The sequence below is a fragment of the Sphingosinicella microcystinivorans genome (assembly GCF_027941835.1).
Taxonomy (GTDB): Bacteria; Pseudomonadota; Alphaproteobacteria; order Sphingomonadales; family Sphingomonadaceae; genus Sphingosinicella.
Map to the genome: position 1 here is coordinate 3541422 of NZ_CP116005.1, position 54599 is coordinate 3596020.

Annotated in this window: 62 protein-coding genes, 1 tRNA gene, 2 pseudogenes and 1 riboswitch (2 of these 66 cut by a window edge); of the genes and pseudogenes, 44 read left to right on the forward strand and 21 right to left on the reverse strand. The window is 66.0% G+C overall.

From position 1 onward, the window contains the following. The 3 genes in view from PE061_RS17025 to PE061_RS17035 are tightly spaced (at most 25 nt apart) and all read left to right on the forward strand, a layout consistent with a single transcriptional unit that may run on beyond the window. A protein-coding gene (locus PE061_RS17025; protein WP_271259234.1) for a sterol desaturase family protein crosses the window boundary here: on the forward strand, positions 1 to 524 show its 3' portion. The gene continues 262 nt to the left of window position 1, outside the view; only the last 524 of its 786 coding nucleotides appear in the window; the start codon falls outside the window, past its left edge; it ends in the stop codon at positions 522 to 524. Beyond that, positions 436 to 867, forward strand: a complete 432-nt coding sequence (locus PE061_RS17030; protein ID WP_271256417.1) for a DUF2141 domain-containing protein — start codon at positions 436 to 438, stop codon at positions 865 to 867. The genes PE061_RS17025 and PE061_RS17030 overlap by 89 nt, the downstream gene beginning before the upstream one ends. A 25-nt stretch (positions 868 to 892) precedes the next feature. Beyond that, positions 893 to 2416: a lipopolysaccharide biosynthesis protein gene (locus PE061_RS17035; protein ID WP_271256418.1), complete on the forward strand. Its 1524-nt coding sequence runs from the start codon at positions 893 to 895 to the stop codon at positions 2414 to 2416. 2 nt (positions 2417 to 2418) lie between these two features. Here the strand turns inward: PE061_RS17035 and PE061_RS17040 are convergent, their stop codons facing one another. Further along, complete coding sequence (locus PE061_RS17040) at positions 2419 to 3558, reverse strand: DegT/DnrJ/EryC1/StrS family aminotransferase (protein WP_271256419.1); 1140 nt, start codon at positions 3556 to 3558, stop codon at positions 2419 to 2421. A gap of 126 nt (positions 3559 to 3684) precedes the next feature. Continuing rightward, positions 3685 to 3799, forward strand: a riboswitch (TPP riboswitch). Positions 3800 to 3864: 65 nt separating this feature from the next. Between PE061_RS17040 and thiC the strand changes: the two genes are divergently transcribed. Both thiC and PE061_RS17050 read left to right on the forward strand, forming a co-directional pair. Then, the gene (gene thiC, locus PE061_RS17045; RefSeq protein ID WP_271256420.1) at positions 3865 to 5712 is read left to right on the forward strand and encodes a phosphomethylpyrimidine synthase ThiC; all 1848 of its coding nucleotides are present in this window, start codon (positions 3865 to 3867) and stop codon (positions 5710 to 5712) included. 1 nt (position 5713) lies between these two features. Next, entirely contained in the window at positions 5714 to 6325 is a 612-nt protein-coding gene (locus PE061_RS17050; RefSeq protein ID WP_271256421.1) for a hypothetical protein, read from the forward strand. A 33-nt stretch (positions 6326 to 6358) separates the two neighbouring features. Here PE061_RS17050 and PE061_RS17055 read toward each other — a convergent pair whose 3' ends face one another. Next, positions 6359 to 6733 (reverse strand): DUF2442 domain-containing protein, encoded by a 375-nt coding sequence (locus PE061_RS17055; RefSeq protein ID WP_271256422.1) that lies wholly within the window; start codon positions 6731 to 6733, stop codon positions 6359 to 6361. 165 nt (positions 6734 to 6898) lie between these two features. Between PE061_RS17055 and PE061_RS17060 the strand changes: the two genes are divergently transcribed. The 5 genes from PE061_RS17060 to PE061_RS17080 all read left to right on the forward strand — a co-directional run bounded on the left by PE061_RS17060 (position 6899) and on the right by PE061_RS17080 (position 9380). Beyond that, a complete protein-coding gene (locus PE061_RS17060) occupies positions 6899 to 7150 on the forward strand; it encodes a type II toxin-antitoxin system CcdA family antitoxin (RefSeq protein WP_271259235.1) in 252 nt (83 codons plus the stop codon). Continuing rightward, on the forward strand, positions 7150 to 7446 hold the full coding sequence (locus PE061_RS17065) for a CcdB family protein (protein WP_271256423.1): 297 nt from the start codon (positions 7150 to 7152) through the stop codon (positions 7444 to 7446). Before PE061_RS17060 ends, PE061_RS17065 begins: the two co-directional genes overlap by 1 nt. Beyond that, on the forward strand, positions 7443 to 7958 hold the full coding sequence (locus tag PE061_RS17070; RefSeq protein ID WP_271256424.1) for a DNA-deoxyinosine glycosylase: 516 nt from the start codon (positions 7443 to 7445) through the stop codon (positions 7956 to 7958). Before PE061_RS17065 ends, PE061_RS17070 begins: the two co-directional genes overlap by 4 nt. Before the next feature lie 74 nt (positions 7959 to 8032). After that, positions 8033 to 8617 carry a 2'-5' RNA ligase family protein gene (locus PE061_RS17075; RefSeq protein WP_271256425.1) on the forward strand — a complete coding sequence of 195 codons (585 nt, stop codon included), beginning with the start codon at positions 8033 to 8035 and terminating at the stop codon, positions 8615 to 8617. Positions 8618 to 8621: 4 nt separating this feature from the next. Further along, complete coding sequence (locus PE061_RS17080; protein WP_271256426.1) at positions 8622 to 9380, forward strand: DUF72 domain-containing protein; 759 nt, start codon at positions 8622 to 8624, stop codon at positions 9378 to 9380. Here the strand turns inward: PE061_RS17080 and PE061_RS17085 are convergent. From PE061_RS17085 to PE061_RS17100, 4 genes are all read right to left on the reverse strand, one after another. Then, entirely contained in the window at positions 9307 to 10047 is a 741-nt protein-coding gene (locus tag PE061_RS17085) for an endonuclease III domain-containing protein (RefSeq protein WP_271256427.1), read from the reverse strand. The genes PE061_RS17080 and PE061_RS17085 overlap by 74 nt on opposite strands. An 80-nt stretch (positions 10048 to 10127) precedes the next feature. Beyond that, positions 10128 to 10418 carry an alkylphosphonate utilization protein gene (locus PE061_RS17090; protein ID WP_271256428.1) on the reverse strand — a complete coding sequence of 97 codons (291 nt, stop codon included), beginning with the start codon at positions 10416 to 10418 and terminating at the stop codon, positions 10128 to 10130. Positions 10419 to 10477: 59 nt separating this feature from the next. Then, positions 10478 to 11329 carry an SDR family oxidoreductase gene (locus PE061_RS17095; RefSeq protein WP_271256429.1) on the reverse strand — a complete coding sequence of 284 codons (852 nt, stop codon included), beginning with the start codon at positions 11327 to 11329 and terminating at the stop codon, positions 10478 to 10480. Positions 11330 to 11426: 97 nt separating this feature from the next. Beyond that, a complete protein-coding gene (locus PE061_RS17100; RefSeq protein WP_271256430.1) occupies positions 11427 to 12056 on the reverse strand; it encodes a DUF2726 domain-containing protein in 630 nt (209 codons plus the stop codon). Between the two features lie 70 nt (positions 12057 to 12126). On the opposite strand from PE061_RS17100, the gene PE061_RS17105 reads away from it, so the two are divergent. Further along, positions 12127 to 12480 (forward strand): DUF1428 domain-containing protein, encoded by a 354-nt coding sequence (locus PE061_RS17105; RefSeq protein ID WP_271256431.1) that lies wholly within the window; start codon positions 12127 to 12129, stop codon positions 12478 to 12480. A 5-nt stretch (positions 12481 to 12485) separates the two neighbouring features. Here PE061_RS17105 and PE061_RS17110 read toward each other — a convergent pair whose 3' ends face one another. Next, positions 12486 to 13043, reverse strand: a complete 558-nt coding sequence (locus PE061_RS17110) for a peroxiredoxin (protein ID WP_271256432.1) — start codon at positions 13041 to 13043, stop codon at positions 12486 to 12488. Positions 13044 to 13163: 120 nt separating this feature from the next. Between PE061_RS17110 and PE061_RS17115 the strand changes: the two genes are divergently transcribed. Further along, positions 13164 to 13505 carry an antibiotic biosynthesis monooxygenase family protein gene (locus tag PE061_RS17115; protein WP_271256433.1) on the forward strand — a complete coding sequence of 114 codons (342 nt, stop codon included), beginning with the start codon at positions 13164 to 13166 and terminating at the stop codon, positions 13503 to 13505. 34 nt (positions 13506 to 13539) lie between these two features. After that, positions 13540 to 14091 carry a hypothetical protein gene (locus PE061_RS17120; protein ID WP_271256434.1) on the forward strand — a complete coding sequence of 184 codons (552 nt, stop codon included), beginning with the start codon at positions 13540 to 13542 and terminating at the stop codon, positions 14089 to 14091. Here PE061_RS17120 and PE061_RS17125 read toward each other — a convergent pair whose 3' ends face one another. Together PE061_RS17125 and PE061_RS17130 are read right to left on the reverse strand one after the other, a co-directional pair. Next, positions 14092 to 14466, reverse strand: a complete 375-nt coding sequence (locus PE061_RS17125) for a hypothetical protein (protein WP_271256435.1) — start codon at positions 14464 to 14466, stop codon at positions 14092 to 14094. A gap of 52 nt (positions 14467 to 14518) precedes the next feature. After that, positions 14519 to 14686 carry a hypothetical protein gene (locus PE061_RS17130; RefSeq protein ID WP_271256436.1) on the reverse strand — a complete coding sequence of 56 codons (168 nt, stop codon included), beginning with the start codon at positions 14684 to 14686 and terminating at the stop codon, positions 14519 to 14521. Positions 14687 to 15140: 454 nt separating this feature from the next. On the opposite strand from PE061_RS17130, the gene PE061_RS17135 reads away from it, so the two are divergent. Both PE061_RS17135 and PE061_RS17140 read left to right on the forward strand, forming a co-directional pair. Beyond that, positions 15141 to 16619, forward strand: coding sequence for a catalase (locus PE061_RS17135; protein WP_271256437.1), 1479 nt, complete (start codon positions 15141 to 15143; stop codon positions 16617 to 16619). A gap of 109 nt (positions 16620 to 16728) precedes the next feature. Then, positions 16729 to 17604, forward strand: coding sequence for a dienelactone hydrolase family protein (locus tag PE061_RS17140; protein ID WP_271256438.1), 876 nt, complete (start codon positions 16729 to 16731; stop codon positions 17602 to 17604). A gap of 1 nt (position 17605) precedes the next feature. Here PE061_RS17140 and PE061_RS17145 read toward each other — a convergent pair whose 3' ends face one another. Further along, positions 17606 to 19198, reverse strand: a complete 1593-nt coding sequence (locus PE061_RS17145; RefSeq protein WP_271256439.1) for an MFS transporter — start codon at positions 19196 to 19198, stop codon at positions 17606 to 17608. Positions 19199 to 19220: 22 nt separating this feature from the next. Then, complete coding sequence (locus PE061_RS17150) at positions 19221 to 20555, reverse strand: dihydroorotase (protein WP_271256440.1); 1335 nt, start codon at positions 20553 to 20555, stop codon at positions 19221 to 19223. Between the two features lie 55 nt (positions 20556 to 20610). Between PE061_RS17150 and PE061_RS17155 the strand changes: the two genes are divergently transcribed. Further along, positions 20611 to 21420: a YgfZ/GcvT domain-containing protein gene (locus PE061_RS17155; protein WP_271256441.1), complete on the forward strand. Its 810-nt coding sequence runs from the start codon at positions 20611 to 20613 to the stop codon at positions 21418 to 21420. Between the two features lie 450 nt (positions 21421 to 21870). On the opposite strand, the gene PE061_RS17160 is transcribed toward PE061_RS17155, so the two are convergent. Genes PE061_RS17160 through PE061_RS17175 form a run of 4 tightly spaced genes read right to left on the reverse strand, consistent with a single transcriptional unit; the run spans position 21871 to position 27228 of the window. Next, positions 21871 to 24615 carry a valine--tRNA ligase gene (locus tag PE061_RS17160; protein WP_271256442.1) on the reverse strand — a complete coding sequence of 915 codons (2745 nt, stop codon included), beginning with the start codon at positions 24613 to 24615 and terminating at the stop codon, positions 21871 to 21873. 46 nt (positions 24616 to 24661) lie between these two features. Next, positions 24662 to 25066, reverse strand: a complete 405-nt coding sequence (locus PE061_RS17165) for a DUF2497 domain-containing protein (protein WP_271256443.1) — start codon at positions 25064 to 25066, stop codon at positions 24662 to 24664. 40 nt (positions 25067 to 25106) lie between these two features. Beyond that, positions 25107 to 26555 carry a TolC family outer membrane protein gene (locus tag PE061_RS17170; protein WP_271256444.1) on the reverse strand — a complete coding sequence of 483 codons (1449 nt, stop codon included), beginning with the start codon at positions 26553 to 26555 and terminating at the stop codon, positions 25107 to 25109. Between the two features lie 10 nt (positions 26556 to 26565). Continuing rightward, positions 26566 to 27228 (reverse strand): protein-L-isoaspartate O-methyltransferase family protein, encoded by a 663-nt coding sequence (locus tag PE061_RS17175; RefSeq protein WP_271256445.1) that lies wholly within the window; start codon positions 27226 to 27228, stop codon positions 26566 to 26568. Between the two features lie 255 nt (positions 27229 to 27483). Here PE061_RS17175 and PE061_RS17180 point away from each other — a divergent pair. The 17 genes and pseudogenes from PE061_RS17180 to PE061_RS17260 all read left to right on the forward strand — a co-directional run bounded on the left by PE061_RS17180 (position 27484) and on the right by PE061_RS17260 (position 39668). Further along, a tRNA-Cys gene (locus PE061_RS17180) sits at positions 27484 to 27557 on the forward strand. A gap of 36 nt (positions 27558 to 27593) precedes the next feature. Then, positions 27594 to 27914: pseudogene (locus tag PE061_RS17185) on the forward strand (ATP-binding protein); the annotation flags it as partial. A gap of 211 nt (positions 27915 to 28125) precedes the next feature. Continuing rightward, positions 28126 to 28824 (forward strand): hypothetical protein, encoded by a 699-nt coding sequence (locus tag PE061_RS17190; RefSeq protein WP_271256446.1) that lies wholly within the window; start codon positions 28126 to 28128, stop codon positions 28822 to 28824. Between the two features lie 97 nt (positions 28825 to 28921). After that, positions 28922 to 29224: a DUF1778 domain-containing protein gene (locus tag PE061_RS17195; RefSeq protein ID WP_271256447.1), complete on the forward strand. Its 303-nt coding sequence runs from the start codon at positions 28922 to 28924 to the stop codon at positions 29222 to 29224. A gap of 3 nt (positions 29225 to 29227) precedes the next feature. Next, complete coding sequence (locus tag PE061_RS17200; RefSeq protein WP_271256448.1) at positions 29228 to 29725, forward strand: GNAT family N-acetyltransferase; 498 nt, start codon at positions 29228 to 29230, stop codon at positions 29723 to 29725. A 271-nt stretch (positions 29726 to 29996) separates the two neighbouring features. Further along, on the forward strand, positions 29997 to 30170 hold the full coding sequence (locus PE061_RS17205; RefSeq protein ID WP_121048305.1) for a helix-turn-helix domain-containing protein: 174 nt from the start codon (positions 29997 to 29999) through the stop codon (positions 30168 to 30170). A 106-nt stretch (positions 30171 to 30276) separates the two neighbouring features. Beyond that, positions 30277 to 30825 carry a hypothetical protein gene (locus PE061_RS17210; RefSeq protein WP_271256449.1) on the forward strand — a complete coding sequence of 183 codons (549 nt, stop codon included), beginning with the start codon at positions 30277 to 30279 and terminating at the stop codon, positions 30823 to 30825. A 207-nt stretch (positions 30826 to 31032) separates the two neighbouring features. Then, positions 31033 to 31404, forward strand: a complete 372-nt coding sequence (locus tag PE061_RS17215; RefSeq protein ID WP_271256450.1) for a hypothetical protein — start codon at positions 31033 to 31035, stop codon at positions 31402 to 31404. Next, the gene (locus tag PE061_RS17220) at positions 31401 to 33239 is read left to right on the forward strand and encodes a type IV secretion system DNA-binding domain-containing protein (protein ID WP_271256451.1); all 1839 of its coding nucleotides are present in this window, start codon (positions 31401 to 31403) and stop codon (positions 33237 to 33239) included. The genes PE061_RS17215 and PE061_RS17220 overlap by 4 nt, the downstream gene beginning before the upstream one ends. Beyond that, positions 33239 to 36001: a MobF family relaxase gene (mobF, locus tag PE061_RS17225; RefSeq protein WP_271256452.1), complete on the forward strand. Its 2763-nt coding sequence runs from the start codon at positions 33239 to 33241 to the stop codon at positions 35999 to 36001. The genes PE061_RS17220 and mobF overlap by 1 nt, the downstream gene beginning before the upstream one ends. 69 nt (positions 36002 to 36070) lie before the next feature. Further along, a complete protein-coding gene (locus PE061_RS17230) occupies positions 36071 to 36361 on the forward strand; it encodes a type II toxin-antitoxin system RelE/ParE family toxin (RefSeq protein ID WP_271256453.1) in 291 nt (96 codons plus the stop codon). 9 nt (positions 36362 to 36370) lie between these two features. Beyond that, a complete protein-coding gene (locus tag PE061_RS17235; protein ID WP_271256454.1) occupies positions 36371 to 36700 on the forward strand; it encodes a HigA family addiction module antitoxin in 330 nt (109 codons plus the stop codon). A gap of 6 nt (positions 36701 to 36706) precedes the next feature. Beyond that, positions 36707 to 37111, forward strand: a complete 405-nt coding sequence (locus PE061_RS17240; protein WP_271256455.1) for a DNA methyltransferase — start codon at positions 36707 to 36709, stop codon at positions 37109 to 37111. Further along, positions 37105 to 37425 (forward strand): annotated as a pseudogene (locus tag PE061_RS17245) (ATP-binding protein); the annotation flags it as partial. The gene PE061_RS17240 and the pseudogene PE061_RS17245, both read left to right, overlap by 7 nt. 214 nt (positions 37426 to 37639) lie before the next feature. Continuing rightward, positions 37640 to 38149 (forward strand): SOS response-associated peptidase family protein, encoded by a 510-nt coding sequence (locus PE061_RS17250; RefSeq protein WP_271256456.1) that lies wholly within the window; start codon positions 37640 to 37642, stop codon positions 38147 to 38149. 160 nt (positions 38150 to 38309) lie between these two features. Further along, the gene (locus tag PE061_RS17255) at positions 38310 to 38912 is read left to right on the forward strand and encodes a PEP-CTERM sorting domain-containing protein (protein ID WP_271256457.1); all 603 of its coding nucleotides are present in this window, start codon (positions 38310 to 38312) and stop codon (positions 38910 to 38912) included. A gap of 120 nt (positions 38913 to 39032) precedes the next feature. Continuing rightward, the gene (locus PE061_RS17260; protein ID WP_271256458.1) at positions 39033 to 39668 is read left to right on the forward strand and encodes an SOS response-associated peptidase; all 636 of its coding nucleotides are present in this window, start codon (positions 39033 to 39035) and stop codon (positions 39666 to 39668) included. Between the two features lie 16 nt (positions 39669 to 39684). On the opposite strand, the gene PE061_RS17265 is transcribed toward PE061_RS17260, so the two are convergent. Together PE061_RS17265 and PE061_RS17270 are read right to left on the reverse strand one after the other, a co-directional pair. After that, positions 39685 to 40044: a hypothetical protein gene (locus PE061_RS17265; RefSeq protein ID WP_160119245.1), complete on the reverse strand. Its 360-nt coding sequence runs from the start codon at positions 40042 to 40044 to the stop codon at positions 39685 to 39687. 31 nt (positions 40045 to 40075) lie between these two features. Continuing rightward, positions 40076 to 40414 carry a thermonuclease family protein gene (locus PE061_RS17270; RefSeq protein ID WP_271256459.1) on the reverse strand — a complete coding sequence of 113 codons (339 nt, stop codon included), beginning with the start codon at positions 40412 to 40414 and terminating at the stop codon, positions 40076 to 40078. 113 nt (positions 40415 to 40527) lie between these two features. Here PE061_RS17270 and PE061_RS21795 point away from each other — a divergent pair, with 113 nt between their 5' ends. From PE061_RS21795 to PE061_RS17315, 10 genes are all read left to right on the forward strand, one after another. Further along, complete coding sequence (locus PE061_RS21795; RefSeq protein ID WP_420794317.1) at positions 40528 to 40716, forward strand: DUF6771 family protein; 189 nt, start codon at positions 40528 to 40530, stop codon at positions 40714 to 40716. 16 nt (positions 40717 to 40732) lie between these two features. Further along, entirely contained in the window at positions 40733 to 41086 is a 354-nt protein-coding gene (locus PE061_RS17275) for a hypothetical protein (RefSeq protein ID WP_271256460.1), read from the forward strand. Positions 41087 to 41099: 13 nt separating this feature from the next. Beyond that, complete coding sequence (locus tag PE061_RS17280) at positions 41100 to 41849, forward strand: hypothetical protein (protein ID WP_271256461.1); 750 nt, start codon at positions 41100 to 41102, stop codon at positions 41847 to 41849. 398 nt (positions 41850 to 42247) lie between these two features. Continuing rightward, entirely contained in the window at positions 42248 to 43168 is a 921-nt protein-coding gene (locus PE061_RS17285) for a HEPN domain-containing protein (RefSeq protein ID WP_271256462.1), read from the forward strand. A 223-nt stretch (positions 43169 to 43391) separates the two neighbouring features. Further along, complete coding sequence (locus PE061_RS17290) at positions 43392 to 43880, forward strand: hypothetical protein (protein ID WP_271256463.1); 489 nt, start codon at positions 43392 to 43394, stop codon at positions 43878 to 43880. Further along, positions 43877 to 44392, forward strand: coding sequence for an RNA polymerase sigma factor (locus tag PE061_RS17295; protein WP_271256464.1), 516 nt, complete (start codon positions 43877 to 43879; stop codon positions 44390 to 44392). Before PE061_RS17290 ends, PE061_RS17295 begins: the two co-directional genes overlap by 4 nt. 264 nt (positions 44393 to 44656) lie before the next feature. Next, positions 44657 to 45832 carry a serine hydrolase domain-containing protein gene (locus PE061_RS17300; RefSeq protein ID WP_271256465.1) on the forward strand — a complete coding sequence of 392 codons (1176 nt, stop codon included), beginning with the start codon at positions 44657 to 44659 and terminating at the stop codon, positions 45830 to 45832. After that, the gene (locus PE061_RS17305; RefSeq protein WP_271256466.1) at positions 45829 to 47757 is read left to right on the forward strand and encodes an N-acyl-D-amino-acid deacylase family protein; all 1929 of its coding nucleotides are present in this window, start codon (positions 45829 to 45831) and stop codon (positions 47755 to 47757) included. The genes PE061_RS17300 and PE061_RS17305 overlap by 4 nt, the downstream gene beginning before the upstream one ends. Positions 47758 to 47876: 119 nt before the next feature. Continuing rightward, the gene (locus tag PE061_RS17310; protein ID WP_271256467.1) at positions 47877 to 48581 is read left to right on the forward strand and encodes a 6-phosphogluconolactonase; all 705 of its coding nucleotides are present in this window, start codon (positions 47877 to 47879) and stop codon (positions 48579 to 48581) included. A gap of 7 nt (positions 48582 to 48588) precedes the next feature. After that, positions 48589 to 49536: a glucokinase gene (locus PE061_RS17315; RefSeq protein WP_271256468.1), complete on the forward strand. Its 948-nt coding sequence runs from the start codon at positions 48589 to 48591 to the stop codon at positions 49534 to 49536. A gap of 99 nt (positions 49537 to 49635) precedes the next feature. Here the strand turns inward: PE061_RS17315 and PE061_RS17320 are convergent, their stop codons facing one another. The 4 genes from PE061_RS17320 to PE061_RS17335 form a co-directional block, all read right to left on the reverse strand. Then, the gene (locus PE061_RS17320; RefSeq protein ID WP_271256469.1) at positions 49636 to 49929 is read right to left on the reverse strand and encodes a PilZ domain-containing protein; all 294 of its coding nucleotides are present in this window, start codon (positions 49927 to 49929) and stop codon (positions 49636 to 49638) included. Between the two features lie 74 nt (positions 49930 to 50003). Next, positions 50004 to 51185, reverse strand: a complete 1182-nt coding sequence (locus PE061_RS17325; protein ID WP_271256470.1) for an acetyl-CoA C-acyltransferase — start codon at positions 51183 to 51185, stop codon at positions 50004 to 50006. 25 nt (positions 51186 to 51210) lie between these two features. Then, on the reverse strand, positions 51211 to 51666 hold the full coding sequence (locus PE061_RS17330; protein ID WP_271256471.1) for a MaoC family dehydratase: 456 nt from the start codon (positions 51664 to 51666) through the stop codon (positions 51211 to 51213). Positions 51667 to 51719: 53 nt separating this feature from the next. After that, a complete protein-coding gene (locus PE061_RS17335; RefSeq protein ID WP_271256472.1) occupies positions 51720 to 52175 on the reverse strand; it encodes an Lrp/AsnC ligand binding domain-containing protein in 456 nt (151 codons plus the stop codon). 125 nt (positions 52176 to 52300) lie between these two features. Between PE061_RS17335 and PE061_RS17340 the strand changes: the two genes are divergently transcribed. Next, on the forward strand, positions 52301 to 54599 hold the 5' portion of the coding sequence (locus tag PE061_RS17340) for an L-glutamate gamma-semialdehyde dehydrogenase (protein ID WP_271256473.1). Its footprint extends 680 nt past the window's final position; only the first 2299 of its 2979 coding nucleotides appear in the window; the start codon lies at positions 52301 to 52303; the stop codon falls past the right edge of the window.

Genomic DNA, 54599 nt, shown 5'->3' on the forward strand with positions numbered 1-54599 from the left:
GCCTCCTCGTCCACGACACGTATTTCTACTGGACGCACCGCTGGATGCACGCGCCCCGCCTGTTCGCGCGCATCCACAAGGTGCATCACGACAGCCGCCCGCCCACGCCATGGGCGGCGATGAGCTTCCACCCGTGGGAATCGCTGATCGGCGCGGCGCTGATCCCGGCGCTCACCTTCGTCATCCCCGTCCATGTCGCGGCGCTCGGGCTGGTGCTGGCGCTGATGACCGTTTTCGGCGTCACCAACCACATGGGCTGGGAGCTGTTCCCGCGCGCCCTGCTTGACGGGCCGTTCGGGAAGCTGGTGATAACCGCCTCGCATCACCACCGGCATCATCAGGACTATCGCTGCAATTATGGGCTCTATTTCCGGCACTGGGACCGGCTCTGCGGAACGGACAGGGGTCTGGAAGACTGGGGCCTTGGAGACTTCGATGCTGAAACGAGCGGCCATCGCGGCGGCGTTCCTGCCGCTTCTCGGCGCGGCGCCTTCGGGCGAGGCCTCGCTGCACCTGACGTTTGAGGGGCTGCGCTCCCAGAAGGGCAGCATCCGCCTGTGCCTGTGGCGCGACTCCGACGGCTATCCGGACTGCACCCGCAGCACCTCCGCGACGAAGGAGACCGTGCCCGCCTCTAGCCCCATGCTCGACATCGCCGGGCTCCAGCCGGGCGACTACGCCGTCTCGGCGATCCACGACGAGAACGACAACAGGAAGCTCGACAAGAGCTTCATCGGCCTGCCCACGGAGGGCGTCGCCTTCTCGAACAACGCCAGAATCGCCTTCGGCCCGCCGAAGTTCGAGAAGGTCCGCTTCCATGTCGCGGGCGAAACCGCGCAAACGCTGCACATGCGCTATTTCCTTTGAAACACGAAGAGCCTAGTCCGCGCCCATGAAATTCGAACGCAGCGACAAGAACGTCGGCAGCCGTGTTTTCAAGGGGGCGCTCTTCATGACGGGCGCCCGCTTCATCCTGCGCCTGTTCAGCCTCATCAACCTGATGGTGCTCGGACGCCTGCTCGACCCTTCGGACTACGGCATCGCCTCCTACGCCATCGCCATCATCGCGTTGACGCAGGTGTTCTCCGACATCCGCGTCAACAGCGCCCTGATCTCGATACGCGAGGTGAACCAGACGCATCTGGACACCGGGTTCACGATCAACCTGCTGCGCGGCTTCATCGTTGCCGGGCTGCTGTTCGCTTTCGCCGGACCGATCGCCGACTATGCGAACGAACCCGCTCTCGTCGATGTGCTGCGCGTCCTCGCCGTGGTGCTGATCTTCGACGGGCTGAAAAACCCGGCCATGTTGATGTTCCGCCGGAACATCGACTTCTCGCGGGAATTCAAGCGCGTCGCGCTTTCGACCGTGCTCGGCTCGCTGGCCGCGATCACGGTTGCGATTCTTACCGAAAGCTATTGGGCGATCGTCGCGGGCACGCTGGTGGGGCGCTTTGCGGAAAGCGCGTTCAGCTATTGGCGCATCCCCTACATGCCGAAGCTCGGCTTTCGGGAAAGCGGCGTTTTCCTGCGTTTCGGAAGCTGGATGACGATCGACGCCATCCTGGACTACGTGACCTCCGCCGCGCCCACGATGCTGCTCGGGCGCTACGCGGGCACGCACGCGCTCGGTTTCTACACGGTCGGCAAGGATATATCGCAGCTCGCCACGCGCGAACTCACCGGCCCGCTGATGCAGGCGCTGTTCCCCGGACTTGCAGCGCTCGCGCACGATACGCCGCGCCTGCGCGTCGCCTACCGCAAGGCACAGGCGACCGTGCTCGGCATCGCGCTCCCGATCGGTTTCGGCTCCGCGCTGCTCGCGCCCGAGATGGTCGCGCTCATCGTCGGCCAGAAATGGCTGGCGGAAGCGCCGCAGGTGATACAGGTTTTCGGGCCCGTGTTCGCCATTTCGATGGTCGGCGCCTCCACGAACGGCCTCGCGATGGCGAAGCTGGCGCTTCCGCAGATGGTCATGCGGGCAGCGTTCCTCGCGGTCTTCTGCCTGCCGATCTTCTGGTATGCGGTAAGCCAGCACGGCGTGTCCGGCATGATCTATGCCGTGGCCTTCTACCACCTGCTGCGCGCCTCCGTGAACATGTTCTTCGCCAAGACCCTGCTCAAGGATTCGTTCTTCTCGGCCTTCCTGATGGGCTGGCGCAGCTTCGTGGCCGTTGCCGTCATGTCGGGCGCCGTGCTGCTGATGCCGTCCGTTTCTCCGGGGGGCATGTCCGAAATCGCCGTGTTTCTTTCGGTGCTGCCGCGCATCGCGGTTGCCGCCGTCGTCTATATCGCCGCCCACATCGTGCTGTGGCAGCTGTCGGGCAAGCCCGACGGCTTCGAAAGCAAGGTGCTCGAAATCCTCGGCAAGGCGCTCGAGCGTTTCCGGGAACGGCGGGCCCGGCACGCGGGGTAGGTTCAGGCGATCGCGCGCGCCAGTTCCGCCGCGATGCGCCGCACGTCGGCCTCGCGCAGCCTGATGTTGCCGGGCAGCTCGATCATCCGGTCCAGCTGGCTGCCGAGCATTGCCGCCGCGTCGTCCGACCAGGCGCGATAGGGTGCGCGTACCGATATGCCCGCACCGATCAGCCGCTCTTGCACGTCCTTCGTCGTCGCGCCCCCGTCCCACGTCACGATCATGCGTGTCCGATAGGCGCCGGGGGCGTACTGGGGCATACGCGCACCGTTCGGCAGCGCGTCGGCATACCAGCCGCAAATTCGGGTGCGCGCGGCGCGAATGTCCCCGAGCCGTTCGAGTTGCGCGAGCAAGGCGGCGGCGGCAGTGTCCGGAATATGCGAACGCTTGTTATTCCGCGCCTCGCACCAGCGCGCCACCGGCCTGACGAAGCGCGCGCCATAGTTCGGCAGAAAACGCGGCAAGGGATCGAGAACGAAACCGTAGGCGAACCACGCGTGATGACGCCTGCGTAAAGGCGCGTCCGGCAAAGCCTCCCATGCCGATGTCACGGCGGGCCGGAATTCCGGCGCGTTCACCAGCAGCGCGCCGCCGCCGTTGGGCATACCGCCCGTCAGCGTTTTCGACTGGTCGAAGCTGAGCAGCCCGAAGTCGCCGCGCGTTCCCATGCTGTCGCCGAGCACATGCGCCGCATCGTCCACCACGCGGATCCCGTGCGGGCGCGCGAGCCCCGCGACGGCGTCCACATCCAACCGCGCGCCGTACATGTGGACCGCGACAACGGCGAGAACGTCACGCGCCAGCCACCCCGGCAATGCAGCGAGATCGAGATTGAGATCGTCGCCGACCGGAACGGACACCGGGTCGAGACCCGCCTCCCGCACCGCGTGCGGCACGGCCGGGCAGCAATAGGCGGGCACCAGCACCTTCCTGCGCTCCGGCGCCGCCGCCTTCATCACCTGAAACGCGAGGACCAGCCCGGTCTTGCCGCGATTGACGAGCCGCACGTCGCCGTAGCCGAGCGCTGCAAGCCGCTGCGTCAAGCGCTCCGGCGCATCCGCCGCGCGGCCTGTCCAGCCGGAAAGCACCGCGCGGAATTCGGCGGCGCCCCAGTGGCAATAGCCCATACGTGCGCGCCGCAAGACCCTCTCCTTCTACCGACCGGGCAGCCCGCCGCTGCCCCCGGCGCATTCACCACCCCCTTGCCGGCCCGTCAAGCGCACGGCGAATTGACAGGCGCGGGCAAAGCCCCCAGAGTCCGCCGCAGCATTCGTTCCAAGGGGTACCCGGTGTGACGCCGGGCTGAGATCGCCGCACGAGCGGGGGAACCCTTCGAACCTGACCCGGGTCGTGCCGGCGTAGGGATCGGAACCGCAGCGTCTCCCGCTTCGAGCGCGCTGCCATTGCCATATCCCGTCGCCGGTCCGCCCCATGACGGAGCACGAGACATGGCCGACATCCCCGCCCGCACCGAAATCGGCGTCACCACCGGACCCATAAGGGGCAGCCGCAAGATCTACGTCGGCCCCCGCAGGGTCGCGATGCGCGAGATCGACCTCGAAGCCTCGTCGGGCGAGCCGCCCGTGCGCGTCTACGACACCTCCGGCCCCTACACGGACCCCGCCGCCCGCATCGACATCATGGCCGGCCTCCCCGCGCTCCGCCGCGACTGGATCATCGCGCGCGGCGACGTGGAGGCCTACGACGCCCGCGCCGTGAAGCCCGAGGACAACGGCCAGCTCGGCCCGGACCGTTCCGGCGGCGTGCAGCCCTTCCCCAATGTCGTGAAGCGGCCGCTGCGCGCGAAGCCCGGCATGAACGTCAGCCAGATGCACTATGCGCGGGCCGGCATCATCACGCCCGAGATGGAGTACGTCGCCGAGCGCGAGAACCTCGGCCGCGCCCGCCTGAAAGAGTACGTCCGCGACGGGCAGGACTTCGGCGCCGCCATCCCCGACTACGTCACCCCCGAGTTCGTCCGCGACGAGGTGGCGCGCGGCCGCGCCATCATCCCCAGCAACATCAACCACCCGGAATCGGAACCGATGGCGATCGGCCGCAACTTCCTCGTCAAGATCAATGCCAACATCGGCAACTCCGCCGTCGCCAGCAACGTCGCGAACGAGGTCGACAAGATGGTCTGGTCGATCCGCTGGGGCGCGGACACGGTGATGGACCTCTCGACGGGGCGCAACATCCACGACACGCGCGAATGGATCATCCGCAACAGCCCCGTCCCCATCGGCACCGTGCCGATCTATCAGGCGCTCGAAAAGGTCGGCGGCGTTGCCGAGGACCTGACGTGGGAGATTTTCCGCGACACGCTGATCGAGCAGGCCGAGCAGGGCGTCGACTATTTCACCATCCACGCGGGCGTGCGCCTGCCCTACATCCCGATGACCGCGAAACGCGTCACCGGCATCGTCTCGCGCGGCGGCTCGATCATGGCGAAATGGTGCCTCGCGCACCACAAGGAGAGCTTCCTCTACGAACGCTTCGAGGACATCTGCGAGATCATGAAGGCCTACGACATCGCCTTCAGCCTCGGCGACGGCTTCCGCCCCGGCAGCATCGCCGACGCGAACGACGAGGCGCAGTTCAGCGAGCTCGCCACGCTCGGCGAGCTGACGCAGGTCGCGTGGAAGCACGACGTGCAGGTGATGATCGAAGGCCCCGGCCACGTGCCGATGCACAAGATCAAGGCCAACATGGACAAGCAGCTGGAGGCCTGCGGCGAGGCCCCCTTCTACACGCTCGGGCCGCTCACCACCGACATCGCGCCCGGCTACGACCACATCACGAGCGCGATCGGCGCGGCGATGATCGGCTGGTTCGGCACCGCGATGCTCTGCTACGTGACGCCGAAGGAGCATCTCGGCCTCCCCGACCGCGACGACGTGAAGGTCGGCGTCGTCACCTACAAGCTCGCCGCCCACGCCGCCGACCTCGCCAAGGGCCACCCCGCCGCCAAGGTCCGCGACGACGCACTCAGCAGGGCAAGGTTCGAGTTCCGCTGGCGCGACCAGTTCAACCTGTCGCTCGATCCCGATACGGCCGAGGAATACCACGACCAGACCCTCCCGGCGGAAGGCGCGAAGACGGCGCACTTCTGCTCCATGTGCGGCCCGAAGTTCTGCTCGATGAAGATCACGCAGGAAGTGCGGGATTTCGCGGCGAAGCAGAACCAGAGCGCGGATACGTTTATCGCGGCGGAGGATGCCGCGAAAGGGATGGCGGAGATGAGCGAGAAGTTCAAGGAGAAGGGTGGGGAGATTTATTTGCCGGCAGCTGAGTAAAATGGCGCGAAGGCGAGCAAAGGACGAAAGTTTAAGGCGCTTCCGCACGGAGGAAGACGCATCAAGTTTTGTGCTTCCAGAACTGAGAAAGCATTTCGATGTTTATGAGGAGGTTTGCACGGTCGGGCCTCCTCCTGAGAATGAACGCTACAGATTGGACGCCGTATCGATCTGTAAAGAGAGCGGGTATGTCCTTGGCTGGGAATTCAAGCGTTCGCATTTGTACAAAAAAGATTTCGTCGACCATCTTCGGCAGGCCATCTACTATCGTATGGCCTACATTGATGATGACCGTCTTCCTCAACTCCGCGGCCAGCGGCCCAACGCATGTATAGCTTTTCCTGGGTGGGACGGCTTACATGATGATGGGAGCCACTGCTATGCAGGCGAGGCGCGTGGTATGCAATTGCTCGCCTCTCATTTCAGGGTTGGAGTCGTCACCTTTCCTGAGAAGCGAGAGGGATTTAGCATTGTTATCGGAGAAAGCGCCGTCTGGCATTCGTGGCAAGGCTGGACTGGTAACGCCGCAGGTGTCCTGAAAGAGAAACGACCTCTTGCTTCCCAGCGTAGACACGATCAGATTTTACATATGATCAAAAATACCACTCAATAATCGTGGGCAACGACAGCACCCCAGCGCTACTGTCTACCCTGCCTTCCTCGGCCTCCCGCCCTTCGCCTCATTCGCCCGCGCCGCGGCAGCCTTCGCCGCCATCCACTTCGCCGTTCCGAACACGCCGTTCACAAGACCCGGCACCGTATAGTCAAGGTCCAGCGTCTCCCAACGCAGGCCGAAGCCCCGGCCGATGACCTCCACCTCGGCGATTTCGGCGGGGCTCGCGTCGTGCAGCCCTTCCACCAGTCGGGGCGAGAAGGCGAAGGTCGCGCCGTTGGTGAGGTCCACGATCACGCGGTCCGTCTTCGCATCATAGCGCGCCGCCGCCACGTGCGGCTGCGTTTCGCGGATGATGCGTCCGCGCTCGTTCGCGGCCTTGATCGTTTCGCGCGTCAGTTCAGCCATGTTTCTCACTTCATGCCTTCAGCATATTTACCTGTCGCACCCTCACGCAATCCATAACCCATTCAGAAAGGTTCCAAGGCGCCTCGCCATCACTTGCGACCGCCTTTCGTTGACCCTCATCGTATATGCGCATATGGTTTGCGCATTCATGATAAGGAATTGGCGATGAACGCGTCTGCCCGCCGCACCGCATCGGCGTTGAAAAAGGCGACCAACATCTCCCTGAGCGTCGACCTCATCGCCGAGGCGAAAGCGCTCGGCATCAATATTTCGCAGGCTTGCGAGCGCGGCCTTGCTGCTGAACTCGCCGAGGTGCGCAGCACACGCTGGCGCGCGGAGAATGCAAAGGCCATCGGCGCGTGGAACGACTTCGTCGAGCAGGAAGGGCTGCCGCTCGCCCGCCACCGTCAATTCTGATGGCGCGCTTCGACGTCTATCGGCTTGCCGAAGGCACGCACGCACTCGACGTTCAGGCCGAACTGCTCAGCGATTTCAGGACCCGGGCCGTCGTTCCGCTGCTCCCCGCAAGAACCACGCCCCGCTCGCTCGAACGCCTGCACCCCGTGTTCGCGGTGGGCGGCGACGATCACGTCATGGCCACGCACCTGATCGCCGCCGTGCCGCTGCGCGAACTCGGTGCACCCGTTGCCTCGCTCGCGGATCGCCATGAAGCGATCATGGCGGCAATCGACATGCTGGTGACGGGATATTGAGCGGGAATGGCATAACGCCCCGCCGCGACCACGCCTTCCCGCCCGTGGCGGACGCACGGACGCGGGTGCTCATTCTCGGCAGCCTGCCGGGGCGGGCCTCGCTCGCGGCGCGGGAATATTATGCCAATCCGGGGAACGGCTTCTGGCGGCTGATGGGCGCGGTGACGGGTGTCGACCTGCCCGCCCTTCCCTATGCGGCGCGGCTGGAGGCGCTGCTGGCGCGCGACGTCGGCCTTTGGGACGTGATCGCCCATGCCGAGCGGCAGGGCAGCCTCGACAGCGCGATCCGCGCGCCCGCCGCGCGCGACCTCGCCGCGATGGCGGACACGCTCCCGGCGCTCCGCGCCATCGCCTTCAACGGCCGCACCGCCGAGCGCATCGGCCTTCGCCGGCTCGGGGAGCGCGCGGGCGAATGGCGGACGCTCACGCTCCTTTCCAGCAGCGGCGCCTGCGCCGTTCCCGCCGACGCGAAGCGGGAGAACTGGATGCGGCTTCGTGCGTTCCTGCAATGAGCGGTTGACGGAGGCTTGCGAATGTTCCTTTTTTGTTCTAAATGAACGAACAGGGAACGAAAGAGGCGTGAACCATGCAGAACGTCGTTTTCCATTGCTACTTCCTCGCGCTGCGTCCGCCCACGCTGCTCGCGACCACGCTCGCCATGATGGGCTCCGTGTACCGTCTGGCGGGCACGCGGCTTCCCGCCGACCGGCTGCACATCACGCTCGCGATGATCGGCGGCCATTACGAGGCACCGCAGCCCAAGCTTGTCGAGCGCGTCGGCGAGGTGCTGCACGACGTGCCCCTCCCCGCCCAGCGCCCGGTGTTCAACCAGCTCGTGCGCGCGAACGACCGCGCGCTGCTCACCGCCTCGGAGCCGCTGACCTTCATCGAGAGCTTCCGCCACGATCTCGTCCGCCGTCTCGGCGCGGCGGGCCTTGCAGCGGACGTGCCGCCCTCGCCGCCGCACGTCACGCTCGCGCACGGCCACCAGTGGCGCACGGGCACGGAACGCATCGACCCGATCAGCTGGCGCGCCGACGAGCTGGTGCTGGTCGAAAGCCATGTCGGCGCGGGCCGCCACACCCTGCGCGCGCACTGGCCGCTCGGTGGAGTGACGGAAACGGTGCAACTCCCGCTGCCGCTCGCCCTTCCTGAAAAGATGGCCGCATAGGTCCGTGGCGGCGGGGCGGATTCGCGTCGGGATCGGTGGTTGGACCTACGAACCGTGGCGCGGCAGCTTCTATCCGCAAGGTCTCACGCAGGCGCGGGAGCTTGAATATGCCGCCGCGCGCCTCGGCGCCATCGAGATCAACGGCACCTTCTACAGCAGCTTCAAGCCCGCGAGCTTCGCCAAGTGGGCGGCCTCCGCGCCGGAGGGCTTCGTCTTCACCGTGAAGGCCTCGCGCTTCACTACCGTGCGCAAAAAACTTGCCGAGGGCGCGGAATCGGTTGCGAAGTTCCTCGGGCAAGGCCTCGAAGCGCTCGAAGACAAGCTCGGCCCCATCCTCTGGCAGTTCCCGCACACCAAGGCGTTCGATGCGCAGGACTTCGCGGGCTTCCTGAAGCTCCTTCCCGACAGGATCGGCAGCCGTCCCCTCCGCCACGCATTGGAGGTCCGCCACGCCAGCTTCGAGGACGCCGCCTTCGTGAAGCTCGCCAAGGATGCAGGCGCGGCGATCGTCTATGCCGACAAGCCCGGCTATCCGACCATCGACGAGGCCACCGCCGATTTCGCCTACGCCCGCCTCCAGCGCGCCGAGGAGGACGTGCCCACGGGCTACGCGCCGAAGGCGCTGGACGACTGGGCCGCGAAGGCGCGCGGTTGGGCGGAAGGCGGCCGCGACGCCTTCGTTTTCATGATCAACGGCGCCAAGGTCCGCGCGCCCGCGGCAGCCGCCGCGCTGATCGAACGCCTCCCCGCGCACGCGCCGTAGCGCAGTCCGCCGCCAGCGGGCACAGGCCGCAGAGCGGTTCGGCGTCGCGGCAGAGCGTCTGCCCCAGCCGCTTCACCGCCACGTGGAACAGCGTGAACGTCTCGCCGTCCCAATCCGGCATGGATTCGGTCACGAACATGCTCACGTCGCGCGCCGCCGCGTTCGCGGGCACGACGCCCGTGCGCCGCATCACGCGCCACACGTGCGTGTCGACGATGTAGACGGGCAGCCGCAGCGTGCTCGCGTTCAGCGTCGATGCCGCCACCTTGCGCCCGACGCCCGGCAGGCGCTCCAGCCATTCGAGCCGCGCCTCCGGCGGCATCCCGGAGAGACGGCTCAGGTCGTAGTCCGGCCATGCCTGCCCCACCCGCCTCGCGGCGTCGACGACATGCGCCGCCTTCACCTCCGGAAAGGTCACGCGCGCGATCAGCCGCTCCACGTCGCCCGGCGCGGCCCCGGCAAGCGACGCGCCGGTCGGGAACCGCGCGCGCAGGCGCAGGTATGACCGGGCCGAAACGGCGTCCTTCGTGCGCCCGCTGATCATCGACTTGACGAGCTGGTCGAACGGCAGGCGGCGCGGCAGCGTCCGGGCGCCCTCGACGAGGCCGGAGAGCGCAGCGCGCCACGGCTCGAAATCGAAGCGCGCGAAATCGAAACGGAACTGCATGGCGCAAGGGTCCGGTGAAGATTGTTCTTCTTTTGTTCTAACCCGGATCCGTGCAGATTGAAAGACCGCCGCGCTTCCGCCTACCGCTTCTTCACGAACTCCGCGCGCAGCACGAGGCCCTTGATGCCCTCGAACCTGCAGTCGATCTCCTGCGGGTCGCCGGTCAGGCGGATCGACTTGATGACGGTGCCGACCTTCAGCGTCTGCCCCGCGCCCTTCACCTTCAGGTCCTTGACGAGCGTCACGCTGTCGCCGTCCGCGAGCAAGTTTCCACCTGCATCCCGGACCTCGACGACGGACCGCGTCGCCGCCTCGGCGGCGCTGATCCACTCGCCGCTGTCTACATCGTATACATAGTCGTCGTCGGCCATCGCCCGCTCCTGCTGCTGAGCCGGACCCATAAGGCGCGGACGGCAGCGGACGCAAGCGATCAGCCGTTCACGACCACCCCGCCGTTCGGGTGCAGCACCTGCCCCGACATGTAGCTCGCGTCCTCGCAGGCGAGGAACAGGAACGACGGCGCGACTTCGCTCGGCTGCCCGGGGCGGCCCATCGGCGTCGACTCGCCGAAGTGCTCCAGCTTCTCCTCGCTCGCCCCGCCGCAGGGGTTGAGCGGCGTCCAGATCGGTCCCGGCGCAACCGCGTTCACGCGGATGCCCTTCCCGGCAAGGTTCTGCGACAGGCTGCGCGTGAACGCCGTGATCGCGCCCTTCGTCGCCGAATAGTCGAGCAGCTCCTCCGATCCCTTGTACATGGTGACGCTGGTGCAGTTGATGATCGCCGCGCCCGCCTTCAGATGCGGCATCGCCGCCTGCGTCAGGTAGAACATGCCGAACACGTTGGTCTGGAACGTGCGCCGAAGCTGCTTGTCGGTGATGTCGCGGATGTCCTCGTCCGGATGCTGCTCGCCCGCATTGTTGACGAGGATGTCGATCCCGCCGAACGCCTTCACCACCTTGGTCACCGCGTCCTCGCAGAACGCCTTGTCGCCGATGTCGCCCGCGATGGTCAGGGCCTTGCTGCCTTCGTCCTTCACGATCCGCGCCGTCTCCTTCGCGTCGTCGTGCTCGCAAAGGTAGAGGATCGCGACCTTCGCCCCCTCCCGCGCATAGAGCGCCGCCACCGCCCGCCCGATGCCGCTGTCCGCGCCGGTGATGAGCGCGACCTTGCCTTTCAGATGCCCGGAGCCCGGATAGCGCGGCTCCCAATCCGGTTTCGGTTCGAGCCGACTTTCATGCCCCGGCAGATCGTCCTCCCGCAGCCTGCTAACCTTCGCAGCCATCGCCGCCTCCTTTCCAATCCTTGTCGGTAGGAGAATAGGCCGGGTTGCAACTGGTTCCCGCGACGGTGATCAGCAACCAGATAAACCGCCCACCCGCTCAGACAGGCGACGGGTTCTTGGTCTCGGCAAAGGCGAGGCGACCGATCTCTCGCCGAACATCGTCTGCAGTATGTTTGCCCATGACTTCGATGTAGCGGATGCCTGCCTTGCGTAATGCCTCCTTCTTCACGGCATCGCGAATGGAGGCGGTATTCTGATAATGACCGCTTCCCTGATATTCGATGGCCGCAAGCGGCTCGCCGGATTGCGATATCACCAGCAGATCGACGCGCTTTGAATTGATGGCGGCAAACGCGCGCCGGTTTTCGGAACGCAGGATTTCACCAAGACTGACCTGCGCCATGACGCGCCATCTCAGCCCGCTCTCGGCAACCGCCCGCTCGGCCGCATAAAGAACACGGGCTTCCTGCTTGTTGAGCAGGGCCTGTTTGGTAAACTCTGCTCCGGCCACGACGCGCAGCTGCTCTGCGGGATCGGTGATGCTGATCGGCAGTGCACCCGGTGCTGGCGTTGGCCCTTGCCCATTACGCCATGTCTTCCGTCGCTTTTGTTTGCGGCCGATTCTGGCAAGCAGTCGCTCCAGCCCAATGCCGGCGGCAACCCCACCAAGAACAAGCACGAACACAATCATGTCCAGCGAAGCAAACGTGCCAAGAGCGTCAACCATCGCATAAGTCTTGCACGCACTTCTTGCGTATTGCTTACTTCATGCAAAACACGTGCTTGGGAGACTTCTCATGACCTACGTCGATGGTTTCGTGCTCGCCGTGCCGCGGGATCGCATGGATGATTACCGGAAGCTCGCGGAGCTTGCCGGGAAGGTCTGGATGGAGCACGGCGCGCTTTCCTACGTGGAATGCGTCGCGGACGACGTGCCTTACGGCGAACGCACCTCGTTTCCGCGCGCCGTGCAGGCCGAGGACGGCGAGACGGTGGTGTTCTCGTGGATCACCTATCCGTCGCGCGAGGCGCGGGACGCGATCAACGCCAAGGTGATGACTGACGAGCGCCTGAAGCACGACCACGAGAACGCGCCGTTCGATTCGAAACGCATGATCTACGGCGGGTTCAAGGCTTTCCTGGAATTCTAGGCGTCTCAGTCCGCGCCCTTGGTCTTCGCGCCGTGCTCAGCGTGCCATTTCTTCACGGCGGCGAACGTGCCGGTGATGTGGCCCTTCGGCGCCATTTCCGAATGGACGAAGATGATCTTCCCATCGGGCGCGATCACATAGGAGGTGCGGTTCGAGCGGCTGGGGCGCAGCGGCAGCGGCACGTCGTACTCCTCGATAAGCTTTTCGTTCGCGACGCCCACCGCGAACTTGTTGCGGCATTCCTTCACCGAGAACTCGTTCAGCTTTTCGATGGGGTCGTTGGACATGCCGATCACGGTCGCGCCCATTTTCTCGAAGTCGTCCGTCGCGTCGGCGAACGCGTTGGCTTCCACCGTGCAGCCCGGCGTGAAGGCGGCAGGGAAGAAATAAAGCACGACCGGCCCTTTCTTCAGCGCCTCGGCGAGCGAGAAATCGAAGGGCTTTCCGGCGAGCGACGCCTTGGTCGTGAACGCCGGCGCCTTCGCGCCCACCGCGAGCGCGGCGAGTGCGGGGCCGGCCACGGTGACGGCGGCGGCTGCAACGGCAAGGCTGAACATGCGCATCGAACGATCCTCCTCGGGCTTTTGCCCGCAGGCTATGCTTGAATCGATTCGGCTCCAAGGCGCTTTTCAGGGCACCGTGCGTTCCTCCAGCAGAACGTGAGCGAGAACGGAGGCAGAAACATGTTCGTCGCAGCCTATTGGTGGAGGGTGAAGCCGGGCAAGGAAGAGCAGTTCCGCGCGGCCTGGCGGCGCGGCACCGAACTCATCCGGGAACGCTACGGCAGCCTCGGCTCGCGCCTGCACCGCGAACAGGACGGCCGCTTCATCGGCATGGCCGAATGGCCGGACGAGGCGAGCTGGCGCCGGGCATACGAGTCAAAGATGGTCTACAACGACCCGGAAACGCGCACCGCCTTCGTCGACGCCATAGCCGATGCGGCGGACGAGCCCCTGCTGCTGATGGACGTGACCGACGACCTGCTCGACCGCGCGGATGACAAGCCGGCGGACTCGCTGTCATAATGGCGCGAGGTATCTGAACGGGAGGGAACGAGACATGCGACTGCTGACGCTTCTGCTGGCCGGACTTGTCGCCGTGGGCTGCGACAGCGCGGACAAGGCCGCGCCGCAGGCCGATCAACCGAAGGTCGACGCCGGGGACCCGAACAGCGTGGATGCGGCGGCGGGCGGCACGACACCGGAAGCGGACACGGAAACCGCGGCAACGGCCGAGGCCGCAGCCAACGGCGTCGATCTCGCCGCCTACGCGGGCAAGTATCCGTTCGACAAGGTCGGCGATGTCACGTTCTTCGATCAGCCCGCCGTCAAGACCGCGATCGCCGCCGCCATTCCGGACAAGACCGTTCTCGGCTGGGTGATGGGCGAACGCGGCGGGCCGTCGGCGCCGATCGAGGTGAAGAACGGCAAGGTCATGTCGTGGGCGTGTGAGCAGCACAATTGCGGCGATCATCAGTGGACGGTGCTGATGGACCCGGCCGGAAAGAGCGCCGAGGTCTGCTATCAGGACGCCGCCGCCCTGCCCGGCAAGACGCGCTGGTATCGCGCCGGGTCAGCCCCCGAGACGCGCGAGGGCACCTGCCAGCTCTGATCAGCCCGGTTTCGAAACCCTCTGCACGATCACCCCGGCGGCAAGCGGCGCAAGCACGCCGGTGATCTGCATCCAGAGCGGCACGCCCGGAATCGTGAAGCCGTTGTAGGCGCACGCCGCGAGGATCAGCCCGGCGACGATCCAGCCCGAGGCCGCCCAGCGCGTGATACGCACGGCGAGCAGTCCGCCGACAAGCGCCGCAAGAAACCAGCCGCAGGCCATGACGATCTTGGCCGTAGTCGGCACGGCGGCGAAGCCCCCCGCGCCCACGGCGCCAGCTTCGGGTACCAGCATCCGGCTGACGAAATCCATCGCGGCGACCACCAGCATTGCAACGACGATGCCCGCGACCGTGCCGAGTATCCTGCGCGCCATCGGATGGCCCCTCCCGTTCGGGCCGGGATGATAGCGGAATTCCGTGTCCGCGTCAGCGCTTCAGCACGTAGTAGATCACGTAGAACCACGAGAAGAAGCCGTGGATGATCGCCCACAGGATCGACTTGTGGAGGCTCCATGAAATCGTGATGGCGAGTGCCGTGCCGAAGCCGATCCCGGCCTTCGCGGTTGAAATCGTGACTGAACGCGAATTTGCCATTGTCCGTCCCCGTTCCCGGATTGCGTTACCACGAATAGCGGCTGTCGATCTTCTTTACAGCCTTGAAAGCAGGCGATCGGTCTGCCCGCCGGAATGCGCCGTTTCCATCATCTGGCATGGTCCGTGCTTTGTCTCCGGCGACCCTGGGGCCACCCTCGGCGGCATTCGGAACACGCGCGGCACACGATAACGAGAACAACGACCATCTCACCCCGCTCCGAACGGCGATCACCCGCCGCAGATGCCGTCCGCGAACAGAACGGTGCTGGAAAAAACGGGTCACGCTGCCAACGGGCGGTCTCGGCATCACGCCGGGGCCGCCCTATAATCCCAAGATGTATTAATCGAAACAGGCGATCAGTCTGACGACTATTGTGCATTTTCCCGATTGCGCAAAACCTGCCACACGGTTCCGGTAAGCGTTCCGACAAACCAAAGAGGAAGGGAAAAGCCGATGAGCGACCAACGCCCCGTTATGACGACCACCGCCGGCGCACCGATCGCCGACAACCAGAACAGCCTGAGCGCAGGTCCGCGCGGGCCGGTGATGCTGCAGGACTGGCAACTGATCGAGAAGCTGGCGCACCAGAACCGCGAACGCATCCCGGAGCGCGTCGTCCACGCCAAGGGCTGGGGCGCGCACGGCACGTTCACGGCCACGGCGGACCTTTCCCGCTACACGCGCGCCACGGTATTCAGCGCCGTCGGCAAGGCGACGCCGATGCTGGCGCGCTTTTCCACCGTCGCCGGAGAGATGGGCGCCGCCGATCATGAGCGCGACGTGCGCGGCTTCGCACTCAAGTTCTACACGGACGAGGGCAACTGGGACCTCGTCGGCAACAACACGCCGGTGTTCTTCGTGCGCGATCCGCTGAAGTTCCCCGACTTCATCCATACGCAGAAGCGGCACCCGCGCAGCAACCTGCGCTCGGCGACCGCGATGTGGGACTTCTGGTCGCTGTCGCCGGAGTCACTGCACCAGGTGACGATCCTGATGTCCGACCGCGGCCTGCCGCAGACGCCGATGCAGATGGACGGCTTCGGCAGCCACACCTATTCGTTCGTGAACGCGGCCGGCGAGCGCTTCTGGGTGAAGTTCCACTTCAAGACGATGCAGGGCCACGCGCACTTCACCAATGCCGAGGCGGCAACGGTCGTGGGGCGGACACGCGAGGGCTATCAGGAAGCGCTGTTCGGCACGATCGAGGCGGGCAAGTTCCCGAAGTGGCGCGTCTGCGTGCAGATCATGCCGGAAACCGACGCGGACAAGACGCCGTACAACCCCTTCGACCTCACCAAGGTCTGGCCGCATGGCGACTATCCGCTGATCGAGGTCGGCATCCTCGAGCTGAACCGCAACCCGGACAATTATTTCGCGGAAATCGAGAACGCCGCCTTCTCGCCGTCGAACATCGTGCCGGGCATCGGCTTCTCGCCCGACAAGATGCTGCAGGCGCGCCTCTTCAGCTATGCCGACGCGCACCGCTACCGGCTCGGCACGCATTATGAATCGCTGCCGGTGAACGCGCCGAAATGCCCGGTCCACCACTATCACAAGGACGGGCAGATGAATTTCCACGGCCAGCGCACCGGGTCCGTGGACGCTTACTACGAGCCGAACAGCTTCGGCGGGGCGCGGCAGGCGCCCGAGTACCGCGAGCCGCCGCTGCGTATCTCCGGCGACATGGACCGGTGGGACCACCGCGAGGGCAACGACGACTACGTGCAGCCCCGCGCGCTGTTCAACCTGTTCGACGCCGGGCAGCGGGCGCGCCTGTTCTCCAACATCGCCGAGGCGATGCAGGGCGTGCCGGAGGAGATCGTCGAGCGGCAGCTCGGCCACTTCGCGCGCATCGACCCGGCCTATGCCGACGGCGTGCGCGCGGCGCGGGCGGCGCTTGCCGCCAGCGCGGCGGCGGTCGCGGCCGAGTAGCACTGGCAACAAAGGCGCCCGTCGTGCATTGTCGCGGTGGGCGCCGATCCCCCCGTAACGTCAGAGCGCCCTCACCTTCGTTCACCCGTGGAAAGAGGGAGCCATCGCCATGACAACCGACCGTTTGCCCGAAGACCGGAACTGGGTCGCTTCGAGCGGCCTCTCCCGCCGCGGCGTGCTCGTCGGCGGCACGTTCGCCGCGGGCTTCGCCGCCGCCGTCCAGCCCGTCGCCGCGAGCACGATCAAGACCGACATCGAGGGGCTCGACGAACGCACGCTCTCGATCTCCGTGCGGCAGGGTCGGATGCCCGCCTACCGCGTGAAACCCGCGGGCAGCGGCCGCGCGCCGGTGATCCTGGTGGTGCACGAGATCTTCGGCGTCCACGAATGGATTAAGGACATCTGCCGCCGCCTCGCCCACGCGGGCTATTATGCGATCGCGCCCGATCTCTATGCGCGCTGGGGCGATGCGACGAAGGAATCCGACATCCAGACGCTGGTCTCGACCATCGTTTCGAAGGTTCCCGACCCGATCGTCATGGCCGATCTCGACGCGGCGGCGGCGTTCGCGGCAGCGGACGGCGGCGACCCGTCGAAGCTCGGCATCACCGGCTTCTGCTGGGGCGGGCGCATCACGTGGCTCTACGCCGCCTACAGCCCGCGCGTCGATGCGGGCGTGGCGTGGTACGGACGGCTCACCGGCGAGAACAAGCCGCCGATCACGACCAGCCAGCCGATCGAGATCGCCGCGCGGCTGAAGGCGCCCGTGCTCGGGCTCTACGGCGGCAAGGACAAGGGCATCCCGGTCGCGGACGTGGAAGCGATGCAGGCGGCGCTCGGCAAGGCGGACTCGCCCTCGAAGATCATCCTCTACCCGGACGCGGACCATGGCTTCCTCGCCGACTACCGCCCCAGCTACGACGAGGCGGCGGCAAAGGCGGCGTGGGACGAGGCGCTCGGCTGGTTCAAGGCGAATCTGAAATAGCTCAGCCGCCGATGTCGCGCCCGCGCGTCTCGGGCAGGTAGAAATACGTCACCAGCATCGCCACCGTGACGATGACGAACGTGTACCACAGACCGCCGAACACGGCGCCCGAGGACACGACGATATACTGCGAGACGAGCGGCAGCAGGCCGCCGAAGACGCCGGTGCCGATGTGGTACGGCACCGACATGGACGTGTAGCGGATGCGCGCCGGAAACAGCTCGACCAGCGTGGCGGCGGCGGGGCCGTAGGTCATGCCGGTGAGCAGCGTCAGCATCGCCGCCGCGAGGACGACGAGCCATCCCTGCCGCTCGCCGGGTTCCGAGACCTCCGGGTAGCCTGCGGCGCCGAGCGCCTCGCGGAAGGCCTCCGGCCGGAAACCACCGATGCGCGCGTCCGCGACGCGAACCTCGACCTCGGCCACGTCCGCCGGCGCGCGCGTATAGTCGATGCCCTTGGCTGCGAACCATTCCAGCGTCTCGGCGCAGGCGCTCTCCTGCCGCTCCGAGAACGGATCGTAGCGGCACCCTTCGGGCGTGACGATCGTCACCGGATGCGCTTCCATCGCGCGCTCGAGCGCCGGGTTCGCCGCCGCCGAGATCAGCCAGTAGATCGGGAACAGCAGCACCAGCGTCAGCGCGAAGCCGGTGAGGATCACGGGCTTGCGCCCGATCCGGTCCGACAGCCAGCCGAAGAAGACGAAGCCCGGCGCGCCGACGACCACGGCCGCGCCGACGAGGAGGCGCGCGTCGGCTTCCGCGACCCTCGCCGCGCCTTGCAGGAAATAGAGCGTGTAGAACTGGGCGTTGTACCAGATCACCGTGAATCCGGCGGCAAGCGCGAGCGCGGTCAGGATGCGGCCGACATTGCCCTTTTCGCGGAAGCTCTCCACGAACGGGTTGGCCGAGGTTTTGCCCGCCGCCTTCATGGCCCGGAACACCGGGCTTTCATTGAGCTTCAGCCGTATCCACAGCGAGATCGCAAGCAGGATCAGCGACACGAGGAACGGGATGCGCCAGCCCCACGCCTCGAAGGCGTCCTTGCCGACGATCGCGGTCGTCGAGACGACGACGATGATCGACAGCAGGAAGCCGCCGACCACGGCGATCTGTATCCAGCTCGTGTAGAAGCCGCGCCGGTGCGTGGGCGCATGTTCAGCGACGTAGATCGCTGCCCCGCCGTATTCGCCGCCGAGCGCCAGCCCCTGCGCGAAGCGAAGCGCGACGAGGATCAGCGGTGCGGCGACGCCGATCTGCGCGTAGGTCGGCAGCGCGCCGATCGCCGCCGTCGCGAGGCCCATGACGGTGATGGTGACGAGGAACGTGTATTTCCGCCCCACGCGGTCGCCGAGATACCCGAAGAGGACAGCGCCGAGCGGGCGCACGAGGAAGCCCACGGCAAAGGTCGCGAGGCTGAGCAGGAACGCCAGCGTCACACTCTCGACCTGAAAGAACATGCGGCCGAGCAGTGCGGCGAGCGTGCCGTAGATGAAGAAATCGTACCATTCGAAGACGGTGCCGAGCGACGAGGCGAGGATCACCAGCCGGTCGCGCTTGATGTCGAATTCCTGCCCAGCCGCGTTATCGTCCGTCACGATGCCTCCCCCAATGTTTCTCTCAGGCGCGCAGCGTCTCGTCGAAGCGGAAGGGTTCGCCGATCGGCGTGCCGATGAGGCCCGCATCCCACATCACGCGGCGTCCGCGGATGATCGTGCCGACCGGGCGGCCGGTGAGCGTTAGCCCCTCGAACGGCGACCAGCCGCACTTCGATTGCAGCCAATCGTTCCCGATCGTCCAGCGCGACTTCAGATCGACGATGCTGAAATCGGCGTCGAAGCCCGGTGCGATGCGGCCCTTGGCGGTGAGCCCGAACAGGCGGACGGCCCCCGCCGACGTGAGATCGACGACGCGCTCCAGCGTCACGCGCCCCGCCGCCATGTGATCGAGCAGCAGCGGCAGCAGCGTCTGCACGCCGGGCATTCCGCTCGGGCTCGCCGGATAGGGCTTGGCCTTCTCGTCCTTCGTGTGCGGCGCGTGGTCCGATCCCCAGACGTCCGGCACGCCCTGCCGGAGCCAGTGCCAGAGGCCGTCGCGATGCGCGCCGGAGCGGATCGGCGGGTTCATCTGCGCGAAGGTGCCGAGGCGCGGATAGGCCTCCTCTCCCGCCAGCGTCAGGTGCTGGGGCGTCACCTCGCAGCTCGCGATGTCCTTGTGCCCTGCCAGCAGCTCAAGCTCGGCGGGCGTGGTGACGTGGAGCACGTGAATCCGCCGCTTCGCCTCGCGCGCCAGTTTCAGCACGCGGCGCGTGGCGAGCAGCGCCGATTCGTCGTCGCGCCACACCGGATGGCTGGAGGGATCGCCCTCGACGCGCAGGTCCTTGCGCGCCTGCATCCGCGGCTCGTCCTCGGCATGGATGGCGACGCGGCGGCGGCCGGAGCGCAGCACCTTGAGCAGCGTTTCATCGTCCTCGACCAGAAGACTGCCCGTGGACGCCCCCATGAACACCTTCACGCCGCACGCGCCGGGCAGCATCTCCAGCGCGGCGAGGTCTTCCGCGTTCGCATCGGTCGCGCCCACATAGAAGGCGTGCTCGCACCACATGCGGCCCTTCGCGCGCGCCAGCTTGTCGGCGAGCGCCCCGGCGCTGTCCGTGTTGGGGTTGGTGTTCGGCATCTCGAACACGCCCGTCACGCCGCCCATCACGGCGGCGCGGCTGCCCGATTCGAGGTCTTCCTTGTGCTCCAGCCCCGGCTCGCGGAAATGCACCTGCGTGTCGATGACGCCGGGGAGCACGGTGAGCCCGGTGCAGTCGACCACCTCGCCCGCATCCGCGAAATCCCCGAGCGCCGCGATGCTGCGCCCGCGCACCCCGACATCGGTCCGGACAAGGCCCGCAGGCGTGAAGACATGGCCGCCCTTCAGGACGAGATCGAAGCTCTGGCTCTGGTTCATGGCGCCGGATGCTATACCCCCTTGCGCGCGGCGCACCAGCCCCTAGCTTTGCCCCATGATCGCATATCTCGATGATCGCAGCGTCCTCGTGGTTTCCGGCGAGGACGTGCGGGACTTCCTGAACGGCCTCGTCAGCAACGACGTCTCCGAAAAGGCGCTGACGCCGGAAACGCCGGTATGGGCCGGGCTGCTCTCCGCGCAGGGCAAGTATCTGGCCGACATGATGCTGTTCGACGGCGGCGAGGCCGGCATCTTCATCGACGTCCACAAGGACCGCGCCGCCGACCTCGCGAAGAAGCTGAAGCTCTACCGCCTGCGCCGCACCATCGAGATCGCGCCCACGGGCCTGCGCGTGTTCGCGGGCTGGAAGCTGAAAGGCCTCTCCCGCCCCCACGACCCACGCCTTCCCGCGCTCGGCCACCGCTGGCTCGCGGCGGGCGGATCGGTCGACGCGAGCGCGGCGGACTGGCACGCATACCGGATCGGCATCGGCGTGCCCGACACGCCCGATTTCGAGGTCGACAAGACCATGTGGCTGGAAACGAACGCCGCCGAGCTGAACGGCGTCAGCTTCTCGAAGGGCTGCTATGTCGGGCAGGAGAACACCGCGCGCATGAACTGGCGCGCGAAGGTGAACAAACGCCTGCTGCCGGTGATGCTGGCGGAACCCGTGGGCGCGGACCGCACGATCATGGCCGGGGACCGCGAGGCGGGAACGCTGCGCAGCTTCGAGGGCGCACACGGCATCGCCTTGCTTCGCGTCGAATATGCCGATGCGCTGCTGACGCTCGGCGGCCATCCCGTCAGCGTCGAATGGCCGGAATGGCTGCCGCGTCCGAAGGACGCAGAACAGGGGAAGGACTGAACCATGGCGAAGAAGAAACCGCAGCGGATGCGCGACGACCGCAAGCTGCTGTTCGTGCTCGGCGTCTGCGGCGTGCTTCTGCTGGCGATGTTCATCCTGATGTCGAGCTAGCAACCCTCTCCCTTCAAGGAAGAAGAAGGGCTTGCAGAATAGGAGCAGCGGCGCTGCTGTCTGCCCGACCGGTGCGCTGACGCCCGGATTCCCGGCAAAGTTGATGAAGTTGAGACATGTTCGCACGCGCGCGAGCGTGCGAGGCAGGCGTAAGCGCAGGCGAGGCCGCCCGCGATTCGCGCGCGGTGGCCGCATCATGGGGAAAATTCATGCACGCTTGCCGCGATGACGGCCCGCGCGCCTCAAAGAGCGGCGCCGAGCCTTGCATGTCTTTTCCTATTCCGGAAGGTGTGACGGCGTCGGCGAGGGTTAACCCTTCCCTGTGCTCTGTAAGCGGAGCTACCCCAGCCGTGCCAACGCGGCGCGCAGGCGCTCGGCCTCGGCGGATTTCTCGGCATGGTCGGCGCGTGCCTTCTCGACCGCTTCCGGCTTCGCCTTGTCCACGAACGCCGGGTTGCCGAGCCGGGCCGCGAGGCCGTCCCGCTCCTTCTCCGCCGCGGCCGCGTTCTTTTCGAGCCGGGCGCGCTCTGCGGCGAGGTCGATGACGCCTTCGAGGGGGAGCACATAAGTCGCCTCGTCGACGACGATCTGCGCCGCGCCGCCCGCCGGGGCGGGATCGGTGGAGATAGCCTCGATCCGCGCGAGCCGTTCGATCATCGGGCGGTTGGCGTCGATCCGCGCGACCGTGACCGGCGAACAGTCGCGCACGTGCAACGGCAGCTTCGCGCCCGGCGGCACGCCGAGTTCGGTGCGGCTGGAGCGGATTTCGGAGACGAGCCGGATCAGCCAGTCGATCTCCGCCGAGGCGCTGGCATCGACCACGCCGACGTCCACCCATTTCGCGGTGATGAGATCGTGCCCGCCGCGCTCGCCGAGCGCGTGCCACAGTTCCTCGGTGACGAACGGCATCACCGGGTGGAGCATGACCAGAATCTGGTCGAGCGCCCATCCGGCGACGGCTTTCGTTTCTTCCCTTTCGTCATTCCGGCGAAGGCCGGAATCCATGCCATCGGCCCCATGGGCCCCGGCCTCCGCCGGGGAGACGGAAGAAAGAACCGGCTTGATGAGTTCGAGATACCAGTCGCAGAAGCGGCTCCACGTGAACTGGTAGATCGCGTCCGCATAGGCGTCGAAGCGCAGCTCGGCCATCGCGGTTTCGAGCGCCTTGGCGGTCGCGGCGACCTCGGCGACGATCCAGCGGTTGACGGCGAGCGACGCCTGAGGCGCCGCGATGGTGCGCGAGGCCGCGATGCCGTTCGACTGGCAGAAGCGCGCGGCGTTCCACAGCTTGGTCGCGAAGTTGCGGTAGCCCTCGACGCGGCGTTCGTCCATCTTCACGTCGCGGCCCTGGCTCTCCATCGCCGCCATGAAGAAGCGCAGCGCATCGGCACCGTATTTGTCGATGAGGCCGAGCGGATCGACGACGTTGCCTTTCGACTTCGACATCTTCTGCCCGTCGGCGGCGCGCACCAGCCCGTGCAGGTAAAGACGCCGCCACGGCACGTCGCCCATGAAGTGCAGGCCCTGCATCGCCATGCGCGCATCCCAGAAGAACAGGATGTCGAAGCCCGAGATGCAGAGGTCGTTCGGGTAGTGTTTGTTCAGCAGCGGTGCGTCTTCATCGGGCCAGCCGAGCGTGGCGAACGGCCAGAGGGCGGATGAGAACCATGTGTCGAGGACGTCCTCGTCGCGGATCAGTTTCTTGTTGCCCGCGAGGGCCTGCGCCGCCTCTTCGGTCTCCGCGACATAGGCGTTGCCGTCCTCGTCGTACCACGCCGGAATCCGGTGCCCCCACCAGAGCTGACGGGAGACGCACCACGGCTGGATGTTCTCCATCCAGTTGAAGAAGGTCTTTTCCCACGTCTTGGGGACGATCTCGATGGCGCCGCTGCGCACCGCCTCAATCGGCTTCTTCGCCAGTTCCCCGGCGTTCACGTACCACTGGTCGGTCAGCCACGGCTCGATCACCACGCCGCCGCGGTCGCCGAACGGGGTCTGGATCGTGCGCGGCTCGGCGTCGTGTTCGTTTCCGTCCTTGTCGACGTGCGGGATCAGGAAGCCTTGCTCCTTCAGCCGCTCGACGACCAGCCCCCGGGCATCGAAACGGTCGAGGCCGAGGAATTCATCCGGGATGAGGCCGTCCGCCGTCTGCACCACCTTCGCTTCGGCGTCGAACATGTTGAGCATGTCGGCGGGCTTTATCCCGGCGCGCTTGCCGACCTCGAAGTCGTTGAAGTCGTGGCCCGGCGTGATCTTGACCGCGCCCGAGCCGAGTTCGGGGTCGGCGTGCTCGTCGGCGACCACCCTGAAACGGCGGCCGGTGATCGGCTGCACGATCGCCTTGCCGATCACGGCCTTGTAGCGCTCGTCCTCCGGGTGCACGGCCACCGCCATGTCGGCGAGCATGGTTTCGGGGCGCGTGGTGGCGACCTCGATATGGTCGCGGCCGTCGGGCAGGCGCGCGCCGTCCGCGAGCGGGTATTTGAAGCGCCAGAAATGGCCCTTCACCTCGCGCGTCTCGACCTCGAGGTCCGAGATCGCGGTCTTCAGCTTGGGGTCCCAGTTCACCAGCCGCTTGTCGCGGTAGACGAGGCCCTGATTGTAGAGGTCGACGAACACCTTCACGACCGCGCGCGTGAAGTGCGGGTCCATCGTGAACTGCTCGCGGCTCCAGTCCATCGAGCAGCCGAGGCGACGGAGCTGACGGGTGATCTGGCCGCCGCTTTCGGCCTTCCAGTCCCACACCTTCGCGACGAAATCCTCGCGGCTGTAGTTGGTGCGCTTGTCCTGCCGCTCCTCCAGCCGGCGCTCCACCACCATCTGCGTGGCGATGCCGGCGTGGTCGGTGCCGACGACCCACAGCGCGTCCTTGCCGCGCAGGCGTTCGTAGCGAACGACGATGTCCTGGAGCGTGTTGTCGAGCGCGTGGCCGATGTGCAGGCTGCCGGTGACGTTGGGCGGCGGGTTGACGATCGTGAACGGCGCCGCGTCCGGGCGCGCGGGACGGAATTTCCCGTTCTCTTCCCAGTATTTGTACCAGCGGGCCTCGATCTCGCCCGGCGCGAAGGTCTTTTCGATCGTCATGCGCGTCCCTTTGCCAGCGATGCTGCGATGCGGCAAGCGGGGGTCGCTACTTGCGCGTGATGCGGGCGATCTCGCGGGCGACCATCTGCTCGACGATCTCCGGCAGGTTGGCGTCGAGCCAGCTCTTGAGCATCGGCTGGAGCATCTCGCGGACGAGGTCCTCCAGTGTTTCCGGCCCCGTCCCGTCGCCGCGCAGGCGCAGCGAAGACAGCGCCGAAAAACTCTCCGACGCCTTCGCCTGAACATCCTGCGAAACCGCGCCCTGCGCCGCCTCCGAAAGCTCCAGAACCGCCGACGGCTCCGCCTCGAACCGCGCGCCGGTCTCGCCCGTCGGCTCGTCGATGCCGGGCTCCGGGTCCGGCGCGCGCACGCGCTCGCCGTCATCCTCCGCGATGATGCGGCGGATCGACGCGAGGATTTCCTCCATCGTGGGTTCGGGCTTGCCTGCCATGCGTGCGATTTAGCGCCAATCGCGGGGCGTTGTCACGCGGCTACTGCCGGACGCTTTCCGGAACCGGCGGACCCATCGTGCCCGGCGCCGTCACCTCAGTCGTCACCGGCTGCGCGTCGAAGCCCGGCGCCCAGTCCACCCAGTGCCGCTTGGCGCGCGCGGTGTAGTCGTCCGGCCTGTAGATCTCGACCGGCAGGTCGAGGTCGTCCGCCTCGGCGCGGCCGACCGTGGCGAGCAGCGCGTATCCGGCCACGAACGCGTCCCGCTCGGCGCGGACCAGCGTGACGCGCGCATCGAGCAGTTCCTGCTCGGCGTTCAGCACGTCGAGGATGTCGCGCGAGCCGACCTCGTTCTCGGCGCGCGTGCCTTCGAGCGCGAGTTCGTTGGCGCTCACCTGCACCTTCGCCGATTCGATGGTCGAGCGGGCGCTTTGCAGGTTTTCCCACGCCTGCCGCGCGCTCTCGATGGTGTCGCGCTCGGTCGCCAGCGTATCCTGCTCGGCCTGCGAGAAGCGCGCCTCGGCCTCGCGGATGCGCGAGCCCTGCACGCCGGCCTGGAAGATCGGCAGCGTCAGCGTGGCGCCGATGTTCTGCGTATAGTCGATGCCGCCGGTGCGCACGCCCGCGCCCGCCGCGGTCAGGCCGCGAAAGTTCGTGTAGCCGACGCCGAACGACGCATCGACGCTCGGCAGGCGCGCGCCCTTCTGCACGCGCACGTCCTGACGCGCCGCTTCCTGCTCCGACTTCGCGGCGAGCATGAACGGGCTGTCGGCGAGCGCGAGGTCGATCGCCTGCTGCTGTGTGCCGGGGATGAGCGGCGGCAGTTGCGGCTGCTCCAGGTTCTCCGGCGCATGGCCGACGACGCGCTCGTAGGTGGCGCGCGCGTTCGCGAGATTGCCGAGCGCGGCGATGTTCTGGCTGCGGGCGAGCGCGAGCCGCGCCTCGCTCTGCGCGACGTCGGTGCGCGTCAGGTCGCCGACCTCGAAGCGGTCGTTCGACGCCTGCAACTGGCGTTCGAGCACATGCACCTGATTCGTCGTCAGCTCGACCTCGGCCTGAAGGCGCAGCACGTCCATGTAGGCGACGACAGTGTCGAAGATCGTCTGGTTCTCGGCGGCGCGAAGCTGCTCGCGGCCCGCGAGTTCCCGGCTCTTCGCCGCCTTCAGCCCGGCCTGCAGGCGGCCGCCGCGATAGACCGGCTGGCTGAGCTGCACGCCGACCGTGACGAGGCGGCTCATGTCGTTGAACCGGCCCGGCCCCGAGGTTTCCTGATCGAGCGCGGCCTGCGCGCCGAGGACGGGACGGAACTGGCCGAGCTGCTGCACGACACCCTCGGAGACGGCCTGCTGGCCCGCCCGCGCGCCCGCGAGCACGGGGTTGTTGGCGTAGGCGGCGGCCATCGCGTCGCGAAGGCTTTCCGCCGCCGCCGGCGTCGCCGCAAGCGCGGCGAGCGCCGCGCCGCCCATCAGAACACTCAGCCTGAGACCCATTCGTCCGCTCCTAGAACTCGAATACCCGCGGCCGCTCGAAACCCTTGAGAACCGGGGCGCCCGCTTCGAGCAGGCGCGTCCAGCCGACATGGCCGCCCGCGACGCGGCCGACCGAGACGCTCGGCGCGGCGCCGCGGTCGGCGAGCACGGCGGCGATGCGTCCGCCGTCGCGCACCTGCGCGATCAGCGCGTCCGGCACGGCCTCGACCTCGCCGTCGATCAGCAGCACGTCATACGGCGCGCCCTCGGCGCAGCCTTCGGCGAGCGGTCCCTCGACGACGCTGACGTTGGAAACGCCGGTCTTGGAGATCGCGGACGAGGCGCGGCGCACCAGCGTCGCATCGTCCTCGACGAGCGTGACGTGCGCGCACAGCCGTGCGAGGATCGAGGCCGAATAGCCCGTCGTGCCGCCGACGATGAGCGCGCGCTCGGTCGGCGCCACCTCCAGCGCGGACATCAGCAGGCAGCCGGGGAGCGGCGCAGGCAGCCAGCGGCCCGGCACGACCTCAAGCGCCTCGTCCAGATAGGCAAGCGAGGAAAGCTCGGCGGGGACATACATCTCGCGCGGCACGTACTTGATGGCGGCGATGAGATTGGGTTCGATGATGCCGTTCGGGCGCAGCTGGCTGTCGATCATCGCGCTGCGCATCTTCCTGAAGTCCGGCAATTTCACGGGCTTCGCGTCCTCTCTGACCTGTTCGCAGTGTTATATACGGATAACACACTAAATTAGCAAGCCGCCGTCCGCTGGGGGCCGCGGCCGACTGCATCCGGCTTTAGGAGTTTCGCGCGGCAACGCCAAGGCGGAATAGTCGGCGTCCGTCCAATCCCGTGCGCCTTCCGTCGAAAGGCATCGCCGGAGAGGCGTTTACAGAAGCATTTACACTGGCCCACGCGATGGTCTAGAGAGCGCAGCCTCGCGCATCGGGGCCCGATGGCGGAGTGGTTACGCAGAGGACTGCAAATCCTTGCACGCCGGTTCGATTCCGGCTCGGGCCTCCAAAACTTTCCTTTAAATCATTGAAAATAAAGGATAAATTGGTGACACGCCTCGAAGAGGAGACCCGGATCGGCAAAGGCGGGACCCTGGCGGCGCAGCTGTCGCGGCTCGACCTGATCGTGCTCGACGAGCTCGGTTATCTGCCGTTCGCCCGCTCGGGAGGGCAGTTGCTGTTCCACCTCATCAGCAAGCTTTATGAGCGGACCAGCGTCATCATCACCACGAACCTCGCCTTCGGCGAATGGCCGACCGTGTTCGGCGATCCCAAGATGACCACGGCGCTGCTCGACCGCGTCACCCACCACTGCGATATCGTCGAGACGGGCAACGACAGCTGGCGCTTCAAAAACCGCAGCTGACAGCCACCTTCGGCGCCTTCAAAAATCTATCTTGCGCTGCGCGCGCCTCCGGTCGGGCTACGCCCGCCCTCCGCCGCACGCAGCGCAAGGCCATCTTCAACAAACCAGCATCATATTATCCGAAAAGGGGGTCCCTCTTCGACGCCGATCGGGGGTCCCTTTTGAACGCCGTTTGACAGTCTGCGCCGCGCTGTTTGGACTTTGCGCGTTCTTGTCGTCGCTCGTTCTGGTCGTTTGGGGCGTTGCCAGCGTCAGCAATCAGGACGTCGGCCAAGGGCCAGTCATCGCCTTTATGGTCCTGATGGGGATCGCGGCGCTGACGCTCGTGTACTGGCGACACTTCCAATACGGCCTGGGCATCATCGGAGCCAAGCGCCCGGGATTCTACGCCAACAGCCGTCCATCGACGGTCGAAACGCTTGAAAAGCTCTTCGATTTCCTTGGCCGCAGAACGGCGCCCGAGGCCTATTGCTATGACCGAAAAGGCATCAGACACCCTGTCAGCCGCCGCCATTTCTATGGGCGCCTGCGAGGCTTGCTGTTGTCGGAATCCGCGAGCGACCGGGCGCTCGTCGTCCCTCCAAGTGGCTTCTGGTTCAGCCGCCAGATTTATATCGATGCCGAGCCCGACGAAATCATCCGCGCCCTCAAGGTCAAACCGCAAGCGGGCGGGCGTCCGAAGGCCTATGACTATGAAGCGATGCTGCTCACGTTGATCGAGCACCCTTCCCTTCGCAATATCGACATCGACAAACATGGCGCCGAAACGCAGATCATGAACCTGATCCGGGCCCGCTGCGATCCTAGCGAAGCCCATGACAACGACATTCCCGTCCCGGAGCCCACTAAACTGCGGGAGTTTGCCAAGAGAGTTGTCGCCGCGATGAAAATCAACCGTTCCGCACGCTGAACGTGAACCCACTCTTTGGCCCGTTGCAGCTGCGGCGCAGAAGCGACGTATTGCAAATTGCAATACATTCAGACATATTGGAACACAGAGGTGAACGATGACACGACAGGCACAACGCAAGGAACACCCGCTGTCCATGAGACTGCCGGATACCGATATTGCCATTATCGACCGCGCCGCCCGCCTGCGCGGACGATCGCGAACCGATTTCGTACGCGATGCCGCCGTACGCGCTGCCGAGGACGTGCTGATGGAAACGACCCCGATCCGCATGAGTGCGGAAGGGTTCGACGCGTTCATGGCTGCCGTATCCGGCCCGGCAACGCCTGTTCCCGAAATGGTGGAACTGTTCCGCCGCGTTGCCCCATGGGAAACCGATGCAGCCTCGACCGGGAGCTGATTCTTGGCGATCTCCGCGCCTGAACCGCTCGCTGCGGCTCATGACGTTTCCGCATTTTCCTGCGGCAAACCTTCACTAGACCGCTGGTTGCAGACCCGTGCCCTGTCCAATCAAGAGAAGGGCTTTACAGCAGTGATGGTGGTGCACGCGCAAGGGCGCGTGATCGGCTATTATGGCCTCGCGCCGACTTCGGTCATCCCGGCCCACCTACCCCGCTCGATCCGCACGGGTCAGCCGCCTGATCCTGTACCCTGCCTTCTGCTGGGGCAGCTTGCCACCGATCAGGCCTGGGCAGGCAAAGGGATTGGTAGCGGCCTTTTAAAGCACGCGCTCCAACGCTGTATTACAGCGTCCCGGCTAATCGGGGGACGTGCGCTGGTGGTCAATGCCGTCGACGATGAAGCCGCACAATTCTGGACACGTTGGGGTTTCCTGGCCTCCAAGGACGACCCATTGACTCTGTTCAGGTCAATTGCAGACATCGCAAGATCGATTGCGTGAGCCAGAGCGCGAACCTTCCGGAGCCCACCAGACTGCGAGAATTTTCCAAGAAAATGTCGCCGCGATAAAAAACAATCTCTCTGCGTCCCCGAAGTGGACCGCCACATTATCGAAGGTCAGTGGAAAAGCGACGTCGTCCGTTGGGTCTGATTGCCGAAACTTGCCGGGCATCGGCAGATTTCCGCTGCTTTCCAGTTCCCGCACGACCCATCCGTAGCCTTGTGCAAGCTCAGGCGTCTCCTGCCACGCACCACCAGCCACGGAGACGTCCATGGAACCCGTTGCCATCTCTATCAACGATACCGCCAAGGTCCTCGGCGTTTGTCGATCATCGGTATACGGCCTGATCAAGTCGGGCGGACTCGACGCGATCAAGATCGGCAGGCGCACCTTGCTGACCACCGAGTCCATCAGGCGGTTGGCGCAAACCCGGTCCGCCGTCTGATCCGCAGCTGCTATGCGACCCCGACCCGTGGTTTGGCGAACTGCTCCCATCTTCCTGCCGCCATACCGCCGCTCACCGCCATCGCTATTCCACGAAAGGACGCTGTATGTCCGTTTTCTGCCGCGCTCTGGACCGGCTAACCGGTCTTCTATGGCCCAGCCGCAAGGTTACGCTGCGGGTCTCCGCCGATACCCGCGCCGCTCGCTATGCACTGCCGCTTATCAAGAAGATTCTCGCCGATAACGACGACGGCGAGACCTACCGCACCGCGCTGATCGACTGGCACCGGGCGGAGCGGCCACCCCTCGCCCTTTATCATGGAACCACGAGCTTCTGCAGGATCGATGGTCCCAGCCAATGGGTCGGGGATCATCCGTTTCCGCTGGGCGGGCTGATCCTCAGTCCCGGCGTGACCGCACACCTTGATCCGTTCGAGGCCGAGGCGTTGCATGAACATATGCAAAGCGCGATCGAACGGGCGATTCGGGCATGGCTTACCGACCGCAGTCGGCGCGCCCACCCGGCAGTCCCGGTGGAGTTCGATCGCCGCGAGGCCGACCGCGTGGCCAAGGCGATGATCGCGGCCTGGGCGGCGCTGCAGGAGCGGAACCGCCGACCCGCCGCCGAGGATGCGAAAGGACCGCATCATGTTTGAGCGGATCGCGCAGTGGGCAGCGTTGCAGGGCCGCGATGCTGCGCATCGAGCCCGCAATTTGGATACACACCTCACGCACGTGTGCATCCCGCATTTCCGCCATTTTTCAAGACAGCGATTCGACAGCGCCTTTTCCCGGTCGCGCGAAAATGTTGGATTTCCGCCACTTGTCGAGACAGCGGATCGCTGTCTCCGGGGGGGCGGGCAATGAAGCTGGTCCGACACACCATCCGCTTGCCCGAATCACTCGACAAGGCACTTCGCGTGCTGGCCGAGCGGCACGGCATCAGTGTTTACGCACTGCTCCCGCGCGCCGTGAAGGCTGGCGTCGCAGCCCTCGCCAACCCGCCCGCGCCGGGTAATGATGATCGGGAGATCGTCGCCGAACTTGCATCGCTTGGCACCCACATCGTGGGCGTCGAGCGGCTGCTGGACCGCACGCTGTTCACCGCGTGCGCCGCCTACGCCTATGCCCGCAGCGCGGCGCTCGAGGCGCGCAAGAGCGACGAGGTCATCACCGCCGAGATCAACGCCGCCTATGACCGCCAGCGGCGGCTTTCGCAGGAGCAGCGGCCGTGACCCACGACCGGCGCATCCATGCCGACGCCGTGCGGCGACAGCTTCGCGGCAACCACGCCCGGCGCTTCAAGCGGCAGGCCGGTATCATGCTTGGCGCCGTCGCGCTCGGCGCGGTGGCGGCGCCCTACGCGATGCTGGACAGGGACGCTCAGTGGGCGGCGGGCGTGTACGCCTACGCGCGGACGAGCTTGTGGGTCGCGGACGGCGCTGTCGCCGATCCCGAGATTAGCGTTACGTATAGGGGAGCGGATTACCGCGTATCCGCGCGTGCCGTCATCGCGAGCCGCTACTACCGCGAAGCGGCAGACGCAGTGCTGATCTACGCCGCTCGCGGATGCGGGCTGGGCTTTGCCGCGTGGCTCTTGGGACTCATCCTGCTCAAAGGTGCCGCTGCGCGGCGGCGCGAGCGCGCGCTTGAGGATCGCATCATCGCCGGAACCTTGGTCACCACCGAGAGGCGGCTGGCGAAACTTGTTGGCAAGGAGGCACGTACCGACGCCCTGTCGATCGGCAAGGTGCCGATCCCGGCCCGACTGGAAACCCGCCATATGGCGATGATCGGCACGACGGGCAGCGGCAAGACTACGGTGCTGCGTCAGCTACTCGACGGGATCGAGGCGCGGGGCGACGCCGCGCTTATCTATGACACCAGCGGCGAGTTCGTCGCGCATTACTACCGGCCCGAGCGCGGCGACGTGATCCTGAACCCGTTCGATGCGCGCTGCGCATTCTGGACGCCGTTCGCGGAGATCGCCCACCCCGCCGACGCCGCGCGTATCGCGCACCAGTTCATCACCGAGACGAACAGCCGGGATCACGACGTGTGGCTGGAGACCGCGCGCATCCTTGTCGCCAACATGATCCGCAAGCTCTGGGAAGAGGGAAATACCACCCTCACCGCCCTGCTCGGTGCGCTTCAGGTGAAGACCAAGGACGAACTCAAGGCCTGGCTGACGGATACCTCATCGGCGCGGACCTTCGCCGACGATGCCGACCGGGCGACGGGCAGCGTGCTCTTCATGCTCGCCAAGGCCGCCGACCTCATCCAGTTCCTGCGCGCCGAGGACAGCGGCGGCGCACCATTTGCGTTCCGCGACTTCATGAGCGGGCTCGATGCGCGCGAGGCCCCGCGCCCGTGGATCTTCGTGCCGCGCAAGGAAGACTATTTTGAAGCGTCGAAACCGCTGCTCGCCTGCTGGCTCGAATGCGCGGCGAGCGCTGTGCTGGGGCTCGCGCCCTCTCCCGAGCGGCGCATCTGGTTCGTGCTCGACGAGCTTGCCGACCTCCCCCGCGTCGACAATCTCGCGCGCCTTCTTCCCGAAGGCCGCAAGTTCGGGGCTGCCGTCGTGCTCACCTTTCAGGCCATGGGGCAGATGCGGCACCGCTACGGGCCGCAGCTTGCCGAGTCGATGCTCGGCTGCTGCAACACCAAGCTGTTCCTGCAAACCATCGATAGCGAGACCCGGCAATGGGCCAGCGAGACCATTGGCACGTGCGATGTCGAAATCCAGACCATGACCGACGCGCTCGCCGAAGGCGACGACGCAGCGCGCACCACCCTTGGCCGAATGCGCAAGACGCGCCCCGCCGTGCTCGAAAGTGAACTGCGCCTCCCCAAGCATGAAGGCTTCCTGCTGCTGCCGGACGGCTTGCCGGTGGCGCGCGTGAAGCTCACCGCCGATCATGTCGCGCGGCGCGGGCCGCCGTGCCAGCCGGGCTTTGTAGCTGGCGATCCAGGCACCACGCTTTGGCAGGCGGCGCGCGCGGTGCCCGCCCCGCAGCCTCCGTCCGAATCCCTGTCCTCGCCGCCCCCCACGAGCCAGGGACCAGTGTGATGGTCGCGTCGGTGTCCGCGCTCACCAGCTCGGCGCAGGCAAGCAGCTACTATGAGGCCGATGACTATTACGCCGAGGGCGGTCTCTCCCCTTCGGAATGGCGGGGCAAGGGCGCCGAGGCGCTGGACCTCTCCGGCGAAGTGGACCGGGACCGGTTCCGCGCGCTTCTGGACGGCAATGTCGCGGGCGCGCAGCTCGGCACCGTGCGCGGCGGCCAGCTGGAGCACCGCCCCGGCTGGGATGTGACCCTGAGCGCGCCGAAGTCGGTGTCGATCATGGCGGAGGTGGCGGGCGACCGGCGGCTGATTGCGGCGCATGGTGAGGCGGTCAGAACCGCGATGGCGCATGTCGAGGCGCACATGGCCGCAACGCGCGTCCGGGACGGCGGCGCCATTGCCCGCGAGGCCACCGGCAATCTTATCATCGCCAGCTTCCAGCACGGCACCAGCCGCGCGCAGGACCCGCAGCTTCATACCCACAACGTCATCATGAACGCGACGCAGGGTGAAGACGGCAACTGGCGCAGCCTTGAGCCGCGCGCGCTCTACCAGCTTCAGAAGCAGATCGGCGCGATCTACCGGCAGGAACTGGCGTTGAAGGTGCGCGAGCTCGGCTATGAGATTGAGGTGGGCAAGGACTCGCTGTTCGAGATCAAGGGCGTGTCCGGCGCGGCGATGGCCGCGTTCAGCACGCGAAGCGCCGAGATCGAGGCGGCCTTGGCCGCGCGCGGCACGTCGCGCGACGCTGCGAGCGCTGGGGAAAAGCAGGTCGCGGCGCTCGACACGCGGCAAGCGAAGGTCGCCGCCGATCATGCCGCACTTGTCGCGGGCTGGCGGGAGACGGCCGACAAGGCAGGGTTTGGTCCGGATACTCGGCTGGCGATGATCGAGCGAGCCGAAGCCATGGCGGCCGATCCTGCCCACCGCTTGCGCCTCCAAATGCAGGACGACGGGGCCGCAGCCCGCGCGGTCACCCAGGCCGCCGACAAGCTCGGCGAACGGCAGTCGGTGTTTTCTGTTGCCGCGTTGCATGAGGAAGCCGGACGGATCGGGCACGGCAAGGTGAGCTACGCGCAGGTGGGTGCGGCCCTCGCGGCGGCGACGAAACAGGGCGCGTTGATCGAGCGGACCTTTTTGGACCGGCGCGGCGCGGCGTTCGCCGGGTTCACCACCCGCCAGAATGTCGAGACTGAAGCCCGGATGCTGCGCACCGAGGCGGAGGGGCGCGGTACGCTTGCCCCGATTGCATCGCCTCTCGCAGCTGCCAAGGCGGTCGCCAACGCCGCCGCGCAGGCGGAACGCACCGGGTTCGGCTGGAACGCCGACCAGCGCCAAGCCACGGCGCAGCTTCTGAGCAGCCGGAACCGCGTCACCGCCTTGCAGGGCTATGCGGGCACTGCCAAGACCACCACGGTCCTCACGACGTTTGCGCGCGAGGCCGAGGCGCGCGGCGTATCCGTCATCGCGCTTGCCCCCACTGCATCGGCGGCGATGGTGCTGGGCGAGGCGCTCGGCGCGCGCGGCGACACCGTCGCGCGGCACCTTCTGTCACCCGAGCGCTCCCCTCAGGGCCAGCCTGCTGCGTGGATCGTGGACGAGGCTTCGCTCCTCTCGGCCCACGACACCGCCCGGTTGCTCGACCTCGCCGACCGGCACAATGCCCGCGTCCTCCTTGTCGGCGACGTGAAGCAGCTTGGCTCGGTCGAAGCGGGCGCGGCGTTCGCGCAGTTGCAGGGCGCTGGCATGGAAACCGCGAGGCTCGCCGAGATCGTCCGGCAGACCAACGCCGCGACAAAAGAGGCCGTGCTCGCGTCGATCGCGGGGGACGCGAAGGCGGCGCTCGACGCGCTCGATCGGGGCGGCGGGCAGATCATCGAGCGTGCCGACCGCGCCGAGCGGTTTGCTGCCATTGCCGGGACATATGCTGCGCTGGACAAGGCGGGGCGCGCCCGCACGCTTGTCATCGAACCGTCGCGCGAGGGGCGCGATGCATTGACCACCGATATCCGCGCGGCGCTGACGCGGTCGGGCGCGCTTACCGGTCCCGCCGTCACGGTGGAGAGCCTTGTCAACAAGGGACTGACCCGCGCCGAGGCGCGCGATCCCTTGAGCTATGACAAGGGCGATGTCGTCCGGTTCACCCGCGACTATGCCGACAAGGGCGTGGCGCGCGGCGAAGCTTACCGGGTGGAGAGCATCGACCCGGCGAAGTCCGCCATAACGCTCAAATCTGAGGACGGGCGCGAGGTGGATTGGCGTTTACGGCAATGGGGCGCGGGCAAGAGCCAAGCGTTTGCGCCGCAGTCGCTTGAGCTGAAAGCCGGTGACAGCATTCGGTTCACCCGCAACGATCGCGAGATGGGCCGGGTCAACGGGGGGCGCGGCATCGTGATCTCCGTGGACGAGAAATCCCGGACGGCAACGATCCAGACGTCGAAAGGCAGAACCGAAACGCTGAACCTCGACGCGGCGCACGACAGGCACATCGCCCATGCCTATGTCGAGACCACGTTCGCCGCCCAGGGCCGTACCGCCGACCACGTCATTATCCATGCCGACAGCCGGGCGACCAACCTCGTCGATCAGAAGAGCTTCTATGTGGGGATTTCTCGCGCCAAAGCTTCCGCCACCGTGTTCACCAATGATCGTGGGAAGCTGGTATCCGCGATCAGCGAACGGGCAGGACAGGTGCAAACCGCGATCGCACAGGCGGTCATGGCCTCGCCCGTCTCCGTCAAGGCCAAGGTGGCCGGACTGGGCTGACACGTTATACGAAGTCATTGACTGTATTGCGTCACTTGACACCGTACGGACATCGATATAGGAGAACTCATGAAGATCAGAAACGTGATCCACAAAGGATTGCGGCGTTTCATCGACGACGACGATGAAAGCGGCCTTCAGCCCGCCGTTGTCGCCAAGGTCCGGCGCATGGTCACTTTCCTTCAAGACATGGAACGGGAGGACGAGCTTCGCACCGTGCCGAGCTGGAAGGCCCATATGCTGACCGGCGACCGCAAAGGAACGTGGAGCCTGTTCGTCACCAAGAACTGGCGGATGACATTTCGGATCGACCGCGACGAGATCGAGATCATCGACCTCGACTATGAAGATTACCACTAGGAGGTGGCTATGGCTTCGATTGCAGGTATCCGCTTGAAGAACCCGGCCCATCCCGGCGGTTTCATCAAGCATGAGATCATCGAGCCGCTGGGCCTGTCGGTTACGGCGGCGGCGGACGTGCTGGGTGTGACCCGCGCCACGCTTTCGACCTTGCTCAACGAGCGAGCGCACCTGTCGCCGGAAATGGCGCTGCGGGTTGAAAAGGCGTTCGGCGTATCGATGGATACCCTCATGCGGATGCAGAACAGCTACGACATCGCGCAAACCCGCAAGCGCGAGGGCGAGATCAAGGTTGCGCCCTTCAAGGGCAAGCCAGTTGAGCCGCAGGCGGCGGCTTGACCAGACATGAAGCTTATCAAATCAAAAAAGCGAGTCGCCGATCATGGGGAGGTATTCACGCCACCATGGCTTGTGGAAAAAATGCTGGATCTGGTGAAGGGCGAGACGGAACGGATCGACGCGCGTTTTCTTGAACCAGCCTGCGGCAGCGGCAATTTCCTCGTGCCGATCTTGCAGCGCAAGCTGGCCGCAGTGGAGCTGAAGTTCTGCAAGTCCGATTTCGAGAAGCGGCACTATGCCCTATTGGCAGTAATGTGCGCTTATGGGGTCGAGCTGCTGCCCGATAACATCGCCGAGTGCCGGGCGAATATGCTTGAGGTTTTTGCCGACTATCTCTGTCTAGCCGAGAAGGACGAGCTATACCGCGCCGCCTCTTATGTCCTATCGCTAAATCTCGTTTATGGGTGGTGACACGCCTCGAAGAGGAGACCCGGATCGGCAAAGGCGGGACCCTGGCGGCGCAGCTGTCGCGGCTCGACCTGATCGTGCTCGACGAGCTCGGTTATCTGCCGTTCGCCCGCTCGGGAGGGCAGTTGCTGTTCCACCTCATCAGCAAGCTTTATGAGCGGACCAGCGTCATCATCACCACGAACCTCGCCTTCGGCGAATGGCCGACCGTGTTCGGCGATCCCAAGATGACCACGGCGCTGCTCGACCGCGTCACCCACCACTGCGATATCGTCGAGACGGGCAACGACAGCTGGCGCTTCAAAAACCGCAGCTGACAGCCACCTTCGGCGCCTTCAAAAATCTATCTTGCGCTGCGCGCGCCTCCGGTCGGGCTACGCCCGCCCTCCGCCGCACGCAGCGCAAGGCCATCTTCAACAAACCAGCATCATATTATCCGAAAAGGGGGTCCCTCTTCGACGCCGATCGGGGGTCCCTTTTGAACGCCGTTTGACAAAGGAGCTACGGCGGCGGCGTTGACGGGCGCGCGCTATGACCGCTGCGGTACGCCAAAGGGCACCTTCGGAGCGCTGGAGGGACGGCCCCGGAAAGCTCGCTACCATCGTCGTGTGGGAGGACGGGGCCGCGCGGCAACGCCGATGCAAATGGGGGCTGGCACCGAGGGAGTCCTACGGCGACCCCATCAGCCTCCTGCGCTCCGAAGCGCGCACCATCGTGAACCCCTGCCTCATCATCGCGTCTGACTTCGAGGTGGAAGCGGGTATGGGCTCCCGCCGCAAGCGCTACTCCGTCCGGCTGGTGACGGATGAGCCGTTCTTTTGCTTCGCGGGAATGTGGCGCCCGGCGACGGACGATTGGCCCGAGGCGTTCGCCGCGCTGACGACCGAGGCGGGGCCTGATGTGGCGCCTTATAAGGACCGACAGCTCGCCGTGGTGCGCCCGGAGGATTGGGAGGACTGGTTGAGGCAGCGGAGGGGCGTTGAGGACCTTCTCAGGCCGTTCCCGAAGGGGAGCTTCGAAATCACCGATCCGGCGAAGTGAAACTCGAAATTTAATCTCACTGTCGGGAAACTTGACAAAGTTTATTGAAAACCGTTCGCAGATGTTGTTTTTTAAAACGATTTTCGCTTGGCACGCTCCTTGCTTTGTTACGCGTGTGTACCGGGTCAGCATTTGTTTGGGCTCGGATCAGGAGACGAACATGAACAAGTATCTTTTGACCGCAGCAGCCCTTGGCACTGTCGCAGCGTTCAGCGCTCCGGCTCAAGCTGCGCTCATTACCTGCCCGGTCGCGCACATCGCGGACGGCACGTCGAAGGTTTTCAACGGCAGCGACAGCGCCGTGTCGGCCTGCCAGTACGATGATGCAACGGGCAACAGCACGGTCGCCAACCTCACCAACATCAACACGTCAGCCTTCTATGGCTTCAGCGACTGGGCGGACAACGGCCAGACGCAGATCAACCTCGCCGAAGGCGCGGGCGGTGCGGGCACGTGGACGATCAACGGCGTCGATTTCGCTGCTTACGATTACATGATCGTGTTCAAGAACGGCAACGGCACGCACCTCACCGGCTTCCTCTTCAATGAAGAGTTCTCGTCGGGCGGTTGGTCCACTCCCTTCACCGATCCGCCGTTCGACCTGCCGGGAGCGAGCAAGTCGCACGCCGTGTCGCATTATTCGATTGTGAAGCGGTACAATCCCGAAACCCCGCCGCCGGTTGATGTACCGGAGCCCGCCGCTCTGGCGCTTCTTGGCCTCGGCCTGATGGGTGTCGGCATGGCGCGCCGCCGCCGAGGCTGACGCATAAGCGATATCACGCACAAGAAGGGCGTCCGGAAACGGGCGCCCTTCTTCTTTTGATTCAGCAATGTCGAGAAGCCTTAACATTGCGGCCGTTAAGTGCTGTGGTACGTTTGCTAAATGTGCAACCTCTACACCGTCAACGTAAGTGCCAACGCCATCGCCGACGCCTTCAAGGCCCGGATGCCGACCGCCTTCAATGCCGCGCAGGGCGACGTGTACCCCGGCGCTCCCGGCATGGTGGTGCGCGAGGCGGACGGCGGGCGCGTGGTGCAGGCCATGACATGGGGCTTCCCGCTCCCGCAAAAGAGCAAGAAAACCGGTCTGCCGATCAAGCCCAAGCCGGTGAACAACATTGCCGACCTGTCCAGCTTCATGTGGCGTCATATCGCGCCCCGTCCCGAACACCGCTGCCTGATCCCGCTAACCGGCTTTGCCGAGGCCGAAGGCGAGCAAGGCGCCAAGACGCGGACGTGGTTTCGGGTGAAGCGTCAGCCGGTGTTCGCGTGGGCGGGGATGTGGAAGGACAGCCACGAGTGGGGCGCGGTCTATTCGGGGCTGATGACCGATTGCAATGCGACGGTTGAACCGGTGCATCATCGGATGCCGGTCCTATTGCTCCCGGATGAGTGGGAGCGCTGGCTGCACGGCTCGCTGGACGACGTGCAGGACTTTCAGGACCGGACCTTTCCGGCCGAACTCACCGAGATCGAGCGGACGGCAGAGCCGTGGTTACGGCGCACGTCGGCAGCATAGGGGGTTTCTGCCCAGCCTATTTCTTTTCGGTGTCCCGTTTAACGTCTCGTAGCCATGAGCAAAACGAGAGCAAGGCCACCAAGTATGCCAAAACTAGAAGGCAAATTGCCTTGGCAAAGCGGGTCGAAGCCACGTCTTGAATAACAGCCACCTGCTCCGCTCCCTTTAGCAGAGCGGCTGCACTCTCCATGCCTTGTGCATGGAAGTGCAGCGCAATCAGCACGGGGGTGAAAAGGATGAGCGAGGTAACGAGAAGCCAGCGAGAGAGCACCTTTTGAACAGCAGGCTCTTTAAGCGCGAGCGAAATCATCCCGCCCCCGACGGCTAGGGCAGCGGCAGCGGATATTCCAACAATTTGAAGCGTATCCCCCATCACGCCAACATGCCCCCGAAGTTGCCCAAGTCAATCACCTGTAGCGGCGTGCCATCCCGGCCCGCAACATCGCCTTGTTGAGGTCGACCCCGTCCGACACGCAGCGCGTCAGCGCCCGGCCGTAAGCATCCCGCCCCGTCACCGTGCAGCGCACCTCGCCGCGTGTCAGCGACCGCAGAAAGTCCCTCGACGACACCGCACGGCCCTGATGGCAATCCGAACGCGCCCTTCGGCCATCCTTGCAACGGGGACTGTCGGCCATCTCAGGTGCATCAATGCCCGCCAGCCGGACCCGTTCGCCCTGGCATCGCAGGCTGTCCCCGTCGTGAACCGAAGGGGCGATGCGAGAGAGGATGAGGGCAGCGGCGAACACGGGGGAGCTTTCAGGGGCTATCGGTGGACCTTCAGGGCCTCCACCTACTCCGCCCGTCGCGCTGCCGATAGAGGGCCGTTGCAAGAATGTTCCGCTTATGTTCTCTTTGACTCATGTCCCGAATCAATCCCTCCGAACTCGCCTCGCTGCTCCTCACCGCGCCCCTCGGTGCCCGCATCGGCCTAGCAACGCACAGTGAAGGCGCCCGGAAGGATGCCGCGAAGGCGTTGGCCGAAAGTGTCGTGCGGCGGCTCGAAGGTGCGCCCGAGGTGGACCGAAACCAACTTCGGCTCCCCATCTAGCTCACTTCCGGCGCCCATGCCGTTCACCCGCGAACAGATGATCTACAAGGCCGTCGTGGCGCTGGACGAGGCTATCGGCGAATACACCGGCGAGAAGCCCCGGCCGTCGTTCGCGCTGCGGTTCTGCCTCGCGTACCTGTTCAGCCAGAGCGACGGCAATCGGCTGCCTTATGACGAGTTCTGGAAGTATCTCAGCTACGAGGGGCATAGCGGTTACGATGAGGACGCGGCGCGCTACGTTCAGAGCACGCGGCTGCGCGGGTGCAGGAACGCCATTATGAAAAGCGTGGGCATGGGCGGGACGCCTGAAGTGTTTGAAGCGGTCGCGAGGGGGCACCGCAGAAACGGAAGGCAGGCTAGCAACAGTTAAGGAGTGTGCTACCGTGCGACATATGGGCGGCCAACCCGATCAAACTAAGGAAACACCCCTTCTCGACAGGGTTGCTGAGGCAATTTACCGAGTACAGGTGGAAAACGCTGCCGCTCTGGTAGCCCAGTACGATTTTCAACTGGACCGACTTCAACGCGTATTCAATGTAATACCCTCAGAGTCCGATAGATCATTGGCGGTTCTCGTATTTGCGCTTGCCGAAGATTTAATGCTCTGCGGCTTAGAATTTAACATGAAAGCGAACTGCCCAAAGGGCTGGGAAACTGCGACTTCCGGCAATGGGGTTTTGGCTACTGCCAGTGACCGCATTTCAATTCTAGAGCTTCTGGCGTGGATAACTCCTGCGGTGGCCTCGCAACTTCGCCTTATGAAAAACATCCGTAACCATTTCGCCCACCATGCTGACGTGAATGGTTTTGCCGATCAGAAGATTGCAGGTTGGGTCAGCTCAATGGAGCCATCCGAAAAGCCCATTATCGACTTGATCCCTGAGGACAGGCGCGGCGAAATGCCGCCGCACAGCCCTCGTGAGCAGTTTGTGATAAGAGCGACAGTGGCAATCATATCGCTGGTAACTGATATCGCGGTCCTTCCGGCTGCCAGTGCCTTTAAAGTTCTGCCAAGGGATGTCATTGGCGGGGGAGACTTCGATAAGTTGCCCGACCCACTTAAACAGCTTCGGCGCGTTGCTGCTGATGTTGCCCTAACGTGTATGCCCCGAAATCTCATATCGACGGGCTGACCAGTTCAATTTTCGCAGCGATTTCGACTGCAAAACCCCTTCGGAATACGCCAAGGACGCCCGAAACGGCGTCTCAGGAAGTCCTACCTACCCCGAGGCCTCCTCGCGTTTTCTTGGCGCATTTTGAGGGTGTTTCTGAAGCAGGCCCGAAACGCTGCGCGCCGCCTGCCCTGCCTTGCCTGTCATTGATGCCGGGGAAAAGTGCCCCAAAAAGGGGCCCAAGAAATTTTGGGCACCACCACTTAATTATCTGAAAATAAACGAAAAAAATCCGTTGGCCGGGGAGACAGGATTCTAACGGTCCTTGCCTTTACTCACTGGCTAATTTTGCATTGTTTCCCGACAGTTCCCACCAATGGCGCTTGCCAAAACATTGAGAATGGCGAAGAATCCCGCCCATGCGCACCGACATCGACCATCTGCCTGCCGCGAAGCAGCGTGAGCTTGAGCGCATCATCGAGATCATTTTCGACGAGTTTCGCGAGGCGACCGAGTACGCGGTCGGGCGGCGCAAGGGCGCGCAGATCCTTAAAATCGTCCTGTTCGGTAGCCATGCGCGCGGCGATTGGGTCGATGCGCCGCTGTCGGCGAACCAGTATAAGTCCGACTATGACATACTCATCATCGTCAGCCAGAAGGAGCTGACAGACCGCGCCGCCTATTGGGCGAAGGCTGAGGAACGGTTGATCCGGGCCTATACGATCGAGAAGACGCTGCGCACGCCGGTCAATTTCATCGTCCACTCGCTGCACGAGGTGAACGATGGACTTGCCCACGGCCGCGTTTTCTTCATGGAAGTCGCCAAGGACGGTGTCGCGCTTTACGAGGCAGACGACCGCGAACTGCGCGCACCCCGACCCAAATCACCAGGAGAAGCCCTAGCGACGGCGAAAGAGTATTTTGAGGACGGCATAGCAAGCGCGATGTCGCGTCAGAAACTGGCGAAGTACGCTATGGGAGAAGGCTTGCTAAAGGACGCGGCGTTTGATTTGCACCAAACCACGGAGCGACTTTATTCCTGCCTTTTGCTCACACTGACATACTATACGCCTTACAATCACAATATCGCCTTCCTGCGTTCACTCGCTGAAGGACTGGACCGGCGCCTGTTCGGGATATGGCCCGAGGACAATCGCCGCGAGCGCGCTATGTTTCAGAAACTGAAGGAAGCTTACACCAAGGCCCGCTACTCCAAGCACTACAAGATCACGGAAGAAGAGCTGGCATGGCTCGGCGCGCGCGTCGAGGAACTTGGCCGCGTTGTTCATCAGGTCTGTTCTGAGCGCATCGCCGAATTGGAAGCGGCCGCGAACAAATAAGCACCGCCATTGCCCGGAAACTTGCCGAACCGCCCGGATTCTGGCATATTCATCGCCACGGGATGGAATGACTGGCGGCCATCTCCGGGATAACCCTGCCAGGCATCATGGAGGCTCGGCCGCCACGGTCGGGCAGTTGCTGTAAGCCGCACAGCGGCACGCAGCGGACACCGCTTGCACCATCCGCGCATGAACGCGCGGACCGCTGGTGTGCGAGCTGCATATGACACCCCTTATCGACGTTTACGCGCGCGAGGTCGTGATGGCGCGCGTCGGCCATCTCATCCGCCGCAAGCAAAACGAGGTTGAACGGATCGCGCGGATCGTGCGCGGCTGCTTCGACCCCGAACAGGTGCAGGCGCCCGAGCCGGGCCAGATCAAGCGGATCATCCTGATCGGCCCCTATGCGCGGCGCTCCTGGTATGAAGACCGGCACACGCTTGCCTTTTCCGACTACGAACTCTGGATCGTCGTCAACCATCCGCTGTTCACCGACGACCGCTGCTGGCGCCGCGCCCGCGCGACCATCGACCGCGAACTCGGCGACCGCTGTGCGGTCGATCTTCAAATCTACGCCAAGTCGGACGTTCGCACCGCCCGGGCCGAACGGGATACGTTCATCCTCGACCGTATCGAGGCAGGCATCACGCTGTACCGCGCCTCGCGCGACGCACCGCTGAATGCGCGTGAACGCCGGAGGTCGCGGCCATGACGCGCGATTTGACCGCCGCGTTCGAGGCCTTCTATCGGGCCGAGCAAGCGCGAGTGTTGCGTTACTTCAGGACGAGGGTCGGGCGCGATGACGCGCCCGATCTTGTGCAGGAGACCTTCGCGCGCCTGCTGCGCAGCGGGGCTTTCGAGCGGATGGACAATCCACAGGCCTACCTTACCCGCTCCGCCCGCAATCTGCTGATCGACCGCGCGCGCCAGCAACAGCAGTCGCAAGCCGTCATCTTTCCCTTCGACGAAGGCTGCGACGCCCCCGTCTGCCCGGAACAGACATGGCAAATCGAGGAGGCGGACTTGCGGCGGGCTTATGGGCGGGCACTTCGTTCCCTGTCGCGCCGGACCCGGCGTGTTTTCATGATGCACCGGATGAGGCGCATGACCTACACGGAGATTGCGAAACACCTCGGCATCGGCGACAAGGGCGTCCAACACCACATGAGCCTGGCGTTGATGCGGATTCGCCGAGCATTGACAGGCTGGAGTGTGGCTGGGTAGTCACACTTTGGCAGGGGCCTTTCCGGGGGCAGTTTGGTTTTCGAACTCCTCGCAAGGCCTTGTTTTCATAGAGGAAATGAGCCGGAATGCGATTCCGGCTCGGCTCCACGTTTTCCTGCATTGCTTCCCCTGCACCGAAGGCGTGCCGTCTTGCGGCCTGCATGGGTCTTGCCGCTCCCGTTACACAAGCAGGTTGAATTTTTCCAATCGGGATTGTCATTATCCTGAATGGCGAATCGCCGATGGGATGGGAGGGCGTTGCAGATGATGAACCGGAAGATCGTTCGCTGGCTTGGACTTGCGCCCGCCGCGCTGTTGCTGGCCACCGCCGCGCCCCTGCCCGCGGCGGCCGAAAGCGCGCCGCGCATCGCGGCGAGCAAGGCCGCGACCGCGGGGATCGACAAGGTGATGGCGGACGGGATCGCCAGCGGAGAGCTCGCGGGCGGCACGGTCGGCGTGATGAAGGACGGCAGGATCGTCTTCCTCAAGGGCTACGGTTATGCCGACCTCGAGGACGGGCAACCGGTGAAGGCGGACACGATCTTCCGCATCGGCTCGATCACCAAGCAGTTCACCACCGCGATGCTGATGATGCTCGTGGAGCGCGGCCAGCTTTCGCTCGGCGACCCGATCTCCAAGTATTTCCCGGATTTCCCCAAGGCCGACGGCATCACCGTCCGACACCTGCTCGATCACACCTCGGGCATCCACAGCTACACGGACAAGAATTTCCAGTTGCGCGGGTGGCGCGAGCACGACACGAAGGAAATGATCTCCTACATCGCGGGGCAGGACAATCTCACCGATTTCGCCGTGGGCGAGGACTATCGCTACAACAATTCGGCCTATGTGCTGGCGGCCGCCATCGTCGAGAAGCTGACCGGCAAGCCTTACGGCGCGGCGCTCGAAGAGATGATCACGAAGCCGCTCGGCCTCACGGACACGGCCTATGACGACGAGCGCGCGGTCGTGCCGCGCCGCGCCAAGGGCTACGGGCTGCGCGGCGACGTGCTCGCCAATCCGCTGCCGCTGTCGGTGAGCGTCGCGCACGGCGCGGGCGCGATGCGCTCGACCGCGGCGGACATGCTGCGCTGGCAGGACGCGCTGTTCTCCGGCAAGGTCGTGAAGCCCGAAAGCCTCGCGCTGATGATCGAGCCCGCGAAGCTGAAGGACGGGCGGCTGACGAGCGCGGTGCGCAAGCCCGATCCGAGCGGACGCGCGCCGCTGGAATACGGCCTCGGCCTCGCCGTGGGCGAACGCGACGGACGCCGCGTGATCGGCCACGGCGGCGCGATCAACGGCTTCAATTCGGCGCTTTACACCTACCCGGACGACAGGACGGCGATCGTGCTTCTCGTCAACACGGAGGGCGGCGCCAACCAGCGCTACGACGACGTCGCCAAGGCATGGTTCGACGGCAACGGCGGAGCGAAGAAGTGACGGGCATCCCGAACATGCGCGCCGCGGGCGCGGCCCTGCTTCTCGCCGCGTCGGCGCTCTCAACCCCGGCGCTTGCAAGGGATGCCGCCTACGACATCGTCATCAGGGGCGGCACCATCGTCGACGGCAGCGGCCTTGCCGCCTATCGCGGCGACGTCGCCATCGCGGACGGGCACATCGTGGCGGTGGGCGATGTCGGCAAGGCGAAGGCCGCGCGGACCATCGACGCCGCCGGGCTCGTCGTCGCGCCGGGCTTCATCAACATCCACAGCCATGCCGAGCCGGACGGCGTTTCGACCGCGGTCAACATGCTGACGCAGGGCGTCACCACGGAGATCATCAACGCCGACGGCGGGGGCGGCAGCGACATCGCGAAGCAGCTTCCGGAGATGGCGGCGAACGGCCTTGCCGAGAACATCGGCGCCTACACGGGCTTCAACGCGGTGTGGCGCGACGCGATGGGCGACCGCGACCTGCGCCCGACACCCAAGCAGATCGCGTCCATGCAGGCCGCGCTCGAAAAGAACCTGAAGGCGGGCGCGTGGGGCGTCGCATCGGGGCTCGACTACCGGCCGTCCTATTACGCGAAGCCCGAGGAGGTGATCGAGATCGTCTCCGTCGCGAAGCCCTGGCGCACCAATTTCCCCAACCACGACCGGCTGCGCCCCGAGGACGATCTCAGCTCCTTCAAGGGCATGGAGGAGACCGTTACCATCGGCGAGAAGGCCGGCCTCGTTCCCGTCATTACGCACATCAAGAGCGCGGGCAAGGAGCGCGGCAACGCGCCGAAGGTGCTCGAAATGGTCTCCGCCGCCACCGCCCGCGGGGCGTGGACGGCGATCGACATCTACCCCTACCTCGCCGGGCAGACGATGCTGCAGGCCTTCCTCGTGCCCGGCTGGGCGGCGGACGGCGGACGGGACGCCATGCTCGCGCGCTTCAGGGACCCGAAGCTCCGCCCGCAGCTCGTCGAGGCGGCCGAATATGCGATGGAGACCCGCCTCGGCGGCGCCGAGGGCATCGCCCTCCCCGACCTCGGCAAGCGGCTGACCGACATCATGGCCGAGGAGAACGTCCGCGCCGGTGAAGCCGTGCTCCGCACGCTGGAGAAGGACCCCTTCACCCGCGCCAACATGACGTTCGGCGACGAGGCGGACGTGATCACCTTCCTCAAGTACCCGGACACCGCCGTCGCCTGCGATTGCGGCGCCTCGATCAAGAATCGCGGCCATCCGCGCTACTTCGGCAGCTTCCCCAAGATCCTCGGCCACTACGTGCGCGACACCGGCACGATCACGATGGAGGACGCCGTCCGCAAGATGAGCGCGCTGCCCGCCGCGATCATCGGCATGGTCGACCGCGGCCACATCGCGCCCGGGATGCGCGCCGACGTGACGCTGTTCGACCCCGTGGCCGTCCGCGACCACGCGACGTTCGACGCGCCGACGCTGCCGTCCGACGGCATCCGCCACGTGATCGTCAACGGCGTTCCGGCGCTCGCCGACGGCGCGGCGACCGGTGCGAAGGCGGGCGCGGTGCTGCTGCGCGACGCCCACATGCCGAGCCGCCCGATGAACAGCGCGGCGAAGGCGCGCGCCTTCACGGCGAGCGGGCAATCGCCGGATTACAGCGTGGCCGTCGCGGCGAAGCAGGGTGCGGGCGAACGCTTCGCCACGGGCACTGTGAAGCTCACCGATGCGAAATCGGGCACGGTGTGGACCGCCGACCGGCTCGGCGTCGTCCAGACCACGAAGGGCTGGGCGAGCGTCACGGCGGTGCTGAAGGACAAGGCCGGCAACCGGAAGGCCGCGACGCTGACGCTCGACCGGGCGGACGGCGGCGCGGAAACGCCGGTGGTTTCCGTCGCGTTCGGAAACGCGCCCGCCGCGATCGTTCCCGCACAAGGCGCGATTCAGGGCGAGTGACGCCGCCCGACCGGCAATTTGCGGGTGGAGAATCGCGCTCCAGCAGTTAGACAGGGCGCGATTTTCCAAAGTTCGGTTCGAGCCTCGGCCTCGGCACGAACATTCCGGCAGGAGCAGCCATGATCGAAGCCGAATGGTGGGATGCAGACGATTCCGCCGAACTCGCCGCATCGGCGGCGGGCGACATCCAGTTCATCATCGAGAGCGCCATCGACGCGCGCGGGCAGGCGCTGATCGCCGTCCCCGGCGGCGGTGTCGCGCTGGTCGTGCTTGCGGAGGTCGCCAAGGCGAAGCTCGACTGGAAGCGCGTCACCGTCGTGCCGACCGGCGACTGCATCGTCCCCGTCGACAGCCCGCTCTCGGCCGCCGCGGCGCTCGCCCGCATCTTCCTGCCGAAGGGCGCGCGCGTGCTGCCGATCGGCAGCGACAACGCCGACTACAAGGCGGCGGGGCGCGCCGCCGACGCGCGGCTTCAGGACCTGCAATGGCCACCCGACCTCGTGTGGCTGGACGTCGGCGCGAACGGCGAGACGGCGGGCATCTTCCGCGGCCCCGATCTCGACGAGGCGCTGAACGGCCCGAAGGCCCGCCGCGCCATCGGCGTGATGCCCGATCCGATGCCGAAGGACGCGCCGCACGCGCGCGTGACGCTCACCCGCGCGGCGATCGTTTCGGCGCGCACGCTGATCGTCGCGCTCGAAGGCGACGCGGCGAAGGCGCTGCTCGAAAAGGCGCTGGAGGACGGGCCGCTTTCCGACACGCCGATCGGCCGCGTGCTCGCCGAAGTGACCGTGCCCGTCGACATCCACTGGTGCCCCGCCTGACGGCGCGATGAGGATCGTCGCAGCCGACATCGGCGGCACGCACGCCCGCTTCGCGATCGCAGAGGTCGCAGGCGGCAGGTGCCGCGAACTCGGCGAGCCGGTGACGCTGAAAAGCGGAGACTTCGAAGGCATCGAGGCGGCATGGGCCGCCCTTCCCGCCGCGTTCGGCCACGCGCTGCCGGAGGCGGCGTCCATCGCCGTCGCAGCGCCCATCGAGGGCGAGGTGCTCGCCTTCGTCAACAACGACTGGAAAATCCGGCGCGCAGGGCTCGCCGAGCGGCTCGGCCTCCGGGCGCTGACGCTGCTCAACGATTTCGGCGCGATGGCGCACGGCGTCGCGGCGCTGGGGCACGACGCCACCGAGCACCTGTTCGGCCCCGACACGCCGCTTCCCGCCGACCATCCGGTGAGCGTGATCGGGCCGGGCACCGGCCTCGGCAGCGCCATCCTGCTCCGGCGCGGCGGCCGTATCGAGGTCGTGGAGACGGAGGCCGCGCACATCGCGTTCGCGCCGCTCGACGCGACCGAGGAAGCGATGATGCCCGCGCTGAGGCGGATGTACGGCCGCGTCTCCAGCGAGCGCCTCGTCTCCGGGCCGGGCCTCGCCGCGATCCGGGAGGCGCTCGATCCCGACGCCGCGCCGATGACGGACGCCGATCTCTGGGCCGCCGCGCTCGCGGGCGATGAGGCGGAAGCGTTCGACCGCTTCGCGATGATCTACGGCGCGGTCGCGGGCGACATCGCGCTCGCGCACGGCGCGATGGGCGTGGCGGTCGTCGGCGGGCTTTCGAACCGGGCGAAGGCCCGGCTTCGTGCCTCGGGCTTCCACGCGCGCTTCATCGACAAGGGGCGCTACGAGGGGAGGATGCTGCGGATTCCGGTACGGCTGGTGACGCACATGCACACCGGCCTCGTCGGCGCGGCGGCGGCCTTCGCGCAGGACTGCGCGGACTAGACTCGTTCCGGTTCGGACCGAACCGGAACGAGTCTGGTTTCCTTTTTGTTTTTCGTGATTTCCGAGTCGGCAGGTGAGTCCACCTGCCTCGAAATCACTCTAGCTCGCGGCGGCCATGCGCCGTTCGTGCGCTTCCGCGATCTCGTCGGTGAAGCGGACGCCGAGCTCGCCGTCGGCGAAGCGGACGACCACGGCGGGCCGCGCGCCCATGCGCACGCTCGTCAGTATGATCGGCTCGCCGATCGCGATCTGCTCGTGCGTGGCGAGGCGGGCGCCCGTCATCGAGAGGTCGATCACGCGCGCCGTCAGGTAGCCGCGGCGATACTCGATCCCGGCAAGATAGTTGGTCGCGGCCCGCGCCGCTTTCCGCTTGTTATCGGCAGCGTTCGACATGCGCGGAAGTTTCGCACGAAAATGGTTAGCAGATCGTTGCCGGCGACGTCATGACGCGCGCCGCCGCCGATGTGTCAGCCGTACACCTCGAACAGGCCCGCCGCGCCCTGCCCGCCGCCGATGCACATGGTGACGACGACATATTTCGCACCGCGCCGCCGCCCCTCGATCAGCGCATGGCCGGTGAGCCGCGCGCCCGACATGCCGTAGGGGTGCCCCACGGAGATCGCGCCGCCGTCGACGTTGAACCTCTCGGGGTCGATGCCGAGCTTGTCGCGGCAATAGAGCGCCTGCACCGCGAACGCCTCGTTCAGCTCCCACAGGCCGATGTCGTCGATCGTGAGGCCGTTCTGCTTCAGGAGCTTGGGGATCGCGAACACAGGCCCGATGCCCATCTCGTCCGGCTCGACGCCCGCCACCGCCATGCCGACATAGCGGCCGAGGGGTGTGAGGCCGCGGCGCTCGGCCTCCTTCGCTTCCATGACGAGCGAGGCCGAGGCGCCGTCCGAAAGCTGGCTGGCGTTGCCCGCCGTCACGTTGTGGCCGGGGCCGCGCACGGGTTGGAGCCCCTTCAGCCCTTCGAGCGTCGTCTCGGGGCGGTTGCCCTCGTCCTTCGTCAGCGTCACCTCGTGCTTGGTGACTTCGCCCGTCTCCTTGTTCTTCATCACCATGACGGACGGCAGCGGCACGATCTCGTCGTCGAAGCGTCCGGCGGCTTGCGCGGCGGCCGTGCGCTGCTGCGAGATGAACGCGAACTCGTCGCACACGTCGCGGCTGATGTCGTAGCGCTTGGCGACTATCTCGGCCGTGTCGATCATCGGCATGTAGGCTGCCGGGTGCATCTCGACGAGGCTCATGTCGGGCTCCACCCGCATCTTCTCGTTCTGCACCATCGAGATCGACTCGACGCCGCCGCCCACCACGATCTGCATCCCGTCGACGATCACCTGCTTCGCCGCCGTGGCGATCGCCATCAGCCCGCTCGCGCACTGGCGGTCGAGCGCCATGCCCGCCACCGTCACCGGCAGCCCGCCGCGCAGCGCCGCGAGACGCCCGATGCACGGCGACTGCACGCCCTGCAACATCGCCGAACCGAAGATGCAGTCGTCGACCTCCGCCGGGTCGATGCCCGCGCGCGCGACCGCGTGCTTCACGACATGGCCCGCGAGCGTCGGCGACGGCGTGGCGTTGAACGCGCCGCGATACGCCTTGCCGATCGGCGTGCGGGCGGTGGAAACGATAACGGCTTCGCGCATGGGAGACTCTCCTTGATCCTGCATCTCAAACGTAGGTCAGGCCGACCCATTCGGCCAGCAGGGCGGGCTTGTCCTCGCCCTCGATCTCGACGGTCGCCTCCCACGTGGACTGGAGCACGCCCGGATGGCGCTCGGCCACCTCCAGCAGCTTGAACCGTCCGCGAACGCGCTTGCCGGAGGGTACGGGCGCAAGGAAGCGCAGCTTGTTCATGCCGTAGTTGACGCCCATCCTCGTGCCCTCGATGGCCGGGAACACGTCGTAGGCCATGCCCGAGAGCAGCGACAGCGTGAGGAAGCCGTGCGCGATGGTGCCGCCGAACGGCGTCTGCGCCGCGCGCGCGGGATCGACGTGGATGAACTGGTGATCCTCGGTGCACTCGGCGAAGGTGTCGATGCGCTTCTGGTCGACCTCGATCCAGCGCGACACGCCGATCTCCTTGCCGGCCATCGCCTTGTAGTCCTGCACCGAAATCGCCGTCATGCCCGCCTCCCGCAATGATTGCGCCCCGCATTAGAATGCGCGGGCCATGCTGCCTAGATAGGCAAAACGTGAGTATTCTTGACCTCCTCCAGCACGGCATAGGTCCGCGTCTCGCGCACGCCGGGCAGGTCGACGAGCGTGTCGCCGAGGAAGGCGCGGTAGGCCGCCATGTCCTTGACGCGCGCCTTGATGAGATAATCGAACCCGCCCGCGACCATGTGGCATTCGAGCACGGCGGGCATCCGCCTGACGGCGGCGGCGAAGTCGTCGAACACGTCGGAGGTCGTGCGGTCGAGCAGCACCTCGACGAAGATCAGCAGTGCGCAATCGAGCAGCCCCGGATCGAGCACCGCGACCGTGCCGACGATATAGCCCTTCTCGCGCAGCCGCCGGACGCGCTCGTGGCAGGCGGCGGGCGAGAGGTTGCAGCGCTCGGCGAGCGCCTGGTTGGTGATGCGCCCGTCTTCCTGAAGCGTGCGCAGGATGGCGCGGTCGATGGCGTCGATCATGAATCCGAACCTTCTTCGGAAAATCTAAATCTAATCGGATATAATTCCGACAGATAACCAAAAATACAAAGCACATTTTCCTTGTTCGCTGGCATGATCGAAGGATCATCAGCGAAAGACCCGCCATGCCCATCGCCGCCATCCTTGCCGACATGCAGCGCCTGCACCGTGCGCCGGAGCCCGAGGTCATCCTGCCGCTTTGCGACGTTGCGCGCGTCGATGCCGCGGCACGGCAGCGGATCGCCGCGCGCGCGGGCAGCCTCCTCGACGAGCTGCGCGCCGCGCAGTCGAGCGGCTGGGTCAACCGCTTCCTCCAGGAATACCGGCTCAACACCGACGAAGGCATCGCCCTCCTCGCGCTCGCCGAGGCGTTCCTGCGCGTGCCCGACGCCGACACCGCCGACCTGCTGATCCGCGACAAGCTCGGCACCGCGGACTGGTCCGCGCACGCGGGCAAGTCCGACTCGACGCTCGTCAACAGCGCGACGTGGGGCCTCGTCGTCACCCGCTCGCTGGTCGGCGACAGCGGGTCGACGCTGAAGCGCCTGATCGGCCGCGTCGGCGAGCCGGTCGTGCGTACCGCCGTCGGCACCGCCATGCGCCTGATGGGACAGGTGTTCGTGATGGGCCGCACCATCGAGGAAGCGCTCGAACGCGCGGGCGGCAAGGACCACGCGGGCTTCGTCGCCAGCTTCGACATGCTCGGCGAGGCGGCGCGCACGCGGGACGACGCCGAGCGCTATTTCCGGTCCTACAGCGACGCCATCGACGCCATCGGCAAGGGCAGCAAGGGACGCGACCACAGCATTTCCGTGAAACTCTCCGCGCTGCACCCGCGCTACGAGACGGCGCACGCCGATACGTGCGTACACGAGCTGTCGGCCATGCTCGTCGCGCTTGCCGAGCGGGCCGCGAAGGCGGGCATCGGCCTCACCGTCGACGCGGAGGAATCGGAGCGGCTGGCGATGTCGCTCGACATCATCGCCGCCGCCGCCCGTGTGCCTTCGCTCTCCGGCTGGGACAAGCTCGGCATGGCGGTGCAGGCTTATTCGAAGCGCTGCCGCGCGGTCATCGCGTGGGCGGACGCGATCGGCGGCGAGACGAACCGCAGGATGGCGGTGCGCCTCGTGAAAGGCGCCTACTGGGACAGCGAGATCAAGCGCACGCAGGAAGCCGGCCTCTCCGACTACCCGCTGTTCACGCGCAAGGCGGCGACGGACGTCTCCTATCTCGCCTGCGCGCGCGACATGCTCGCCGCGAAGAACATCCACCCGGCCTTCGCCAGCCACAACGCGCTCACCGTCGCGACGCTGCTCGAATGGGCGGGAGAGCGCCGCGACTTCGAGTTCCAGCGCCTGCACGGCATGGGCGACGGGCTCTACGAAAAGCTCGTGCGCGATGAAGGCCACCACTGCCGCATCTACGCGCCGGTCGGCGGCCATCGCGACCTCCTCGCCTATCTTGTGCGCCGCCTGCTCGAAAACGGCGCCAATTCCAGCTTCGTCCACCAGCTCGCCGACCCGAACGTCACCGAGGAAGAGCTTCTCGCCGACCCGGTGGAGAAGATCGCGAGCGTCGGCGGCACGCGCCACCCCTCCATCCCCCTTCCCGCCGACCTGTTCGGTGCCGCGCGCGGCAACAGCGAAGGCCTTGACCTGCAGGACGCCATGACCCTCGAAGACACCGCATCCGCCATCGCCGCCCGCGCCGACATCGGTCCGGCCCCCGCCGACTCGCGCGCCGAGGACGTGCGCGCCGCCATCGCCGCCGCCGACGCGGCGTTCGAAGGCTGGTCGCGCACGCCCGTGGAAACCCGCGCCGCCGTACTCGACCGGCTTGCCGACCTCCTCGAGGAACACCGCCTCGACCTGATGGCGCTCGCCGTCCACGAGGCGGGCAAGACCATCGGCGACGCGCTCGGCGAGGTCCGCGAGGCCGCCGACTTCTGCCGCTACTACGCCAATCAGGCGCGCGCGGCGTTCGCACCGGTCGCGCTGCCGGGGCCGACCGGCGAAAGCAACACGCTGCGCCTCGAAGGCCGCGGCGTGTTCGCCTGCATCGCGCCGTGGAACTTCCCGCTCGCCATCTTCCTCGGGCAGGTGACGGCCGCGCTCGTCGCCGGCAACAGCGTCGTCGCCAAGCCCGCCCCGCAGACGCCGCGCATCGCCGTGCGCGCCGTCGACCTCGCCCACGCGGCGGGCATCCCGGCGGACGTGCTGAAGCTCGTCTTCGGCGGCGCGGAGGCCGGCGACACGCTCACCGGCGATCCGCGCGTCATGGGCGTCGCCTTCACCGGCTCGACCGGCACGGCCAAGGCCATCGCGCGCAGCCTCGTCGCCGACGATGCCCGGCCGATCGTGCCGCTGATCGCCGAAACCGGCGGTCTCAACGCCATGATCGTCGATTCGACCGCACTTCCCGAGC

Coding starts and splice junctions, on each gene's coding strand:
- thiC (WP_271256420.1), top strand. CDS start 3,865: ATGGCCGACATCCCCGCCCGCACCGAAATCGGCGTCACCACCGGACCC.
- PE061_RS17295 (WP_271256464.1), top strand. CDS start 43,877: ATGACGCGCGATTTGACCGCCGCGTTCGAGGCCTTCTATCGGGCCGAG.
- PE061_RS17165 (WP_271256443.1), bottom strand. CDS start 25,066: ATGGCAGGCAAGCCCGAACCCACGATGGAGGAAATCCTCGCGTCGATC.
- PE061_RS17050 (WP_271256421.1), top strand. CDS start 5,714: ATGGCGCGAAGGCGAGCAAAGGACGAAAGTTTAAGGCGCTTCCGCACG.
- PE061_RS17160 (WP_271256442.1), bottom strand. CDS start 24,615: ATGACGATCGAAAAGACCTTCGCGCCGGGCGAGATCGAGGCCCGCTGG.
- PE061_RS17255 (WP_271256457.1), top strand. CDS start 38,310: ATGAACAAGTATCTTTTGACCGCAGCAGCCCTTGGCACTGTCGCAGCG.
- PE061_RS17150 (WP_271256440.1), bottom strand. CDS start 20,555: ATGAACCAGAGCCAGAGCTTCGATCTCGTCCTGAAGGGCGGCCATGTC.
- PE061_RS17095 (WP_271256429.1), bottom strand. CDS start 11,329: ATGGCTGCGAAGGTTAGCAGGCTGCGGGAGGACGATCTGCCGGGGCAT.
- PE061_RS17315 (WP_271256468.1), top strand. CDS start 48,589: ATGAGGATCGTCGCAGCCGACATCGGCGGCACGCACGCCCGCTTCGCG.
- PE061_RS17085 (WP_271256427.1), bottom strand. CDS start 10,047: ATGCAGTTCCGTTTCGATTTCGCGCGCTTCGATTTCGAGCCGTGGCGC.
- PE061_RS17195 (WP_271256447.1), top strand. CDS start 28,922: ATGACACGACAGGCACAACGCAAGGAACACCCGCTGTCCATGAGACTG.
- PE061_RS21795 (WP_420794317.1), top strand. CDS start 40,528: ATGTCCCGAATCAATCCCTCCGAACTCGCCTCGCTGCTCCTCACCGCG.
- PE061_RS17105 (WP_271256431.1), top strand. CDS start 12,127: ATGACCTACGTCGATGGTTTCGTGCTCGCCGTGCCGCGGGATCGCATG.
- PE061_RS17140 (WP_271256438.1), top strand. CDS start 16,729: ATGACAACCGACCGTTTGCCCGAAGACCGGAACTGGGTCGCTTCGAGC.
- PE061_RS17090 (WP_271256428.1), bottom strand. CDS start 10,418: ATGGCCGACGACGACTATGTATACGATGTAGACAGCGGCGAGTGGATC.
- PE061_RS17240 (WP_271256455.1), top strand. CDS start 36,707: ATGAAGCTTATCAAATCAAAAAAGCGAGTCGCCGATCATGGGGAGGTA.
- PE061_RS17330 (WP_271256471.1), bottom strand. CDS start 51,666: ATGACGGCGATTTCGGTGCAGGACTACAAGGCGATGGCCGGCAAGGAG.
- PE061_RS17065 (WP_271256423.1), top strand. CDS start 7,150: ATGGCGCGCTTCGACGTCTATCGGCTTGCCGAAGGCACGCACGCACTC.
- PE061_RS17300 (WP_271256465.1), top strand. CDS start 44,657: ATGATGAACCGGAAGATCGTTCGCTGGCTTGGACTTGCGCCCGCCGCG.
- PE061_RS17210 (WP_271256449.1), top strand. CDS start 30,277: ATGTCCGTTTTCTGCCGCGCTCTGGACCGGCTAACCGGTCTTCTATGG.
- PE061_RS17130 (WP_271256436.1), bottom strand. CDS start 14,686: ATGGCAAATTCGCGTTCAGTCACGATTTCAACCGCGAAGGCCGGGATC.
- PE061_RS17075 (WP_271256425.1), top strand. CDS start 8,033: ATGCAGAACGTCGTTTTCCATTGCTACTTCCTCGCGCTGCGTCCGCCC.
- PE061_RS17335 (WP_271256472.1), bottom strand. CDS start 52,175: ATGATCGACGCCATCGACCGCGCCATCCTGCGCACGCTTCAGGAAGAC.
- PE061_RS17110 (WP_271256432.1), bottom strand. CDS start 13,043: ATGCGCATGTTCAGCCTTGCCGTTGCAGCCGCCGCCGTCACCGTGGCC.
- PE061_RS17290 (WP_271256463.1), top strand. CDS start 43,392: ATGACACCCCTTATCGACGTTTACGCGCGCGAGGTCGTGATGGCGCGC.
- PE061_RS17120 (WP_271256434.1), top strand. CDS start 13,540: ATGCGACTGCTGACGCTTCTGCTGGCCGGACTTGTCGCCGTGGGCTGC.
- PE061_RS17055 (WP_271256422.1), bottom strand. CDS start 6,733: ATGGCTGAACTGACGCGCGAAACGATCAAGGCCGCGAACGAGCGCGGA.
- PE061_RS17310 (WP_271256467.1), top strand. CDS start 47,877: ATGATCGAAGCCGAATGGTGGGATGCAGACGATTCCGCCGAACTCGCC.
- PE061_RS17060 (WP_271259235.1), top strand. CDS start 6,899: ATGAACGCGTCTGCCCGCCGCACCGCATCGGCGTTGAAAAAGGCGACC.
- PE061_RS17230 (WP_271256453.1), top strand. CDS start 36,071: ATGAAGATCAGAAACGTGATCCACAAAGGATTGCGGCGTTTCATCGAC.
- PE061_RS17250 (WP_271256456.1), top strand. CDS start 37,640: ATGACCGCTGCGGTACGCCAAAGGGCACCTTCGGAGCGCTGGAGGGAC.
- PE061_RS17275 (WP_271256460.1), top strand. CDS start 40,733: ATGCCGTTCACCCGCGAACAGATGATCTACAAGGCCGTCGTGGCGCTG.
- PE061_RS17235 (WP_271256454.1), top strand. CDS start 36,371: ATGGCTTCGATTGCAGGTATCCGCTTGAAGAACCCGGCCCATCCCGGC.
- PE061_RS17030 (WP_271256417.1), top strand. CDS start 436: ATGCTGAAACGAGCGGCCATCGCGGCGGCGTTCCTGCCGCTTCTCGGC.
- PE061_RS17320 (WP_271256469.1), bottom strand. CDS start 49,929: ATGTCGAACGCTGCCGATAACAAGCGGAAAGCGGCGCGGGCCGCGACC.
- PE061_RS17260 (WP_271256458.1), top strand. CDS start 39,033: ATGTGCAACCTCTACACCGTCAACGTAAGTGCCAACGCCATCGCCGAC.
- PE061_RS17325 (WP_271256470.1), bottom strand. CDS start 51,185: ATGCGCGAAGCCGTTATCGTTTCCACCGCCCGCACGCCGATCGGCAAG.
- mobF (WP_271256452.1), top strand. CDS start 33,239: ATGGTCGCGTCGGTGTCCGCGCTCACCAGCTCGGCGCAGGCAAGCAGC.
- PE061_RS17215 (WP_271256450.1), top strand. CDS start 31,033: ATGAAGCTGGTCCGACACACCATCCGCTTGCCCGAATCACTCGACAAG.
- PE061_RS17100 (WP_271256430.1), bottom strand. CDS start 12,056: ATGGTTGACGCTCTTGGCACGTTTGCTTCGCTGGACATGATTGTGTTC.
- PE061_RS17035 (WP_271256418.1), top strand. CDS start 893: ATGAAATTCGAACGCAGCGACAAGAACGTCGGCAGCCGTGTTTTCAAG.
- PE061_RS17155 (WP_271256441.1), top strand. CDS start 20,611: ATGATCGCATATCTCGATGATCGCAGCGTCCTCGTGGTTTCCGGCGAG.
- PE061_RS17125 (WP_271256435.1), bottom strand. CDS start 14,466: ATGGCGCGCAGGATACTCGGCACGGTCGCGGGCATCGTCGTTGCAATG.
- PE061_RS17205 (WP_121048305.1), top strand. CDS start 29,997: ATGGAACCCGTTGCCATCTCTATCAACGATACCGCCAAGGTCCTCGGC.
- PE061_RS17170 (WP_271256444.1), bottom strand. CDS start 26,555: ATGGGTCTCAGGCTGAGTGTTCTGATGGGCGGCGCGGCGCTCGCCGCG.
- PE061_RS17115 (WP_271256433.1), top strand. CDS start 13,164: ATGTTCGTCGCAGCCTATTGGTGGAGGGTGAAGCCGGGCAAGGAAGAG.
- PE061_RS17135 (WP_271256437.1), top strand. CDS start 15,141: ATGAGCGACCAACGCCCCGTTATGACGACCACCGCCGGCGCACCGATC.
- PE061_RS17285 (WP_271256462.1), top strand. CDS start 42,248: ATGCGCACCGACATCGACCATCTGCCTGCCGCGAAGCAGCGTGAGCTT.